Genomic DNA, 57,671 nt, shown 5'->3' with positions numbered 1-57,671 from the left:
GCGTGAAGAGGTGGGCCAAACCGTCGGTTACCGCGTGCGCGGCGCCTCGGCTGTCAGCAAGGCGACGCGGATCGAGGTCGTCACCGAAGGGATCCTCACGCGGATGTTGCAGGATAACCCCGAACTGCCCGGCGTCGGCGCGGTGATCTTCGATGAATTTCATGAACGCTCCCTCAATGCCGATCTTGGACTGGCGCTCTGCCTCGAGGTCGCAGAGGCGCTGCGTGACGATCTGCTGCTGGTGGCCATGTCCGCAACGCTTGATGCCGCCCCGGTGGCCGATCTGATGCAGGCGCCGGTTGTCACCTCTGAGGGGCGCAGCTTTCCGGTCGCGTCGGTCTGGCTCGACAAACCCGTCGGCAACAGGCGTCTGGAAGAGGCAACCGCCGATCTGGTGCTGAAAGCTCTGTCCGAGGCACCGGGTTCGGCCCTCGTCTTTCTGCCCGGCGAAGGCGAAATCAGGCGCACCGAAGCCTTGTTGAAGCCGCATATCCCGCCGGATTGTGTGCTTGCCCCGCTCTTTGGCGCGATGGAGTTCAAGGCGCAGCGGCAGGCGATTGAACCCGCGAAAGAAGGTCGCAAGATTGTGTTGGCGACATCCATCGCCGAAACCTCGCTGACCATCGAAGGCATCCAGATCGTGGTCGATGCGGGCCGCGCCCGGCGGGCGCGGTTCGATCCATCCTCTGGCATGTCGCGGCTGGTTACCGAGAAAGTCACCCGGGCCGAAGCCACGCAACGCGCAGGCCGCGCCGGGCGTGTCTCCGAAGGCGTCGCCTATAAACTCTGGACCAAAGGCGAGGAAGGCGCGCTTGCCGCCTATCCCCCGGCCGAGATCGAAGCAGGCGATTTGAGCGGCTTTGCGCTGGAACTCGCGCTTTGGGGAGCAGAGGCTGCCGATCTGGCCTTTGTCACGCCGCCACACGAGGGGCGGCTGGATGAGGCCCGTGCCGTGCTGCAGATGCTGGACGCGCTCGATGCGCAGGGGCGCATCACCGATCACGGGCGCGCCCTGGCGCGGCTGCCGCTGCACCCCCGGCTTGCCCATATGGTCAGCCGTGGCGGCAAGCGGGCGGCGACACTGGCCGCGCTTTTGGCAGAACGCGACCCGATGCGCGGCGCGGGCGTGGATCTGGCACAGCGGATGGACGCGGTTGAGGGAAAGCGCACAGCCACCCAGCCCCATGCCCCCACCATTGCGCGGATCCGACAGGAAGCGAAACGGCTGGCGCGGGGACAGTCGGACGATGGACCCAATGATATCGGACCGCTCGCCGCCCTCGCCTATCCTGACCGCGTTGGCCTGCGTCGCAAGGGCGATGCGCCGCGCTTTGTGCTGTCGGGCGGCAAAGGGGCCGTGTTGCCCGACAGCGATCCCATGGCGGGCGAGCGCTTGATCGTGGCCACGGACCTTGACGGGGATCCACGCGAGGCCAAGGTCCGACAGGCCGCCCGGTTGACCGAAGCAGAACTGCGTGGGCTCTTTTCGGACCAAATCGTCTGGCAGAACCTGTGCCAGTGGTCCCGGCGCGATGCCCGCGTGCTGGCGCGCAAACAGGAACGCTTTGGCGCTTTGGTGCTGGATGACCGCACTTGGCCTGACGCGCCAGCTGACGCGGTTGCTCTGGCCATGCTTGATGGGGTGCGACAGTTGGGCCTGAACCCTGCCCCACCCGCGCAGCGGTTTCTGGCGCGGGCGCGCCTGATGGGGCCGGATTTCCCCGATTTCAGCGATGCCCACCTGATGGAAACGCTGGAGGACTGGCTGCTGCCACATCTGGACGGCGTGCGCACAGCGGGCGAGTGGAAGAACTTCGACCTGCTCCCGGCCTTGCGTGCGCGGCTCAGCTGGGACGCGCAACAAGAGCTTGATCGCGCAGCGCCTGCGCATTTCGTGACGCCATTGGGCCGAAAGGTACCAATTGATTACGACGGGGACGCGCCGCAGATCGCCCTGCGCCTGCAGGAATTGTTCGGCGTCACGCGGCATCCGCAAGTGGCAGGTCAGCCGTTGCAGATTACGCTGTTGTCCCCCGCCCAGCGCCCGGTACAAGTGACGATGGACCTGCCCGGTTTCTGGGCCAGTTCCTATGCGGATGTGCGCAAGGATATGCGTGGCCGCTACCCGCGTCATCCCTGGCCAGAAGACCCGACACAGGCTGATCCAACCTTGCGTGCCAAGCGACGCGGCACCTGATCCGATTGCGCCGCTAGGCCGCATTCGATCTCGATTAATCGAGGCTCTACCTCGGAAGCATCGCAGTATTCACAGCCACAAAGAAAAGGCTCAGTCGTTGTCCGTCAGACCCGCCCCGGCACCTGAGAGGCGGGAGGCGTCGCTCTCCGGCACAAGGATTTGCGCAGCAAGCGTTTGCATGTGCTGGAAAAGGTCGTCAGGCAGTGTGACCCGCGCAACAGGCCGCATCTTGTTCGGGGTGGTGAGCGTCAGGGAGAGGTTCAGTTTGTCGCCTTCTTTACGGGCGACTGCCTCAAAGGGCTGCGATTCCGCATAGCTGAGCATCAGGACGGCATCAGCAGTCACGGGCAAGTGCGCCGAGGCGACCTCGCCTTCGGCTTTCTCTATTACTTGCGCAAAGACCAGCGGCAAGGACAGGATCGGGCCGCCGGGCAACGCATTCAACGCATCCGACAAGGCCGCAGGTCCGCGGTGATTGATCAGGTGGCAAAGCGCCGCGCGCCCAAAATCCGCGGCCTGTGCAGGCGGCGCGCCGCCGCCGCGGGCGGCCTTAGCCGCGAGCGTCGTGATTTCATTTGCCGAGACCATCATGCTGCGAAAACCGGCAACCACCAGTCGTCCGGATTGCTTTGCAGCTCATCGGCCAGTGGCGCGCCCTGACAAAGGGTGATGCGCGTCCAGCGGTCGGACTTGGGGTCGAACTTGGAGGCACCGAAGAACGATAGCTTGCAGCGTAGCATGTCGATAGGCAGACAAGAGGTCGCGATGAGATTGTCCTGAATTTCGGCGTAGGGATAGCGGTCGCCCATCTGCACGCGGGCTACGGCAAGGCCATGCGCCGGGTGTGCGGCGAGGAAAGCAGAGACAGATCCAGACGCTCCTTCACTCCCCGCATAAAGCGCCTTGATCCGACGCCCAATGTCGAGCGGGCTTTCCAGTTCAGCACCCGGTTCTTCGAACCGCAGGCCAAGGCGCGGCTCCTGCTTGGCTTCGGAGACATACCAGAACTGGCCGCAGCCCTCTGGCGCATCGTAATCATGGGCCAGCGCCCATGCGAAATTTGTCTCGATCTGCTGACGCAGGGCCGCGATGTCGCGCATCGGGGAACACAGCGGGCCAAAAGGGTCACCCATGCAGTCGGCAAGCCCATCAACCAGATCACCGAAAGGTTCAATGATCAGTGCCGCGGTCAGTTCCTGCACATCGCAGGATTTGCCAGATACGCTGTTCATCACGGCATCAAGTGCGCGGTTGCCTGAGAAATCGAACCCGGCGCGTGCCTGGTCCCAATCGGCGCGCAACGCGTCGATGCGCGACTGGTGTTCAGGGTCCGGGACATTCCACTCCCGCAGATGCACAGCAGCACGTTCTGCGAGCGCGTGCAGGCGATCCTGTTGTTCTGGCGCGAGGCTTTCGATTGCGCGGACGCGCGCCAGGGCCGTTTCACGCACCGTCATCCAGTTGTTCAGCAAAATCGGGTGATTGACCAGAAACGGGGCCATTCCCAGCCCGGTGGAATTGCCGATGCCCAGATGCCGTTTCAGCGCCGGATCAAGCCGCCCCTGCCCCACATGTTCGACCAGATCGTGGGTGAAATGACGGATCAGCCAGACGGTCAGCATTTCCGCCGCAAAGGGGCCTTCAAGGCCGGGACGTTCGTCAATCAGGTTGCGGTCGGCGATGCCGAATTTGCCGTTGCCGTAAACGGCTGTGGTGCGCATCAGGTAACCGACGTCGCGGATCATGTCGCGGTCTGGCTGATGGCCCGCGCGCAGGGCGTCCACCACGTGGGCGAAAAGGCGCACCGACTTGTTCGCACGGCTCAGGATCAGGTCGCGCTCAGTGAAACGGGCCGCTTCCTGTTTCGGTGCGGCTGCGCAAATCCGCGCGATCTCGGCAGCGTCCGGCACACCGTCATAGAGAACATAAGAACTGTCCCAGGCTTCCGCGATCACCCGGTCCGTGCGCATCTCTGGCGGCAGGTCGGTGGAAACGGCGACAAGGCTGTAGGTGTGCCCGCCCAGATCAAGGCTATAGACCGCGTGGCCGAAACCGTCGTCGGACATCTCCCAAACCGGTCGGGTGACCACCACGTTCTCCGCCGCGAGCCGTCGCATCAGGCTGCGCAGAAAACTGAGCCGCGTGGGAAACATCGACCCCATACGCGCAAGGCGCATCACCTCAGAGGCGGGGCGCAGGCCGGTCTGGGGGGGCGTGATGTCGTCCTTCATGCCGGGCCAAAGCTTTCTTCATAGAACCGCAACCAGTTGCCACCCATGATGCCGTCAACGTCTGCGCTGCTCATCCCGGTGGCCACCAGACCGTCGCGGATGTTGCCGAAATCACGATTGTCGTTGAACCACGTGGGCATGGGCGGGAAGCCCGCGTTGCTGACAGAGCCTTCGCCGTAGTCGATGACCTTGGACCAGCGGCCAACGCGCATCCATTCCACCACGCTGTCGGGCTGATCCTGGCAGAGGTCCGTGCCGATACCAAGATGACGCGCACCGTAACGGTCGGCGGCCTCTGCAATCATGCCGCAAAAGCTTTCCAGCGTGCAGTCCGTACCGCCTGCGAGGTGATGCGGATAGACCGAAAACCCCAGCATCCCCCCTGCCCCGGTCAGCGCCTTCAGCACCGTGTCAGATTTGTTGCGCAGCGCGGGATGCCACCAGTGTGGATTGGCATGGGTGATGGCGATGGGGCGGGTAGAGTGTTCGATGGCCTCAAGTGTGGAGCGTTCGGCGGAATGGCTCATGTCCACGACCATGCCGACGCGGTTCATCTCGGTCACCACCTGACGCCCCATGCGGGTCAGGCCGGTGTCGTCGTCCTCGTAACAGCCCGTCGCAAGCAGCGACTGGTTGTTGTAGGTCAGCTGCATGAAGCGGATGCCAAGCTGGTGGCAAATCTCTACCAGCCCGATGTCATCTTCGATGGGGCTGGGATTCTGGAAGCCGAAGAAGATCGCGGTGCGGCCTTCGTTCTGGGCGCGGCGCACATCTGCGGCAGTGGTGCCTTTGAAGATCAGATCGGAGTGATCCTCGAACCAGCGGTTCCAGCGTTCAAGGTTCAGCACCATTTCACGGAAACTCTCGTGATAGGCGATGGTGACATGCACCGCATCCACGCCGCCCTCACGCATCTGTTGAAAGATGCGCGGTGAGAAGTTGGCGTATTGCAGGTTGTCGATCAGGGGCGTTTTCATAACGGCATCATGGCGCGGCCAGCCCTACGGCTCAATGTCGAAAACGACGCTTGTTGTGCCCGCGCGTCACAAGATGTTTTTGGACACATTGCTTTCACCGTCTGGCTGGCCGAGAGTGCCGACAGGAGACCACGCCATGAGCCAACCCAAGACGATTGAATATTTTTACGCCGCGCATTCCGCCTATGCCTATCTGGGGGCATGGGAATTGAAGAGAATAGCCGATGAAGCCGGTGCAAACGTGATACACCGGCCCTTTGGCTTTGCCCCCGTGATGGCAGCGGCAGGCGGCAAGGGGTTCGGAGAACGGAGCAAGGCGCATCTGTCGTATTTCTTTGGCCGGGAGATGGTGCGTTGGGCCGAATGGCGCGGGTTGCCGATGATCCGGCACCGGCCCACGTACCATGACAATCCGCTGGCGCTGGCCAATGGGGCGATCATTGCGGCGGGAGAACGGGCCGGCCCATTGAGCCGGGCGCTCTTGCAGGCGCATTGGCGCGATGATGCGGATATCGCCGATATTGATACAGTGCGGGATCTGGCCGAAGAGGTCGGGCTGGACGGAGCCGCACTGATCACAGCGGCGCAGAGCGCAGAGATACAGGCCCAGCACAAGGCCAACACCGATGAGGCGATTGCGCGATCAGTCTTTGGCTCACCGACCTATTTCGTGGATGGTGACATGTTTTATGGGCAGGATAGGCTGTTCATGGTGGAGCGGGCGCTTCAGACACCTTTTGAGGCCTGAAAGCAAAATGCGCAGCAGGTGTTCACAAAGATTTACGCGCCAGCCATCGCTACGATAGACCAGTTCTGAGAACCCTCTGGAATCGGTGGAGTACATGGGCACTACTGCGCATCAATCATACGACGTGGTCATTGTCGGCGGTGCCATCTACGGCTCATCCCTGGCGTGGTGGCTTGGGCAGATGCCGACCTTTCAGGGCCGGGTGCTGGTGGTTGAGCGTGACCCGACCTATGCCTTCGCCTCTACCAGCCACACAAATTCCTGCATCCGGCAGCAGTTTTCAAACCGGACGAACATCCAGATTTCGCAATTCGGCGCAGAGTTCATCAAGAATTTCCGCAGCTTCATGGGCGGCGATCCAGAGGTGCCGCATCTGACATTGCAGAGCTTCGGGTACCTCTACCTTGCCGATACGCCAGCCTTTGCGCGAAACCTGAAGGAAAGTCAGCAAGTGCAGGTTTCCCTTGGTGCGCAAACAAGGCACATGAGCCGCGATGAGATAGCTGCCGAATATCCGTTCTATCAACTGGATGACATCATCGCGGGCAACCACAACAAGGTGGACGAGGGCTATTTCGACGGGGGCACGATGTTTGACTGGTTCAAACGCATGGCCCGCCGCAACGGTGTTGAATATGTCACCGACGAAGTGGTGGGTATGTCACTGAACGCGGCAGGCACATCCGTTGAAAGCGTCACGCTGAAATCGGGGGCGACTGTCGGTTGCGGTATCGTCGTGAATGCCTCCGGTCCCCGCGCGGTGGCGACCTCGAACATGGCGGGGATCGATCTGCCGGTGCGGCCACGCAAACGGTATTCCTTCGTTTTCGATGCCGCACATCCGTTGGACCAGGACTTGCCGCTGACAATTGATCCGTCTGGCGTGCATGTGCGTTCCGAAGGGAAGTATTACCTCGCGGGCTGCCCCCCGGACGACGACACTGACGTGGCCTTTGACGATTTTGGCTTTGACCATTCCATCTGGGAAAACAAGGTCTGGCCCGCCATCGCCACCCGCATCCCCGCGTTCGAGCAGGTCAAGGTGATCAATGAATGGGTGGGGCATTATGCCTATAACACCTTTGACCAGAACGCGATTGTCGGGCCCCATGACCGCGTGGGCAATTTCATGTTCATGAACGGTTTTTCCGGGCACGGGCTGCAGCAGGCCCCGGCCATCGGACGCGGCATGGCGGAATGGATCACCTACGGCGCATACCGTTCGCTCGACCTTGCGCCTTTCACCTACACGCGCCTTGAAGCGCAGCAGGCTTTCGTTGAGAAAGCCGTCATCTGATTAACGGGAGACGACCATGAAACTGAAGAAACTCGTGCTAACCGGGGCCGCAGGGCGGCTGGGCTCCTACTTGAGAGAGCCCCTGTCCAAGATGTGTGACGAATTGCTCAGCACGGATATTTCCGATGACATCGGTACGCTCTATCCCGGTGAGACTTTCGTGAAGGCTGATATTGCGAAGTTCGACGAGGTCGAGCCGCTGCTGGAAGGCGCGGACATGGTCGTTCATTTCGGCGCCATCGTGGATGAACGCCCGTTCGAAGAAATGCTGGGGCCGAATTTCGTGGGCTCTTACAACGTTTGGGAAGCAGGCTATCGCCACGGCGTCCGCCGGGTGGTCTATGCCTCATCGATCCATGCCGTCGGCATGTATCCCAAGACAGAGTTTATCGATACCGAAGTCCCGCACCGACCCGACACGTTTTATGGTCTTGCCAAGTGCTTTACCGAGGACCTTGGCCGCATGTACTGGGAAAAGCGTCAGATGGAATCCGTTCATCTGCGCATCCTGAGCGCGGCACAGGTGACCAATCCGCGCGCGCTGGGGTCATGGCTGTCCTATGATGATCTGATCCAGCTGGTGACACGTGCGATCGACACGCCCGTCGTCGGCTTTACCATCGCCTACGGCGTCTCCAACAACGACCGCGCCCCGGTCGATAATGCACGGGCGGCGTTTCTGGGGTATCGCCCCAAAGACAATGCAGAGCAGTTTGCCAAAGAAATCCTTGGTGAGGCCGAACCGGCCGATCCCATGGACAGCGGCACCATGTGCCATGGTGGGCCATTTGCCTCGGTCGAACTTGGGCAGAGCGCTGTCAAAGGCATGGGCATTGTGGATGATCGCAAGAAGACGTGATGGACCCATTGGTTTTGCTGTCGGCACGGGGGATCAGGGTGTTTGATCCCCAATTCCGCTCAGGTTTCATGCGATAAATTTCGCTTTCGTCAAAATTGCGCCACAGTCAGCCGTCATCTTTCGGCCGAGGATGGCAAAAACGGCCTGCGCCCTGTCATTGTGAAGGTGCGACAGGCCCATGACGAAAGATGCAGAACGCATGAAAGATATGGTAGACACGCTTCCCGGTATTGAACGGGTACGCAGCAGATTCCTGACGATGTTGCAGGATCGCAAAGAACGCATTGCAGCACATATTCTGGCCGCCTGGGAGGGCGAGACGCTGGACGATGTGAATGATAATCTGGCCAAGACGGAGGCAATCCTGCACCAGATTTCAGGGACGGCCGGTACGTTGGGATTTTCGGACCTCGGTACGCATGCGCGTTCGTGCGAAGGCAAGATCATCGCTCACCTCAAAGGGCCTGATGCGGACCTCGCGATCTGTCCCGGCGAGTTGATCCACGAGATCGATGCATTCGTGATCGCCTGTGAAGACGTGATCGATGCCGATGTCTGCGCTCAGGTTTCCAAAACGGCCTTGATCTGATCCGCCAGTGACATCGGATCGAAGGGCTTGGCGATCACATCTGCAGCCCCGGTTTGCCGTAACTCTTCCAATTCGGCCGCCTGCGCGCGGGCGGTCATAAAGATGGCGGGTACCTTTTCCAGATGCGGCATCTTGCGCATCTGTTCCAGCGTTTCGGTGCCCGTCAGACCCGGCATCATCATGTCCAGCAGGATGACATCCGGGGTAAAATCCTTGACGAAATTCAGCGCGTCCTCTCCGGACTCGCACTGGGTGATTTCAAACTCGCCCGACAACCCCAGTGCAAGTTCGGCAATCTCTCGAATGTCCGCGTCGTCTTCGACGTGAAGTAATTTGATCATTTCGCTTCCCGCGCTGAGGCCATATGCAAACTGCTGGGGGTCGGCCTGCCGCACCCCAGCGTGTGACCGATTAAAAATCAGACCCGCATGACGTAAAGACAGCCTGCCCACCCATACTATACCTAGCGCAGAGCCATGCCATGCGGCAATAGTCCTTAAAATCAGGTGCTTGACGCTCGTCACACTTGCATCGGACCCCCAGCGCGCAACCGATGGCGTAATCGTCAGCCTTATCAAGCGCGTGGACGCGGCCAAATCCTTGCGCTAGCTTCATCTGCAACATGGGGAGGATAGCGGCACGGGTAAAAGTCCGGTCGCGCAATCGGGCGGCACAAGGGGCCGGACATATCCTTTCCACAGCACACGACGACGTCCGGTTCTTGCCGGACCCGCATGGAAAGGACCTGAGTTTGACCGACACACCAAACACCGACGCGCCAAAGCTTGAACGCATCCCCATGCCAGACAAGGCCCCCCTGTTGGGCAATGTACTGTCCGTGGACAAGGATCAACCGCTGCAAAGCCTGATGGACCTGACGCGCAAGCTGGGGCCGATCATCCGCATGGACATGATGGGCACACCGCTGGTCGTCGTATCGGGGCATGAACTGGTCAAGGAGCTCTGCGACGAAAGCCGGTTTGACAAGGCGGTGCGGGGCAGCTTGCGCAGGGTGCGCGCGATTGGGGGCGACGGGCTTTTCACCGGTGACACGCAGGAGCCCAACTGGGGCAAGGCGCATAACATTCTGCTGCCCACATTCAGCCGTCAGGCGATGTCGAACTACATGCCCATGATGCAGGACGTGGCCAGCCAGCTGTGCATGAAGTGGGAACGCCTGAACGCCGATGACGAGATTGACGTGGTCCACGACATGACCGCCGTGGCGCTGGATACGATCGGCATCTGCGGGTTCAACTACCGGTTCAATTCCTTCTATCGCGAGGATTACCACCCCTTCATCACCGCGCTGACCAACACGCTGGAGACCTGCATGATGCAGCGTGGTCTGCCGTTTGAGCAGACCCTGCTCAAGCGCCGTCTGGACCAGATGGAAAAAGACGTGGCGTACATGAACAAGCTGGTCGATGACATCATCGCAGAGCGACGCAAGACCGGCGGCAGCGGTGAGAACGACCTGCTGAACTACATGCTGGAAGGCGTGGACAAGGTCACGGGCGAGAGCCTGTCAGACGAAAACATCCGCTACCAGATCAACACCTTCCTGATCGCGGGGCACGAGACGACATCGGGGCTGATGTCCTTTACCCTCTATTTCCTGATGAACCACCCCGATGTGCTGGCCAAAGCCTACGAGGAAGTGGACCGGGTGCTGGGGCGCGATATCTCGGTCGTGCCAACGCTGAAGCAGGTCAATCAGCTGCAATACGTCAGCCAGATCCTGCTGGAGAGCCTGCGGCTATATCCGACAGCGCCTGCCTTTTCGGTCTATCCGTACAAGGATGAAATCATCGGTGGGAAGTACAAGCTGAAGGAGCGCACCTTTACCACGGTGCTGACGTTGATGCTGCACCGGGACAAGACGGTCTGGGGCGAGAACGCGGAAGAATTTGACCCCGACAACTTCTCAAAGGAGGCAGTCGCGGCACGGCCCGTGGATGCCTACAAGCCATTCGGCAACGGGCAGCGGGCCTGCATCGGACGCCAGTTCGCCATGCAAGAGGCGGTACTGGTCATGGGGATGATCCTGCAACGGTTCGAATTGATTGATCACACCAATTACGAGCTGAAGATCAAGGAAAGCATGTCGATCAAGCCCGACGGCTTCAAGATGAAGGTGCGGATGCGCAAGGACATCCAGCGATCGACACTGGTGCCCGGCGCAGCGGCAGAGAGCGAAGCAGCGGCAGGTGGACTGTCAGAAAGTGCAAGCCGCCCAAGCCACGGGACGCCTGCGCTGATCCTGTACGGCTCAAACCTTGGGACGACCGAAGATTACGCGCGTGATCTTGCGCGGTCGGCGGACCTGAGCGGCTTTGATGTCACCCTTGGAGAGTTGGACGACTACACCGGCAAGCTGCCGAGCACGGGTGCGGTGCTGATTGCCTGCGCGTCCTATAACGGCACGCCACCGGACAACGCCCAGAAGTTCGTGCATTGGTTGGAGAGTGCCGAGGCAGGTGCAGCGGAAGGTGTGAATTTCGCTGTCTTCGGCTGCGGTCACAGCGACTGGGTGGCGACCTTTCAGGCGACACCGCGCACGATTGACGAGCGGCTGGAGGCGCTGGGTGGCACACGCATGGTGGCGCGCGCCGAAGGCGATGCGCGTGACGATATCGATGAACAGTTCGAGGCCTGGGCCGGGCCGCTTTGGGGCAACGTCGCAAGCGCTTTGGGGCTTGAGATTGATTTGAGCGACACGGGGACGTCAGAGCCGCTGTATCACGTTGAGGTTCTGTCAGGAGCTGAGGCCAATCCGGTTGCAGCCGCCGCAGGGGCCAAACCAGTGACCGTGCGAGAAAACCGCGAATTGCAGAATGTGGACGCGTCGCACCGGTCCACCCGGCATATCGAGGTCGATCTGGCCCCCGGCATGACCTATCAGACCGGCGATCACCTGAGCGTGGTGCCGCGCAATTCGGACGCGTTGGTGGGCCGCGTGCTGCGCCGCTTTGGGTTTGGGGTGGACACGCAGGTGCGCTTACGTTCAACGGCGGAAGAGCACAGTCAATTGCCGACCGGCAACGCCGTGAGCGTGGTCAAGCTGCTGACGGATGCGATTGAGCTGCAACCGGTTGCGTCGCGCAAGGATGTGGCGACGCTGGCGCGGTATACTGAATGCCCCAAGTCCAAGCCTGCGTTGGAGGCATTGGCAGGGGATGACTACAAGGCCAAGGTCCAGCAGAAGCGCGTGAGCGTTCTGGACCTTCTGGAAGAATTCCCGGCCTGCGAACTGCCCTTCGGCGTCTTCCTTGAGCTGATGCCGATGATGACGCCGCGCTATTATTCGATTTCGTCCTCTGCGATGCAGAGTCCGGAGCGGTGTTCGATCACTGTGGGCGTCGTGGATGAACCCGCGATTTCGGGCAACGGTCAGTTCAAAGGGGTCTGTTCCAATTATCTTGCGGATTGTCCTGCTGGCACGACCGTTCAGGCCAGCCTGCGGGGCACGTCGGATGGGTTCCGCCTGCCGGATGATCCTTCCGCACCGGTGATCATGGTCGGGCCGGGCACCGGGATCGCACCGTTCAGGGGCTTCTTGCAGGAACGCGCCGCGCTCAAGGCAGCGGGCAAGGATCTGGGCGACGCGATGCTGTTCTTTGGCTGCCGCCATCCCGATCAGGATTTTATCTATCAGGACGAATTGGAAGGGTTTGCCAAGGATGGGCTGGTTGATTTGCACGTTGCCTTCTCTCGGGCCGAGAAATCAAAGGTATATGTGCAGGACCTGATCCGCGAACAGCGCGATGCGATTTGGTCAATGCTTGAAAAGGGCGCCAAGATTTTCGTCTGCGGCGATGGCAGCCGGATGGAGCCGGATGTGCGCCGGGCGCTTTCGCTGATCTATTCCGAAGAAAAAGACGTGAGCGCGGAAGCGGCGGATGCCTGGATGGATCAGATGATGTCCGAGGATCGCTATGTGCTGGATGTTTGGGTTTCGACCTGACGGTTTGGCACCGCTGCCTGTGGAAAAATGGAACGCCGCGCAGTCCGAGTGCTGTGCGGCGTTTCTATGTTGAGTGGTGAATTGCCAGCAGTCAGGCGTTCTTGAGCAGATCGTCCAGCGCCGAAGACACATCGCGGATCTTGACCAGACCGGCGTTCGACTGGGCATGCAGCGACTTCAGAACGGACATCTTGATTTCTTTCGTCACCTTCGCAGGCTGCGCGGGCTTGGCGCTGGATTTCGCAGCAGCGCGGTATGCTTTGGCAGGTTTGGACGACATCGCAGCACGCATGGGGCGCGGCCCCTGCGCCTTTTGATAGGCGTTCATTCCCAGTAGCGCCGACGAGATGGCAGGCTTTTCGATCGTATGCATTGTTTATCCCCAGATAAGCAGCATCAACCATCAGGGGAAATCGACTGCGGATCAAACAAATTCCTGATCTTGGACAGATTTCTGCCATATTCGGAATTTTTTGAGGATCAATCGGGCCAAAACAGTTGGATCGTTCAGCAGCGCGCAACACTGGGCCCGCTTTGATGATGAAATAAGGCAGTGATGTGGCCATCTTCGATTCGCTTGTCGGCAGAGAGGGGACAGCACCTGGCGCGGTGGCGAGCGAAGGATCATGCAAATTTGTTGCAGCGTTGAGGAAGGACGTTCCTTAAAACAGAAGAAAGCCCGCGGGGAGGACGCGGGCTTTCTCTTTATGGGCTATCAAGCCCGACGTGAGGCTGAGGTTTAGGCAGCTTTCTTGTCGGACGATGGCCACATCTTTGCGTACCCTTCGCGCAGCGAACCGGTGTTCTCGGCCGCGACTTCACGTACGTAGTCGTATGCGGAGCGGACGTGCTCCATGTTCTGAGCAGTGTGCTCACGCACATACTCGGACTGGATTTTTGCCGCTTCGGAAACGCTCTTTGCTTCTGCCAGTTTTTCAACGGCGGCCAGAGTGTGGTTCACGTTGGCGAATGCTGCTTCGGCAATGCCGCCAAGGATGTTGGCGTAGCCTTCTGCGGCGCGCTTCAGCGTGTCTTCCAGCTGGGCGTTATATGTCTTGGAGCTTTCGTAGATGCCTTCGACGCGCTCTTGAGCGGTGTCGGTGGTGCGCTTTACGAACTCACGTGCGCCTTCGGTGACTTTGTTTGTCACGTCGGCTGTTGTGTCTTTTGCGGTTTTGGTCGCTTTTGCAGTTGTCTTCGTTGTCATTTCTTCATCCATTCTTTTCTAAGCCATGTCTGGGTCCCGATTGCTCATCAACCCGGGATGACCTGTATATAGGACAACCAATGCTGCACTGCAACATTTTCGAAAAGTGACGTGGCGTCGCAATACGTCAACTTTGGATTTTTTGTTTTGTTACAATTATTTAATGATCTTTCCACTGGGTGTATCCACTTGTTTCACCCGCGAAAGGTCAATGCTGCGACGCCGAAAAACGAGATCCCTCCTCCTGCCAGACGCCAAATTGCTGCACAGCAGCATTCTGATTGCAGACCCGCTGAGCCTCGGTATAGGTTAGTACATCCCGACGCTTTGACAGAGAGCCCCATGCGCGACCTTGAAGGACAGGAAATCGAACGGCTTGCCGCCTTGCAGCGGATCAAGATGCTGGCGACGCTGGTACTGCTTGGCTGTTTCCTGCTGTTGATCCTGACAAAGGTGCTTGAGGCGCAGTTCCCCTCGCTTGCCATCGTCGCCGCTTTTGCAGAGGCCGCGACCATCGGCGGGATCGCCGACTGGTACGCTGTTGTCGCCATCTTCAAGCGGCCGCTGAACCTTCCGTTTCCACATACTGCCATTATCCCCAACAACCAGCACCGGATTGCCGACAATCTGGGCGGGTTCATTGAAAACAACTTTCTGGCGCGCGCGCCCGTGCAGCAAAAACTGCGCGAGATCGACTTTGCCGGGGAGATGTCGCATTGGCTGGCCTCCCCTTCCCGGTCGCAGTCACTGGCGCGCTTCATCGTGCGGCTGGTGCCCCAGCTTCTGGCCTCGGTGGATGAAAAGGGGCTGGTCCGCTTTGCCTCTGACCGGGTGACGGGCCAGTTGGCGCGCACGGATATTGCGCCGCTGGTGGGTGATGTGATGACTTCTTTTACCAAGGAAGGGCGGCACCAGAAATTGCTGGATGAGGTCATCACCGCGATGCACCGATTCCTGAACAACTCTGACACTCTCGATGTGATCCGGGGCAAGGTCCAAAAGGAACTGCCCCTGTTTTTCAACATTCTGCAGGGTGACCGGCTGGTGCTGAACCGGTTGGTCCACGCGGCAACCGAACTGCTGAATGAGATCAAGGCAGACAAGGAACACCCCCTGCGGGAGGAGTTCGAGAGCTTTCTCAAGGACTACATCCGCAGGACCAAGCGCACCAAGACCTTTGCCAAGCGGGTGGAGACGCTGAAACAGCAGCTGTTGGCGCGCAAGGAATTATCGCAGGCGGCCGAGAGTATCTGGGAAAACCTGCGCCGCTACGTGATGGAGGACGTCGAAAAGGAGGATTCCGTGCTGGTTGCGCGGATGACAGACCTGTTCGTGGACATTGGCACCACACTGGAAAGCGAGCCGGACCTGCGGCGTGACATCAATGAAGGCATGATCACTGTCCTGTCCAACCTGATCGAAGAGCAGCGGGGCAATATCTCACTTTACGTGGCCGAGCAGGTCAAGAGTTGGGACATTCAGCAACTTCTGACGCTGATCGAAGTGAACGTGGGCCGTGATCTGCAATACATCCGGTTTAACGGAATGATCATTGGCGGTTTCGTGGGGGTAGCGCTGTTCCTGGTTGAATCTCTGCTGTTGCCGTAAGTGTTCTGGATACCTAAGCTAGGTCAGATTTGAATTCCCACAGGCCCGGAGGCACACATGGCAGACAAGAAAGACAGCAACCCCTTTATGGACATGTTCCAGAACTTCGGATCGAACCTGAACATTCCAAGCCCGGACCTGAGCAAGTTGATGGACGGCCACCGCAAGAACCTTGAGGCGTTACAAGCAGCGGCGCAGGTTGGATCGCAGGCTTCGCAGGAATTGATGGCAAAGCAGCGTGAGGCGCTTGAGACGGCCTTGGCCGATATCGCGGACGCGGTGCAGGAAGCCCAGGCCAGCGGGGCCGATCCGCAGGCAATGATGACATCCCAGATGGAGATGGCAAAGCGGTCCTTTGACATGACTGTCAAGAACGCGACCGAGATGTCTCAGGTGGTTCAGCAGGGCAGTACGGATGCCTTTGGTATCCTGAAGGACCGCGTGATGGAGAGCATCGCCGAGGTCACGGACAAAAAGAAAAGCTGATCCGAAGCATATCCAAATAGGAAAGGCCGGGCGATGACCCGGCCTTTGTCTTTTCTGGGGTGCTGTCCGTCAGATCGCGTATGTCGGCTTTGCATAGACGGCGGATTTGACACCGGAGCGGTCGAACTTCTTCCACGCGCCCTCGGGCTGGGACAGGCGGTCCGCGACCGCATAGACCGCTGCGGGGTGGTGGCCCAGACCGCAGTGGCTGGCCTTGACCTCGATGTTTTCGGTCAGGTCGGTGTCATGTTCAATGCAGTTCTGCCAGGCGCAGATGCCATCGGTCTTGCTGTAGATTGCCGTGGTGGGCACGGGGGGGGCAAGGTGGATGGCGCCGCCCATGTGCTGCTCACCTTCTTCGACCTTCTGGCCGCTGGCCATCTGGTAGACGCGCCACGCATTCGTGGCCCGCGGATCACCCCGGAAGGGGCTGCCCATCGAGATGACCTGACGGACCTTTTCCGGCATGATCTTGGCCAATTGGCGGGCGTAAATGCCGCCAAGGCTCCAGCCTACGAGGCTGACCTTTTGTTCGTATTTTTCGTGAAGCTCTAGCACGCGCGCGATCAGGCCATCTTCGACCCCGGGGCGCGGTCCGAAATTCAGACCAAGCTCCCAACCGTAGGCACGGTACCCTTTAGAACGCAAAAACCGCCGCAGGGCGACGGTCGAACGATCACTTGTGGTAAGGCCGGGCAGGACAAGAACGGGTTGTCCTTCGCCGCGCGGGGCCAGCGCCGTGAGCGTTGGCAGGGAAGCGGCAAACCCGAAGAGTTCGGGTATCGCGCGGCCTTCAAGCATTAAAAGCAAGCGATTTGGTGGGGTTGCGGCAGTTTCAGCCATGGCTGGTGCTCCTGTATCGCGCAATTTTGTTGCGCTTATACAGGATAAGATAAGCATTATATTTCGCTGTCAACGGTAGCCTTGCGTCAACCCGCCGCACCTTTGCGTGACCAAAGTCACATTCTAGCGTCCAAAAACGCTCAATCCGCAGGCTGCGCAGACTTCTCGACCGCTGCTTTCAGCTCTTCAAACGAGTCGATGAACAGACCGGCCAGAACATCCACATCGGGCACTGCGTTGTAGTCACAGGTGAGGCCGAAATCGAGGTGATCAATGTAGCTTTGCACCGTAACATTCAGGCCGACGCCGTGGGTGGCAATCGAAACCGGATAGAGTGCCGTCACCTTGGCCCCTGCGCAGTACAGCGGGAAAGGCGGGCCAGCATTGTTGGAAATGCACATGTTGACGACCTGCGGGATCACATCGGCCAATTTGGAATTGCCGTAGAGCTGCATGAGACCCGGCAGCAGGGTTGGCGCGCCGATGATCGTGAAATCAGACGGTGCAGCATCCTTGACCCCGCCGGCCATGGCTTTGGAAGCGCCGGATTCCTGCATGATCTTTTTCAGACGCTTTAGCGGATCGCCATAGTTCGTCGCCAGCGGCACGTTCATGCCAAAGACCTGATTGTTGATGTCCGTATTGCCGACCTCGCGCATGGAGATTGGCACAAAGGCAATCAGGGCCGCATCCGGCAATTGCTGCTTTTGCATGAGATACTTGCGCACGGCCCCGCTGGTGATGGCCATCACCACGTCATTCAGTTTGGCCCCTGTGGCCTTGGCGATGGCCTTGGCATCTAACAAAGAGATCGAACGCGCGGCATAGCTGCGCTTGGCCTCAACCGTCACGTTGAAGGGAGTGCGGGGGGCGAAGATTTGCGGCAGGCCCACTTTGCCGGACAGCAATGGCGCGATCATATCCGTCAGTTGGCCCATCATTTTCGGCACAGTCTCCAGCATGTTCAGCTGCTGGCGGACCACGTTCTGCATGATGTCGTTCACGGTCAGAATGGCGCGTTCAGGCTGTGTGGGAACGCGTGCCTCGGGCTTGGGTTCGGCGGGTTTGACCTCGCGTGGCTTTTCGCTCAGGTCATAAAGCGCCTGCGTGATGACCATCCCCGCACCGCCATCGACCGCCGCATGGTGGACTTTTGAGTAAAGGGCGGCCTGACGGTTCTCCAGCCCTTCGATGATGGTGAACTGCCAAAGCGGTTTCGTCCGGTCGAGCCGCTGGGAATGCAGTTCGGCCACCAAATCCTCAAGCTGCTTGCGATTGCCGGGCTTGGGCAGTTTGGCGGATTGGATGTGATAGTCGAAATCAAGTTCTCCGGCATCGACCCAGCCAGGGTGGTCCAGTTCGAAAGCGGCCTTGGCAAGTTTCATGCCGAAAATGGGGATCAGATGCACACGGCCTTTGAAGAATTCAGTGAAGTGTTTGTGGAATGACCCTTTGAACCCTTTGGGCAGGTCATAGAGCGTGAGCCCTGCGACATGCATGGGCGTCTGGTCCGTTTCCATATAAAGAAACGTCGCGTCGATTCCGCTAAGCTGCTTCATGAACTATCCTTATTGGGGTGTTTGACGTTACGTGTGCACTTGATCAGTTACTCAAGTCCTATAGGCTTGGTCAAGTTGCGTGGCTGCGCGCGGCCTCTGCCAGAAGCCTGTCACAAGAATGGTCGGGGCAGAAACACGGAGGAAATGCATGGGATGTATCTGGACGGAAACCGATCCGCCCGAGGCTGTAACCGCAGCCCATACGCTCACGCATGGATTGCCATTTTTTCCAATAATCGCCTTTTTTAGCACCCGGTAGGTCAAGACACAGGTCAACTGGCTCATTTGCAAAGATGGCCGCGGGCCAGAACGAGGAGAGAGACATGAGTGAGATCACTTTCGCCAATTTGGCAGACAAGACCGGCGAAATGCTGGGAACCTCCTCGTGGCATGAGATCACGCAGGACGCGGTAAATGAATTTGCCCATTGCACGGGGGACAACCAGTGGATTCATATCGACGTGGAGCGCGCAAAGAAGGAAAGCCCGTTTGGCGGCCCTGTCGCCCATGGGTACCTGACGCTGTCGCTGGTGGCCTTCCTTGCGATGGAGATTGGCGCGGTGCCGGGTGGCACGGCAGCGGCATTGAACTATGGTCTGGATAAGGTTCGGTTTCTGGCCCCTGTCCCGGTGGGGGCCAAGGTGCGGCTGCACGCAAAGCTCATGTCTTTTGAGCGCAAGGACAACGGCCAGTACCTGATGAAGACCGAGAATACGATGGAGATGGAGGGCGCTGACAAGCCCGTCCTTCTGGCCGAAAGCCTTGCCATTCTGGTGCCGGGCCCGGATGCGAAAACCTGAATTAGGGGGTGTGCGATGACTGACGAAAAGAAAATGTCCAAGAACGCCAAGGATATTGCGAATAGCGCGGCGGAGAACACGCTTGCGCTGAACCCGCTGATGACACTGCGGGCTGAGGATATGTTCAGCGCAGGTACCAACATGATGCGGGCGATGGCGGCCCAGCCGCAGGCGATGATGGAGCAATGGATGTCTTTTGCCAAAGACACGCAGTCCATCCTGACGCAAAGCTCCGACATTGCGCCTGATCCCAAGGACCGGCGGTTTGCAGACACAGGTTGGACCAACAACCCGTTTTCCAAAGGGATGATGCAGGCCTACCTGTCATGGGCGGACAAGGTGACAAAGACCGTGGAGGAGCTGGACCTGCCCGACAAGGACGCGGCGCGGGCGCGGTTGGTATCATCTATCGTTGTTGATGCGATGGCCCCGTCGAACAACTTCTTCATCAACCCCTCCGCGATGAAGACGTTCTTTGAGACGGGTGGCAAGAGTGCCGTGAACGGGGTTCAGAACCTGATCAAGGACATGACTGAAAATCAGGGGCTTCCGTCCTCTGTCGATACGTCCAAGTTCAAGGTGGGGGAAAACCTTGCGGTGACACCCGGCGACGTGGTGTTCCGCAACGAGGTAATCGAACTGGTGACCTACAAGCCGACAACGGACAAGGTGTACCGCCGTCCGCTGCTGGTGGTGCCGCCACAGATCAACAAGTATTACTCGATCGACATGAGCCCCGGCAAAAGCATGATCGAATTCCTGCTGGCCAACGGCATCCAGCCCTACTGCATCAGCTGGCGCAATCCGACGGCGGAGAATCGCGACTGGGGCATGTCCACCTATATCGAGGCGCTGGACGAGGCCTGCGATGCAGCACTTGAGATTTCCGGTGCAGATAGCGTCAATATCATGGGCTCCTGTTCTGGCGGGATCACGCTGTCGACCTACGCGGGGTGGCTGGCGGCCAATGGCAAGTCGGACAAGATCAATCAGGTGATCCTGGCGGTGTGTGTGCTGGACACGATGGCATCGACGGACAACGACATGGCGGCGCTTGTGACGCCCGAGACGGTGAAGGCGGCAAAACTTGCCAGCCAGTCGCGCGGCGTACTGGACGGTCAGGACATGGCCAAGATGTTCGCATGGATGCGGCCCAACGATCTGATCTGGAACTACTGGGTCAACAACTACCTGCTGGGCAATGCGCCGCCGGCATTTGACGTGCTGTATTGGAACGCCGATACCACGCGCCTGCCTGCGGGGTTGCACGGCGACTTCCTCGATATGATCTTTACCAACCCGTTCCTTGCGGACGGCCCGTCAAAGATCGGAGATGTCGAGATTGATATGACCAAGGTCAATCATCCAACTTACGTAATCGCGGGGACCACGGACCATATCACGCCATGGAAGGCGGTCTACGAGACCGCGCGGCTTTACGGCAAGGATGCGACCTTTATCCTGTCGAACTCTGGCCATTTGCAAAGTCTGCTGAACCCTCCGGGCAATCCGAAGGCGTGGTTCATGAAGGGTACAGCCAAGGCGAAAGACCCAGAGGCATGGGCGGAGAAGGCGCAAAAGAAAGAAGGCAGTTGGTGGCTGGATTGGGCCGATCTGCTCAAGAAGCAATCGGGCAATGAGATCAAGGCGCCCAAGACGCCGGGATCGAAAAAGCATCCGTCGCTTGGGGCGGCCCCCGGCACCTATGTCTTTGAAGACTGATAAGAACGGAAAACCAGCCAGGAGGCGGGCATGACGAGCACCAAGACGATGCGGGCAAAGGAAAAGCGCGCGGCGGACAGCTATGGCGATATCACGACGCAGGTGATCGACGTGAAGGGTCAGAAGCTTTATGTCGCGACGAAGCCGGGCAAACCGGGGCGGGTGCCCCTGTTGATGTTTAACGGGATCGGGGCCAACCTTGAACTGGGCTTTCCATTTCTGGAGGCACTGAAGGACACGCCGACGATCCTGTTCGACGTGCCGGGTGTCGGCGGATCGCCCATGCCTAACCTGCCCTATCGCCCCGCAAGCCTTGCGCGGATGGCCAAGAACCTGCTGGAAATTCTGGGACACGATCAGGTCGACATTTCCGGCGTGTCATGGGGCGGCGGTCTGGCGCAACAGTTCGCGCATCAGTATCCGCGCATCTGCCGCAAGTTGGTGCTGGTCGCCACATCATCGGGGTGGACGATGGTGCCGGGCAAACCCAATGTGCTGTCCAAGATGGCAAGCATCAAGCGGTATACCGACAAAGGATACATGAAATCGATCGCGGCCGAGATTTACGGCGGGGATTTTCGCAGGGATGACACGCTGATCGGGGCGCATGCGTCCGGGATGCGCCCCTCTTCCAACGCGGGCTACATGCTGCAGCTGCTGGCGATGACCGGATGGACCAGCGTGCCGTTCCTGTGGCGTCTGAAACAGCCGACGCTGATTATGTCCGGGCTGGATGATCCCTTGATCCCCGTGGCCAATGCCAAACTGCTGCACCGTCTTATTCCGAAATCCCGGTTGGAGTTGATCGACAATGGGCATTTGTTTGTCGTGACGCGGCCCCAGGAAACGGCGGATATGGTCGATGGGTTCCTGTTGGAACCGCATGATTAAGCCATCCAATTCGAGAAATCCTGGCAAAGGCTGCACCGTTCATCCGGTGCAGCCTTTTGCTTTGACGCGTCCGGGGCCGGGAGAATTGTGAAGGTTTGGTGAATCCATGGAGAGTCCAATGGACAACACCATGAAACCGCGCCTTAATGCGCGCAATCACATTACAACCAAAAGGATCAGGGAATGAAAATTACCACGCTTTCAACCGTAATCGCCGTGTCGACACTGGCGATGAGTGCCGCGCAGGCAGAGACGCTGCGCCTTCTGACATGGGGTGGCTATGCACCCGAAGAGGTCATCGCCAAGTTCGAGGCCGAGACAGGCCACACCGTCGAAGTGACCACCTCGAACAACGAGGAAATGATCGCCAAGCTGCGGGCGACCAACGGCGGCGGGTTCGATCTGGCCCAGCCCAGTCAGGACCGGATCACATCCGCGCAGGAAGAGTTTGGCATCTACAAGCCGATTGACATGTCCAAGGTGAACGCGGATCTGTTCATCCCCTCCATGCTGGCCGCGACCGCAGGCAACACGACATTTGATGGCGAGGTTTACGGCCTGCCCCACGTCTGGGGAACGAGTGGTCTGGTCGTCAACACGGCTGAGGCGGGCGATGTGAAGGACTACACTGACCTTTGCGGCGATGCTGTCGCGGGCAAGGTTTCCTATCGTCTCAAGCGTCCGACGCTGATTGGTTTCGCCTATGCAATGGGCATGGATCCCTTTGCCGCCTATGCGGACAAGGACGCCTATCAGGGGATCCTCGACAAGGTCGAGGCCGAGCTGATTGCCTGCAAGGCAAACGTCAAAACCTACTGGGGTGGCGGCGATGAGATCAAGAACCTGCTGCGGTCTGGCGAAGTGGTCGCATCAATGGCGTGGGATACAGGCGGCTGGCAATTGAATGCGGACAATCCAGACATCACTTTTGTTGCGCCCAAGGCGGGCGCGCTGGGCTGGATCGACACCTTTGTGCTGCCTGCGCGCGGTCGTGCGGATGAGGCGGCCTATGCCTGGATCAACTTCGTGATGCAGCCTGAGATCGCGGCGATGATCACCAACACGGCAGGCAACTTTACCGCTGCCGTCGATGGCGATGCGGGTGTCAGCGCGGATCTCAAAGCCCGGTATCAGGCCAGCTTTGATCAGGCGGCAATTGACAACATCAAGTGGTATCCGCCGGTGCCTGCCGGTCTGGAAGCCATGGAAGGCGCTACGCTGGACCGCATCAACGCGTCCAACTAACCTGCTGCAAGTAACACGTGGAAAGGGCGCATCCGTGCGCCCTTTTTCATCCTTGAAAGGCCAAGACCGATGAATACCCCCGACCTTGAATGCCGCGATCTGGTCAAGGATTTCGATGACTTCCGCGCGGTGGATCATGTCAGTTTCGATGTGCCGCAGGGGTCGTTCTTTTCCATTCTGGGGCCGTCGGGCTGTGGTAAGACCACGCTGTTGCGGATGATCGCGGGTTTTCAGGAACCCAGCGCGGGTGATCTGCTCATCAAGGGGCGGTCGATGGTCGGGGTGCCGCCGAACAAGCGGCCCGTGTCGATGGTGTTTCAGCATCTGGCACTTTTCCCGACGATGAACATCGGTGACAACGTCGGCTTTGGCTTGCGACAGCGCGGCGTAGGCAGATCCGAGATCAAGGACCGCATGGAGCAGGTGCTGGCACGGGTCGGGCTGCCCGGTGTTTCGGGCCGCCGGGTTGACCAGCTTTCGGGTGGGCAAAAGCAGCGCGTTGCCATCGCCCGCTGCATGGTGCTGGAGCCCGATGTGCTGTTGCTGGACGAGCCGCTGGGCGCGCTGGACCTGAAGCTGCGGGAACACATGAAGATCGAGTTGAAGTCGCTGCAAGCCGAGTTCAACACCACCTTTGTCTATATCACCCACGACCAGTCCGAGGCGCTGGTGATGAGCGACAATATCGCGGTGATGAACCATGGCCGGTTCGAGCAGATCGGCAGCCCGCATGATGTGTACTACAATCCCGCGACAGCGTTTGTTGCGGGGTTTGTGGGGGAGGCGAACCGCTTTGAAGGAAGAGTGGTGGAAGCGTCGGATGGCATTCTGTCGGTCGAAACGACCGGCGGCGCGCGGCTGCGGGTGACGGTCCCTGAGAATGGGCTAGCGTCAGGCCAGCGGGTGCAGGTCTATTTGCGGCCTGAAGCGATTGCGCTGTCCAAATCTGCACCTGCCGCCGACCCCAACGCCAATGATGGGCAGGGTATCGTGGAGTCGGTCCTGTTTAACGGGGCCAACAGCATGGTGATTCTGCGCGACGCCACCTCCGGCGCGACGCTGAGCGTGACGCTTCCGCAGACGGGCGCATTCGCTGGACTGTCGAAAGGGGATACGGTCTTTACACGATGGACCGCCGATCAGGCGCGGTCTTATCCGCTGGCGGAGGCGTGAGGCATGCGGTCTGATCATCAGAAACTGGGCTTCTACTTGCTGATCGCGCCGCTGCTGCTGTGGTTGGTGTTGCTGATCCTCCTGCCGCATCTGGGTCTGTTCATCGTGTCGATCTCGGAAAAGGTGGGCGTGCGGGAATATGAAACCGGCTTTGGCAATTACGCTGCTTTCTTCAGTGAGCCGCTCTATTGGCGGACCTTCGCACGTACGGCGATCATGTCCATCCTCGCCACGGCGCTGACGCTGATCCTTGGTTTTCCCATCGCCTATTACATCGCCAAGCTGACGCGCGGACGGACCAAGACGACGCTGTTCATGATGTGCCTGATCCCGTTCTGGGTGTCAGAACTGGTGCGCACCTTTGGCTGGATGATCTTGCTGCGCGAAACAGGGGTGTTTTCGCAGACACTGCAATATCTGGGGCTGACCGCTGGGCCGATCGAGTTTTTGTATAACGATGCGGCTATCATGGTGGGGCTGGTCTATACGTCGATCCTGTTCATGATCGTGCCGCTGGTGACGACGCTGGACAGCCTTGACGACAGCCTTGTCGAGGCGGGCTATGACCTTGGCGGCAACGGGTATTCGATCCTGCGCGAGATCGTCATCCCCCACGCCATGCCCGGTATCGTGTCGGGCTGCATCGTCGTCTTCATGTTGTCGCTGGGAAATTACCTGACGCCGATCCTGCTGGGCGGGAAGGACAGCCTGTGGTTCACCGGTATGATCTACAGCCAGTTCATCACCCGCTTTAACTGGGAGCTTGGCTCGGCGTTTGGCTTCTTGCTGCTGGCGCTGTCCTCGGCGGTGGTTTTCATCGGGCTGAAACTGTCGCGCCAGTCGCTGAGCGAAACGATGGGGCGCTGATATGATCCCCACGGTCCCTCAATCCAGCCTGATCAAATGGTCCTACCGGGCCTATGTGATGGTGTTCTTCATCTACCTCGCGCTGCCACTGACGGTGGTCTGCGTGTTTGCTTTCAATAATTCGGTTTTCCCATCGCTTCCTTGGGAAGGGTTTACGCTGGCATGGTTTTTTGGAACTGACGCGCCGTTCATCGGGGTGTTTCACGAACGCTCAATCCTGCGGGCCATCGGCACCTCGGCCTTTGTTGCCGTTTGGGTGTCGGCGCTCTCGGTGGCCGTGGGAACCTGCAATGCGTTCCTTTTCGTGCGGCACGAATTCCGGGGCAAGGCACTGCTTTATATGCTGATGCTGCTCCCACTGATCATTCCGGGGGTGATCCTTGGCATCTCGATCCTCGTTTTCTCAAGCTCTGTCGCCAATACGCTGGAGGACGCAACGGGCCTGTGGTTTGACGGCCTTCGGCCCGGTCTGATCCTGGTGATCCTTGGGCAGTTCTCTTTCATCACGACCTTTGCCACGCTGGTGATCTCGGCGCGGCTGCAAAAGTTCGACCCCAGCCTTGAAGAAGCCGCCCTGAACCTTGGGGCCAGCAAATTGGGTGCTGTATGGCAGATCACCCTGCCCTTTCTGCTTCCTGCCATCGTGGCCTCGGCTGTGGTGTCGGTGCTGATGAGCTTTGAGAACTTCAACACAACGCTGATGCTGGTGGGATCGGATTCGCCGCTGACGATCACGATGTTCGGCAAACTCAAGCAGGGCTCGACCCCGGTGCTGAACGCCGTGTCGCTGTTGCTGATTATCATCTCTGCAGCGCTTGGGTTGATCTCTTTGCTGTTTCAGAAGTCCAAGGACTGAGACAGCCTGCAGGTGTCGCAAAAGGCGCATTGCCAAAGCGCTGGCTTGGCTATGATGTGGACAACAGCTTTAGAAGGGGGGCCAGATTTGACCCAAGGAAACGCTCCATTCAGCCGCGCGGAATACGACCGACGTATCGCGCTGACGCGAACTGCGATGCAGGACGCCGGGCTTGATCTGCTATTCGTCACAGATCCGTCCAACCAGGCCTGGCTGACCGGATACGATGGTTGGTCTTTCTACGTCCATCAGGGCGTTCTTCTGCCGCTAGAGGGTGCGCCAATCTGGTGGGGCCGCTACATGGACAGCATCGGCGCGCAGCGGACCTGCTGGATGAGCCATGACAACATCCACGGCTATGCGGACAATTACGTGCAGTCCACCGAGCGTCATCCGATGCAAGACCTTGCAAAACACATCCGTGCGCTGGGTGCCGAGGGAAAACGTATTGGCGTGGAGATGGAGAACTACTATTACTCCGCCAAGGCCCATGCGGTGCTGACCGAAGAGCTGCGGGACGCAAAACTGGTTGATGCGACGGCGCTGGTGAACTGGCAGCGGCTGGTGAAATCGGACGAGGAAATTGGGTTTATCCGCAAGGCCGCGCGGATCTCTGAGAAGGTCGTGCGCACTGCGATCGAGAAGGCGGAGCCGGGTGTGCGCAAGAATGACCTCGTGGCCGATATTTTTCATGCGGGCATCACCGGTGTGGATGACGACTGGGGCGATTATCCCGCCATCGTGCCGCTGACGCCTTCGGGGCTGGATGCGACGGCGGCGCATCTGACGTGGAATGGCGATCCCATGCGCGCGGGCGAGGCCACGTTCTTTGAATTGTCGGGCTGCTATCGCCGATATCATGCGCCGCTTTGCCGAACCGTCTATCTGGGCAAGCCGCCGCAGGAAATGCTGGACGCTGAGAGGGCGCAGCTTGAAGGGATCGAAGCGGGGCTTGAAGCCGCGCGGGCGGGCAACCGGACCTGCGACATCGCCAACGCATTCATCGGCACGCTGGAAAAGCACGGGATCAAGCGCGAGGGGCGCTGCGGCTATCCCATCGGGCTCAGCTACCCGCCTGATTGGGGCGAGCGGACAGCCTCGATCAGGGCAGAGGACCAGACCGTGCTGCAACCAGGGATGACTTTTCATTTCATGCCTGCGCTCTGGATGGACACATGGGGGCTGGAGACGACAGAGACTATCTTGATCAAGGACGACGGCCCGGCAGAGGCGTTGTGCACTGTCGAGCGCAAGCTTTTTGTAAAGGACTGACGGCCCGTGTCGGAGTTTATGGAGCAAACCAAGGCGATATTGGGGGAGCTGATCGCCTTTCCCACCGTGTCTGCGGACAGCAACATGGCGCTGATCGAATTCGCGGGCGACCTGCTGCGCCAGTGCGGCGCGCAGGTCGATGTGATCCGCGCACCCTTTGGCGAAAAGGCGAACCTCTTTGCGACGCTGGGGCCAGCGGTGGACGGCGGCATTCTTTTGTCGGGTCATTCGGATGTCGTGCCGGTGGAAGATCAGGATTGGACCACGGACCCCTTTGCCCTCGCCGAACAGGATGGCAGGCTCTACGGGCGCGGCACCTGCGACATGAAAGGCTTCATCGCGGCAACGTTGGCCATGGCACCACGCTTTGCTGAGCGGGTGGGCGACCGGCCGGTGCATTTTGCCTTTACCTATGACGAGGAAATCGGCTGCTTTGGCGCACGCCATCTGGCGCAGGTTCTGAAAGAGCGTGCATTGACACCAGGCGTCGCGATCATCGGTGAGCCGACGGAGATGCGGATCATCGAAGGCCACAAGGGCTGCTATGAATATTCGACGCATTTTGAAGGCATGGGCGGGCATGGATCGGCCCCCGACCTTGGGGTGAACGCGGTCGAAATGGCGGTACGGTACGTCAGCGTGTTGCTGGACCTGAAGGAAAAGCTGCGCGGCTGGGCGCCTGAGGATAGCGCTTTCGATCCGCCGTGGACCACCGTGAACGTGGGCGCGCTGACCGGGGGAACGGCCCATAACGTGATTGCGTCCAAGGCGCAGGTCGATTGGGAAATGAGGCCGGTCCAGACGGCAGATGCGGATTTCGTCAAGGAAGCGCTGCGGAGCTATTGCGACGATGTGCTGCTGCCGCGGATGCGGTCGGTCTACCCCGAAGCGAAGATCGAACTGGAAGTGATCGGCGAGGTCGCGGGCCTGGTCCCCACCCGCGAGAACGAGGCGCGTCAGATCGTCAGTGAGTTGACCGGAGCGAACAGCGCCGATCTGGTGGCTTTCGGGACCGAGGCGGGTATCTTTCAGGCGATGGGCACCGACGTTGTGGTCTGCGGCCCCGGCTCCATCGAGCAGGCCCACAAGGCGGATGAATTTGTGTCTGTCGATCAGCTGGGCCAGTGTCTAACGATGCTGGACCGGCTGGGCGACAGACTGGCGCAACCGGTGGGGGTTTAACCCGCCAGCGCTTCTGTGCGCTGCATATCGATCCCGCCCATGTCCGAGATCACGCGCAGCACCTCGTCGATGCCTTTGCCGTGCCGCATGGCGCAGAAGACAAAGGGGCGTCCCTTGCGCACCCGCGTCGCATCGCGCTCCATGACTTCAAGCGATGCGCCGACATGTGGCGCAAGGTCCGTCTTGTTGATGACCAGCAGATCGGATTTGGTGATCGCGGGTCCACCCTTGCGGGGTATTTCCTCGCCTGCTGCCACGTCGATCACATAGATCGTGAGGTCAGCCAGTTCGGGGCTGAAAGTGGCTGACAGGTTGTCTCCCCCGCTTTCGATCAGCACGATTTCGACCTCCGGATGGCGTTTCTCCATCTCAGCCACGGCGGCAAGGTTGATCGAGGCGTCCTCGCGGATCGCGGTATGGGGGCATCCGCCCGTCTCAACCCCGATGATCCGGTCCTGCGGCAGGATCTGCATGCGCATCAGCGCTTCGGCGTCCTCCTGCGTGTAGATGTCATTGGTGATCACGCCGATAGAGATATGAGGATGCAGGGCCTTGGCGATGGCGGCGGTGAGCGTCGTTTTGCCTGCGCCCACAGGGCCACCGATGCCGACACGAAGAGGGCCGTTCAGCTTGGTCATGTGCGGAAAATCCTTGGTTGAAGTGTTTCGTGGTTCATCGCGGCGATGTCGGAAAGGAACGCAGTGCTGGAGAGATCGTCGAGCGTAGCGGTGGCAGTTTCGGCAGCGGTGCTTTCGCATAGGGGCGTGAGCGCCGCGAGCACAGCCTGTCCCTCGGTCTGGCCAAGAGGGACGGCGCGCACGGCGGCAGAGACAAGGTTCGAGACGAAAGCCTGCAGATAGATCGCCGCCGCGAGGTCTGCACCGATGCCTGCATGGGCTGCGGCGGCCCCAATGGCCACGGGATAGGTCAGCCCTTGCAGGTCCGCGCCCCAGATGTCTGATACGGTCTTGCAAAAGGCATCGCCCTGCAGGGCGGTTTCCATCAGTCGCTCACCTGAGGCCGCAAAGGCGCGTGCGATTGCGTCAATTTCCGCCAGCGCGGTTCCATCGGGAGCAGCATGTGCAGCGCGCAAAAGGATGCTGTCGTTGCGCCCCGTACCATGGATCAGGACGGATTTCAGCCAGTCTTCCAGATCGGCGGCAGTCGTGATCTGCCCGCTGGAAATGACCGTTTCCAGCCCGTGAGAATAGGCGAATGCCCCCACAGGAAACGAGGGGGAGAGCCATTGCATGAGGGTAAGGACGTGCCGCTCAGTGGTCATGGGCATGGTTGTGGCTGTGCGCGTGACTGTGACTGTGACTGTGGCTGTGAGAATGCGCGGTGGCGACATGTTCATGGCTGTGGGTGCGCCCGTGGCCGTAAGCCCCGCCCTCGGGTGTGAAGGGCGCGGTGATCTTTTCCACGGTCGCACCGAGGTGTTCCAGCATGTGTTCGATGACCGGGTCATGCTGAATGAGCAGATGATCGGCCTCGATCTGGCAGGGTGTGTGGCGGTTGCCGACGTGCCATGCCAGGCGGGTCAGATCGGGGCAAGTGATCCGCGCCAGCGTCTCCTCGGCTGCAATGATCTGGACCAATCTGCCGTTGTCGAGTTCCAGCGCATCGCCATGGTCAAGCGAGGTGGTTTGAGCCAGATCGACGAGGAAGGCCATGCCGCCCTCGGTGGTCAGTTTCTTGCGGCGCAGGAAACGCTCTGTGTAGTCGAGTTTGCAGGTCTCGGATGGGCCGGACCAGTGGCCTTGGCGGTGGAGTATCTGGGCGGTGTTCATGATCTTGGCCTTTCAAAACAGGAAATAGCGCTGTGCCATCGGCAGTTCTTCGGCGGGTTGGCAGGTCAGCAATTCGCCATTCGCGCGCACTTCGTAGGTTTCGGGATGCACCTCGATCTGGGGCAGCGCATCGTTGAGCACCATGTCCGCTTTCGAAATCGCACGCGTATTCTTGACGGCGACCGTGTTCTTCATGAGCCCAAGCGCATCGCCAAGCCCCGTATCGTGCGCTGCCGAAGAGACGAAGCTGACCGATGTTTCAGCCAGGGCGCTGCCAAATGCGCCGAACATGGGCCGGCTGTAGACGGGCTGTGGCGTGGGGATCGAGGCGTTCGGATCGCCCATTTGCGCGACGACGATACTGCCGCCCATCAACACCATTTCGGGCTTCACGCCAAAGAATGCAGGGGACCAGAGCGCCAGATCGGCGCGTTTGCCGACAGAAACATCGCCGATGACATGAGACACCCCTTGGGCGATGGCGGGGTTAATGGTGTATTTCGCGATGTAACGGCGCACGCGCAGATTGTCGTTGTCACCCGTTTCCTCGGCCAGACGGCCGCGTTGCTTTTTCATCTTGTCGGCCGTTTGCCATGTACGGATCAGCACCTCGCCCACCCGGCCCATGGCCTGACTGTCAGACGCGATGATCGAGAATGCGCCCATGTCGTGCAGGATGTCTTCGGCCGCGATGGTCTCGCGCCGGATACGGCTTTCGGCAAAGGCGATGTCCTCGGGGATCGACTTGTCGAGGTGATGGCAGACCATGAGCATGTCGAGGTGCTCCTCGAGCGTGTTCACGGTGAAGGGGCGCGTGGGGTTGGTGGAACTGGGCAGCACGTTCGCGTCGCCACAGATCTTGATGATGTCCGGCGCGTGGCCGCCCCCTGCCCCTTCGGTGTGGAAAGCGTGGATGGTGCGGCCCTTCATGGCCGCGACGGTGTGTTCGACGAAACCGGATTCATTCAGCGTGTCGGTGTGGATCATCACTTGCACGTCCATGTCATCGGCCACGGAAAGGCAACAGTCGATAGCGGCGGGCGTCGTGCCCCAGTCCTCGTGCAGTTTGAGCGCACAGGCGCCGCCCTTGACCATCTCGATCAGGGCGTCGGGCTGGCTGGCGTTGCCTTTGCCCGAAAGGCCGATGTTCATCGGGATGCCATCGAAGGATTGCAGCATGCGCCCGATGTGCCACGGGCCGGGCGTGCAGGTGGTGGCAAGCGTTCCGTGCGCGGGGCCGGTGCCACCGCCGAAACAGGTGGTGACGCCGGAGTGGAGCGAATCTTCCATCTGTTGGGGGCAAATGAAGTGGATATGGCTGTCCATGCCGCCCGCCGTCAGGATGCGCCCCTCGCCCGCGATGGCCTCAGTCCCCGGACCGATGATGATATCGACGCCCGGCTGGGTGTCCGGGTTGCCCGCCTTGCCGATGGCGTGGATCAACCCGTCCTTCAGCGCCACATCAGCCTTGTAGATGCCGCTGTGATCCACGATCAGCGCGTTGGTGATGACGGTATCGACCGCACCGCCTGCCCGCGTTACCTGCGACTGGCCCATGCCGTCGCGGATCACCTTGCCGCCGCCGAATTTGACCTCTTCGCCATAGGTGGTCAGGTCACGCTCGACCTCGATGATGAGGTCGGTATCGGCCAAACGGACCTTGTCGCCGGTGGTCGGGCCGTACATGGCGGCGTATTGCGGGCGGGAAATGCTGCGGGCCATGTCAGTATCCTTTGAATTCGAGAAGTAATTTTGTGCGGTCTGCCGTCACCACCGTCAGGCAGTTGAGATGCACAAGCGGCTGGATCGACCCACCTTGATAGGGACTGGCGTGTACCGCGCAGGCGGCGTCCCGGTAGGAGAGCCACGCCCGTTGTGCGCCCAAGAGCGCATCGCCCTGCCCGATCTGATTGGCGAAAGCGCGGGCGGGTGCCCACGCGTTGTTCAGCGCTGCATCGGCCTGCTGGTAGCGATAGTTTGCACAGGCGTTGCTTTGCTGCTGGGTTGTTGGGTTCAGGCAATCCGAAGCTGTTTGCGCCTCTCCCGGCATTGGCAGCATGAGGGTAAGCAAGAGTGCAAGCGCACCCATGACCTTGCCGTTGAAGCCAAAGATGCGGCGCGCGCCCCGGATCGGGATCAGCTGCACCTCGCGCCGCTGACCCGGCTCAAACCGCACTGCCGTGCCCGCCGCAATGTCGAGCCTCATGCCATGGGCGGCGTCACGGTCAAAGTCGAGCGCGGGATTGGTCTCGGCAAAGTGGTAGTGGCTGCCGACCTGCACGGGCCGGTCACCGGTATTGGCGACGATCAGGGTGATGGCGTCTGACCCTTCGTTCAGGGTCAGATCGCCGTCGGCGCAGATCATTTCTCCGGGGATCATGGGCGGCTCCTATCGGATCGGGTTGTGAACGGTCACCAGCTTGGTGCCATCGGGAAAGGTGGCCTCGACCTGCACTTCGTGGATCATCTCGGCGATACCAGCCATGCATTGGTCGCGGGTGACGACATGGCCGCCTGCCTCCATCATGTCGGCGACTGAGCGGCCATCGCGGGCGCCTTCAACCACGAAATCGGTGATCAGGGCGATGGCCTCGGGGTGGTTCAGCTTGACGCCACGCGCCAGACGCTTGCGCGCCACCTCGGCGGCCATGGCGATCAGCAGTTTGTCTTTTTCACGCGGGGTGAGTTGCATGTCTCAAAGCCTCCATGATGTGGGCAGCGTATTCTGAGTGAGAAAGTCGAAGATGGGTACAAGGGCACGGCGCAGTTCAAAGCTGTCGGAGGCGAGCAGGCGCAGGACGAGCAAATCCTTACGCAAGAGGCTGGCAGCACCTGTTGGCGGCAGCATGGTGCGCAGCCTGTCCAGGCGGTTGGCGGCATCGGGCGCTGCGAGAACAAGACTAACCATCGCCCCTGCACCGTCTGCAATGGCCGCATGCGTCAGGTGCGCGGCCGCATCCCCACGCAAATCCATCCCGTCAATATAGAGCGGATCGGTCTCGCGACGGATGCGGATACGGTCCGAGAAATTCACGTCTCGCAGTTCTTCGTGCATTGCCGCACGTCCGAAAACCACCGGCTCAACCATCAGAAGCTCGGCGCCCTCAGCCAAGGTGACATCAAGCCTGCGGCGCAGGGCGCAGCGTTCAAAAAGGATCAGTTCCTGTGGCAGCCAATTCAGACGTCCGCCGCTTTCGACCCGCAGAGATGTTGACACCTCACCAACTTCGCCCGGCTGGGCGCGGTAGGCCCGTTCCGCCGCCTGCGTGGTTAATGTCAGCGTGGCATTCTGCCCGACGTTCGCAGTGAGCGCATATTTATCCCCGCCGGTGATGCCTCCGGCGGTGTTGACCAGGATCGCCTCTGCCGCAGGTCGGAAGACGGTCGGGAAGACCAGCTTCATCGAACCGGATTGCCGCAAATCCGCAATGCGCGTCACGCCTTTCGCATCGGCGCGTACCGCCACATGTCCCGTGCCGATCGCACGCGGCTGCGACGCGGGACGCGCACGCAGATCAATGGCAGCATTTTGATTGATGGTAACGTCCTCCGGCCCCCAAGTGCAGGAACATCACCACACTTCAGAGCCGAGGGGGAGATTACAGAGGCGCTTGGCAGCGGCTAGTCACGGCATTGCACATTTTTTAAGCTTTTCCAGTGGATTAAGCTGGAAATTTCCTCAATCCGCGCGGCGATCCAATGTGTCGGCTGAAACGCAGGCTGCAATCGGGGGAGGCCCAATGACACTCTGCCGACATGGTCCTCACGAGGCATCAGTTGTTTCGTGCGAAATATTCAACCCGTTATGCAAGGCGCGGGGAAGATGATGGCGGAGACGACGTCCGAACGTTGTTGTCTCCCAATGACTTAAGGGCTTTTTTGTTGTGCTGGCTTTTTGGTGTGTTGCAGATTGTGCAGTAAATCGGGTCAACTACCATTATCTAGCGCCCTTCAGACCGGTGTTTTCTACCTATCATTGATCATTCGCGATGTTTTGGGCATCGCGCGCCAATCTAAGATCACGACAATACCGCAACCACGCTCTTCGGACCAAAGCGGCCGGTTGATTGGTTGCCCATTGCTGCATAGCAGCTTCCGGTTAGCAGACATTCACATGAAGCCACGCAGTTCATCGGCTCCGATCTCTGACGGCCGCGTACCTCAAGAGGGTACGCGGCCAGAGATTTGATCAGGCAGTTTGTCCAATAATGCTGTTTAGCGTCTTGGACGGGCGCATCACTGCGACTGTCTTTGCCGGGTCGGTTCGATAGTACCCCCCAAGATCAGCGGCGGGTCCCTGAACAGCGGCAAGCTCAGAGAGAATATCGGCTTCACTGGCCGCAAGGGCTTCGGCGATTGGCGCAAAATGAGCGGCAAGCGCTGCATCATCTTCCTGTGCTGCGACAGCTTCAGCCCAATACCGTGCAAACCAGTAGTGACTATCGCGGTTATCCGGCTCGCCGACCTTGCGCGACGGTGAGCGGCCATTGTCAAGGATGCCTTGCGTCGCCGCTTCAACGGCTTCGCCCAGGATGCGGGCCTTGCCGTTACCTTTTGCGTCGGCGAGGAAAATCAGACTTTCTCCAAGTGCGCAGAACTCACCGAGGCTGTCCCAGCGCAGGTGGTTTTCTTCGACAAGTTGCTGGACGTGTTTTGGTGCCGAGCCCCCGGCACCTGTTTCAAACAATCCACCGCCATTCATCAGTTTCACGATCGACAGCATCTTGGCGGATGTCGCCAGCTCAAGGATCGGAAAGAGGTCCGTGAGATAGTCACGCAATACGTTGCCAGTTATTGCGATCGTATCCTCGCCCTTGGTGATGGTTTCAAGCGACGCGCGCGTGGCTTCTCGGGGGGCCATGATTTCGAACGTGTCGGTCAATCCTTTCGCTTCGAGGATCGGCCTTACATAGGCAATGAGCTGAGCATCATGCGCGCGGTTCTCGTCCAGCCAGAAAATCGCCCGGCAGCCTTCTGCCTTTTGACGAGAAATGGCAAGATTTACCCAATCCTCAATCGGAGCTTTGCGGGCCGAGGAGGAGCGCCAGATATCACCCGCTTCTACAACATGCTGATGCAGGACCGTGCCATCATCAAGGATCATCTTCACTGTGCCAGCTTCGGGAATCTCGAACGTTGTCGGGTGCGAGCCATATTCCTCGGCCTTTTGCGCCATCAGGCCAATGTTCTGCACCGTCCCTGCGGTGGCCGGGTTCAGCTTGCCGTTCTCTTTGAAGAAATTGATCGCCTCATCATAAACGGGGGCGTAGCAATTGTCCGGGATCACGCAATTTGCGTCAGCCTCCTTGCCATCAGGCCCCCAGCCTTTGCCGCCTGCGCGAATGAGCGCGGGCATTGAGGCGTCGATGATCACATCAGATGAGACATGCAGGTTGGTTATGCCCTTGTCGGAATCGACCATATACATCGGTGGACGCTCTGCCATACAGGCGTCGATGTCAGCCATGATCGAGGCGTTGTCTTTGACGCGGGCCAACAAGTCGCCAAGGCCAGAGTTGGGGTTTACCCCGAGTTCGGCCATGGCGTCGCCGTGCTTGTCGAACACCGGTGCCAGGAAAGCCTTCACAGCATGACCGAACAGGATGGGGTCAGACACCTTCATCATCGTCGCCTTCAGGTGCAGCGAAAAAAGGATGCCTTGGTCCTTCGTTTTTTCAATTTCAGCAGCGAGGAAGTCTTTGAGGGCAGCAGCGCTCATATAGGTTGCGTCAACGACTGTGCCTGCAGGATACTCAAGACCCTCCTTGAGAACCTTCTCGCCCGCGGCGGTCTCAAGCACGATTTTAGCGCCGGTTGCTGTAGCAAGCGTGGCAGACGTCTCATTCGAGTAGAAATCATTTCCCGACATGGACGACACATGGGTCTTACTGTCGGATGTCCATTCGCCCATGCGGTGCGGGTTCGCTTGCGCGAAGCTCTTTACTGCTTTCGCGGCGCGACGGTCAGAATTGCCTTCGCGCAAAACCGGGTTAACGGCCGACCCCTTGATCGCGTCATACTTGGCACGCACGGCTTTTTCTTCGTCAGTGTCAGGTGCTTCAGGATAATCGGGCAGCGAGAAGCCTTGGGATTGAAGCTCTTTGATTGCGCCAACCAGCTGAGGCACGGACGCGGAAATGTTAGGCAACTTGATCACATTCGCCTCAGCCGTCTTCACCAAACGGCCCAAATCAGCCAGATCGTCGGGCTGACGCTGATCTTCGCTGAGATACTCAGGAAAGGTCGCCAGAATACGCCCGGCGAGGCTGATGTCTCTTGTTCCGACGCTGACGCCAGCGGCCTCGGTAAATCTTTGGATTACCGGCAACAGTGAAGCGGAGGCCAACTCCGGTGCTTCGTCAACTTTAGTGTATATGATATCGGACATAATATGCTCCAAATTGCTGCATTTGCGACTCTGATAACCGAAGCGATACGGAAGGTCGACGGAACACTGTCGTATACGGTGTGATGGCTTGCTGAAGTATGGCACACAAAGGGGATTTCGGACCCTAGCCGACATTCGAGGCGACTGGAATCTGACCGGCCTGCCTACTCGAACCGGGCATTCGTGCACTCTGCTGCATTTCCGTCCGCCAGACGACCGCTGTGAGGGACACTCCTGCCTTTGACCTTCAAAAGATCAAGGTCCGCTTTATCGTGTGCTGGCGACCACTGGAGCGCACTTCGCGAGCGGCCGGGGCCCCGCTGATCACGTATACGCGCAACAACATCAGCCGCTGGAGCCGCTAGATCAGATCCTCGGTGTCGCCCATCGCCTTCAAAGTATGTTCCAGACCCTTGCGGATATGGTGCTCAAGGACTGAAACTGCTGTATCAACGTCTCTGGCCAGTGCGGCGTCAAGCATTCTGCGATGGTCTTCGATCGCCGGTGCGCCGCGGTAGGTGAGAACAAGCATTTGATAGCGCAAGTATTTGTCAAAGATCGTTCCATGTAAGGCCAGCAGGTTCTGGGAATTGCACGCGCTGATCATCGCCTGATGGAATTCCCAGTCGTATCTTTTCCAGAGCTCTTTTTGCGATTGATCCCCATCCAGCATCTTTTGCTCAATCAGGTGCAGTTTGTGATGGGCGGCGACAAGATTGCCCTCCCAGTCGGGATCACCGGACATAATTGACGTCTCAAGCGCCGAACACTCCAGCAAGATGCGTAGGTTCGCGATCTCCACCAGATCATCCTTTGAAACAGGTTTGACGAAGAACCCGCGCTGTTCTGCAGCGACGACAAACCCCTCGCTCGCCAACCGGTTCAAGATCTCGCGGAGGGTGGACACGCTGGCGTTGTAGCGTTCGCGCAGGCCATCAAGCTTGAGCTTCGATCCCGGGGCCAGGGCACCAAAAATTACATCCCGCTTTACGCGTTCGTATGTGCTGGAACCGACAGTGTTGGTGGGGCTGGGCATATCATTCTCTGCGGGCGCTCGATGATCCGATCATAAGAGGAATGTCATAGGTTCCTCAATCCCCTTAAAAAATCATCCGATCAGCAAAATATCATATATTATTGCAAACGTCAGAACTTATGCTACCGTTTGCTCGACCGAAAAGTGGAATCATGATGACGAACCCCGTCAAACTCGCTGTCGTTGGTGCTGGCCTTGTTGGGAGGCGTCATATTGCTGCGATCACCCATGCCCCGGATGCCGTCTTGGCTGCTGTTGTCGAGCCGAGCGGTGCGCGCTTTGACGATGTGCCTGTGTTCCCGGACTTGCCCACGATGTTTGAGGCGCAGCAGGTCGACGGCGTGATTTTGTCCACCCCAACTAATTTGCATGTAGACGGTGCCCTGCAATGTATTGCGCAGGGCATTTCCGTGCTTATCGAAAAGCCACTGGCAGCAACCGCTGCCCAAGCTGCTGAAATTGCAATCGCCAGTGCTGCGAGCGGTATACCGGTTCTTGTCGGCCATCATCGGCGCCATAACCCGATCATTCAAAAGGCTGTCGCTTTGATCCAAAGCGGTGGCATCGGCGAGGTGCGCGTCGCCCATTCGACATGTTGGTTTTACAAGCCAGATGACTACTTCGATAATGCCCCATGGCGTAAACAGCACGGTGCAGGCCCGATATCCGTGAACCTTGTGCATGACATCGACCTGATCCGCTATTTGTGCGGCGAAGTAGTTTCCGTTCAGGCACAGACAGCCCCGTCGCGGCGTGGCTTTGAAAACGAAGACCTCGCGGCCGCCGTCCTGAGATTTGGAAATGGTGCGATTTGTACTTTGTCTGTATCTGACAGCGTCGTTGCCCCGTGGAGCTGGGAGATGACATCGGGCGAGTATCCGATTTATCCCGTCACGGATCAGTCCTGCTACTTGATCGGCGGATCGGAAGGATCGCTTTCCATTCCTGACATGCGGCTGTGGCGCCATGACGGTGATCGAAGCTGGTGGAACGCCATTTCAGCGACCATCGCGCCGCGTAACTCTGCGGACCCGTTGATCAACCAGATCACCCATTTCGCCCAGGTGATCCGTGGGAATGCCGCGCCGCTTGTCACCGCACAGGAAGGCCTGCGCACAATGCAGGTCGTTGAGGCGATCCAAACTGCGGCCCAATCGCAGAAACTTGTTCAAATCACTGCATATTCAGATGACGTTCTCGCCGCAGTTGGATAGCAAACCAATCGCCCTCAGCAGGGCACAATGTCTGGGAGGACACTTATGACGCTCAACCTAACACGCCGTCTTGCGATGGCCGCGATGATTGCCGCCGGATCAATTGCCGCGGCTCCGACATTTGCCGATTCCGACAAGGTTCAACTGCGCATGTCGATGGCCGGCTCCGAGACCGACCAGCGCGCCGTTGCTATGGCAGAGGTCTTTGGCCCTGCCGTGGCGGATTTCGCATCCTACGAGCCTAGCTACAACGCGACACTCTTTGCCCAGGGCACAGAGCTTGAGGCGATCAGCCGTGGCAATCTTGAAATGTCGATCACTTCGGCGCAGGAACTGGCACAGTTCTTCCCCGAATTTTCGATTTTGACCGCCGGTTACGTGCATCAGGACGCAGCGCATCAGGTTGCCGTTTTCAATGATCCGTTGATGGATCCGTTCAAAGCCAAGGCAGTAGAAGAACTGGGCGTAAAGCTGTTGTCGGTGATGTATCTGGGCCGCCGTCAGGTGAACCTGCGCCAGACCAAAGACGAGCTTACCGTGATGACTCCTGCGGACCTGGCGGGTGTTAATCTGCGCATGCCGGGCACGGATGCGTGGCAATTCCTTGGCTCAGCCCTTGGTGCCGCCCCGACGCCGATGTCATTTGGCGAGGTCTACACGGCGCTCTCTACAGGTGCTGTAGACGGCCAAGACAACCCGCTGCCAACGGTTGTGGATGCGAAGTTTTATGAAGTCACCAACCAGATTGTGCTGACATCGCACCTTGTTGACCTGAATTACATCGCAATCTCGGCTGAACTGTTCAACGGGCTAACCGCCGAGCAGCAGGCCACCGTTCAGGCCGCTGCCGATGCCGCTGCCGAAGCAGGTCGTCAGGCCCAGCTGCAAAAGGAAGTCGACCTTGTTGCCTTCCTCGAAGAGCAAGGCATGGCAATCTATGAACCCGACACAGCATCCTTCCGCGAAGCGGTGCAATCGGCCTACCTGAGCAGTGAATTCGCCGCGACATGGCCCGAAGGCGTACTCGACAAGATCAACGCACTTGGCAACTAAAACTGCGCTGGTTGAATTGAGAAAAGGAGGCGGCCATGACACGATATCTCAAATGGCTGCCTCGTCTTGCCGAAATCCTCGCTGGCGCACTGCTTGCGGCGATTTTTGCGACCTTTCTTTTGCAGATCGGGTCGCGCTACCTGCCTAAGGTCATCAGCGGCCTTGGCTTGAGCGACACCCTGCCGATGCTTGCATCGGTCGAACCCCTTGGCTGGACGCTGGAACTGATTGGCATCCTCTGGGTCTGGGTCATCTTCTTCAGCTGCGCCTTTGTTGTGCGCGAGCATGAACATGTCAAATTCGACATCATCTATCTGGCCGTGCCGACCAAGATCAGGCGCATCTTTGCGCTGGTTTCAGCGGCAGCGATTGTCGCGGGCATGCTCTATGCGCTGTTGCCGACATGGGATTACATCGATTTCATGCGTGTGCGACGCACGGCAACTGTGACGAACCCGCTGTCGGGCAACAAGATCCAGCTGCGCACGATCTTTTTAATCTACGCGATCTTCTTGGTTGCCGTCGCCGCGCGCTATGGCTGGCAGCTATGGAACGTCTGGCGCAATGGCCCGCCCAAAACCGAGCTTGAAGTCGCGCTTGAGGCCGCCGACGCCAAGGACAGGCCATGAGTTTTGAGCTGGCCTCCTGTCTGGCTACCCTCTTCCTTCTCGCAGGGATTGGGACGCCGATTGGCTATTCCATCCTGCTGGCCTCGGTTGTCTATCTGGGACTAGCGGGGTTGGACGTGGCCCTTGCGGGAGAAAAAATCCTACAGGGTTTCTATCGCAGCTTCATTCTGTTGGCAGTGCCGCTGTTTATTGTTGCCGCCAACATCATGAACGCGGGGTCGATTACGGACCGTTTGCTGAACTTCTGTGTTGCCGCCGTGGGCCGATTCAAAGGCGGGCTGGGGCATGTAAATGTCGTGGCATCGCTGATCTTTTCGGGCATGTCCGGCTCGGCGGTTGCGGATGCGGCGGGCATTGGCAAGATCATCATTTCGATGATGACCCGCGATGGACGGTATAGCAGGGGCTATGCCGCCGCCATCACAGCTGCCTCGGCCACCATCGGGCCGATCATTCCGCCCTCCATCCCCATGGTGCTTTATGCGCTGGTCTCCAAAGCCTCCATCGGGGCGCTGTTCCTGGCAGGTATCCTGCCGGGGTTGATCATGGGCGCGGTGCTGATGATCATGAACGGGTATCTCGCGCGCAAACGCGGGTTCGCGCTGGAGGAACCGGTGCCCCTGCGGAAACTGCCGCGCAAGACGGCAAATGCCTTTCCGGCCCTGCTCATGCCTGTGATCCTGCTCTATGGCATATATGGCGGCATCACCACGCCGACCGAAGCCGCCGCCATCGCAGCCTTTTACGCTCTGCTGCTGGCGATGCTGTTTTATCGCGCCCTGTCCGTGCGAGGGCTGTTCCGGGTCTTCATCGACAGCGCGCGTGCTTCAGCCTCGGTCGGAATAGTGATCGGCGGGGCGTTCATACTGAATTTCATTGTCATATCCGAACAGATCCCCCAGTCGATTTCGGCCATGCTGGCGGGTGCGGAGGTGCATCCGCTGCTGTTCCTGCTGGCGGTCAATGTGCTGATCCTGCTGCTGGGCTGCGTTCTGGATGCGACAACGATCATCCTAGTGATCGTGCCGCTGTTCATCCCCACCTGCGAAGCGTTGGGGATTGATCTGGTGCATTTCGGCGTGCTGGTTGTGGTCAATTCCATGATCGGGCTGATCACACCGCCCTATGGGATATTACTTTTTGTCATCAACGCGGTGACGGGCATCCCGCTGAGGGAAATCATCTCGGAAATCTGGGCATTTCTGGCGGTGCTGATTGTGGCGCTGATGGTGATGATGCTGCTGCCCGACCTAATCTTATGGCTGCCGCGCCTGATGGGTTACAACGGCTGACGCTGTTCAAGAAGGATAGCCATATGAAGAATCCAACGAACCTGTTCAAAGCCGAGCTTCGCAAGCGGGGGCACCAGCTTGGCATCTGGAACACCATCGGCGGCAACACAGTCCCAGACCTGCTGGGTGGGGCGGGGTTTGACTGGGTTCTGGTCGATTGTGAACATGCGGCCATCGATACGGTCGAGGTTTTGCCCGCTCTACAGGCGATATCCGCGAACCCGAAAGTATCTGCAATTGTGCGCCCGGCAGACAATGATGCAACCTTGTTCAAGCGCATCTTGGATATGGGCGCGCAAACCCTGCTTGTGCCCTATGTGCAGACCGCTGAGGAAGCCGCACAGGCCGTCAGTGCTATGCGCTACGCACCCCATGGCGTGCGCGGGATGGCGGGGATGACCCGGGCCACGCGCTATGGGCAGGTCGATGATTACTACACTGTCGCCTATGACGAGCTTTGCCTTGTTGTGCAGGTCGAGACGGCGCTGGGATTGGACAACTTAGAGGCTATTGCGCAGACGGAAGGCGTTGATGCGGTCTTTATTGGCCCTGCTGATCTGAGCGCCAGCCTGGGTCTGCCTGGCCAAACCTCGCACCCCGACGTCGTGGCAGCAATCCATAATGCAATTGACCGCCTCAAGGCGATCGGGGTTCCCGTCGGGCTGATGGCGCTTGATCCGGCCTCGGCCAAGGCGTTTATCGCCCGCGGTGTGAATTTCACGGCGGTAGGCGTTGACCTTGTCCTGCTCGCCGATGCGGTCGCGTCCCTGCGTCGCGCATTTGACGAGGCCCCATGACCAGGATGCTCAAACTGGGTCTGATTGGTGACAATATCGACCGATCCCTATCGCCACGGCTGCACGAAGCCTGCGGTTGTTTGGCCGGGATCACCGTCTCTTACGAGCGACTGATCCCCGGCATACTTGGGCTTTCCTTTGAGGATGTCTTTGCGAAAGCACAAAGCGATGGCTTCCGAGGGGTCAATGTGACCTACCCCTACAAGGAAATGGTCACAGGTCTGGTAAGAGTCGCGGATCCCGCTGTGCGTGCCATCGGGGCCGTGAATACGGTGCTCTTTACGGGCGCGGAGCCGCAAGGCTTCAACACCGATTACAGCGGCTTTGTTCAAGCCTACAAGGTTGCGCGCAAGGATACAGGTCCGGGAACTGTCTGCTTAATCGGGGCGGGTGGCGTCGGCAAGGCGGTGGCCTTTGCTTTGCTCGCCTTGGGGGCTGACGCGATCGTCTGTGTTGATCTTGACCGCACCAAGGCCCAAGCTTTGGCGGGCGCACTCAAAGCGACAGGAACAAAGACCCGGATCACTTCTTCGGACAATGCGGTCCACGCCGCGCAAACTGCTGACGGAATCATCAATTGCACGCCTTTGGGGATGATCAACATCGGCGGAACAGCTTTGCCACAGGCGGCCATGGGCCAGGCAACTTGGGCCTTTGATGCGGTCTACACGCCCGAAGAGACGCAGTTCCTAAAGGATGCGCAAAACTCTGGCCTGACGGTGATCTCAGGGTATGAGCTTTTCTTTGCGCAGGGCCTGGATGCATGGGCGTTGTTTTCTGGCATGGCTTCGGACCCGGCGGCGCTGCGTGAGAAGCTTCAAGGAGAGGGAGCATGAAAACCTCGATCGCGACGGTTTCAATTTCGGGCAACCTGCCGGAAAAGCTCGAAGCGATTGCGGCGGCCGGTTTCGACGGGATCGAGATTTTCGAGCAGGACTTCATCACCCACGACGGGACACCGAGTGACGTCGGCAAGCTGATCCGTTCACTGGGCCTCGAGATCACGCTGTTCCAGCCGTTTCGTGATTTCGAAGGGCTCCCGGACCCCCTGCGCGCGAAGGCCTTTGATCGGGCCGAACGTAAATTCGATTTGATGCAGGAGTTGGGGACGGATCTGGTTCTGATCTGTTCGTCCTGTCACCCCGCCGCCCTCGGTGGGATCGACAGGGCTGCGGCAGATTTGCATGCGCTCGGAGAACGGGCGGCAAAGCGGGGCTTGCGTGTGGGATACGAAGCTTTGGCCTGGGGGCGACATGTGAATGACCACCGCGATGCATGGGAAATCGTGCGCCGTGCGGATCATGACGCTATCGGGCTTATCCTTGACAGTTTTCACACCCTCGCGCGCAAGACCGACCCTGACACAATCCGCCGGATTCCGGGGGATAAGATATTCTTCGTACAACTCGCCGATGCGCCGCTGATCGATATGGACCTGCTGTATTGGTCGCGCCACTTTCGCAACATGCCCGGTGAGGGGGACCTTGACGTCACAGCCTTTATGCAGGCGGTCATGGCGCCGGGCTATACCGGGCCAATCAGCCTTGAGATCTTTAACGACCAGTTTCGCGGTGGAAGTGCCAAGGCCATCGCAAAGGACGGCTATCGCTCTTTGATCGCGCTGATGGATGATGTCCGCCGTCGGGAACCGTCGGCGCAGGTCGATTTGCCACAGATACCCGAACGTCGGACCGTCAAGGGCGTCTCCTTCATCGAATTCGCGTCCCGGGGGGATGAAGCGGCGGCGCTTGAGACCATTCTTGCAACGCTCGGGTTCCGCCCGACGGGAACGCATATTTCCAAGGCGCTAACTCTGTGGACACAAGGCGATATCCGGATCGTCATCAACCTCGAAACCACCGGTTACGCCAGCAGCGCCTACAACATGCACGGCACAACTGCTTGCGATATTGGCCTCAACGTCGATGATGTGGAGGCTGCGGTGGCGCGGGCCACACATTTGGGCGCCTCCCCTTTCCAGCAGCCAACGGGACCCGGTGAGTTGGACATTCCGGCCATTCGCGGTCTCAGCGGCAGCGTAATCCACTTCATCGATGATGCAAGCGGCCTTGGGGATGTTTGGACCCTCGAGTTCAACCAGACAGACGATCAGACCGCCGAGGCGGGATTGAGCAAGATCGACCATGTCGCCCAAACCATGAGCTATGATGAGATGCTCAGCTGGTCGTTGTTTTACACCACCCTGTTCGACATGACGAAATCCCCCATGGTCGATGTCATCGACCCCGAAGGCCTGGTGCGCAGTCAGGCGCTTGAAACACCGGATGGCGGGTTTCGCATTACCTTGAACGGGGCCGAAACCCATCGCACGATGGCGGGACACTTCCTGGCCGACAGCTTTGGTGCTTCCATTCAGCATATTGCCTTCGCCACAGGCGATATATTCGAAAGCGCAAAGGCGTTCGCGCGGCTTGGCTTCAAATCACTGCCCGTATCGCAGAACTACTACGCGGATCTGCGCTCACGATTTGATTTGTCGGATGAGTTTTTGACGCGTCTCCAAGCCGCAAACATCTTCTATGATGAAGACGGAACCGGAGCATTCCTACAGCTTTATTCGCAGCCCTTCGCAGGGGGTATCTTCTTTGAAATTGTTGAGCGACGGGGGGACTATAAGGGCTATGGCGCGGCCAACGCACCTTTCCGTATTGCCGCCCAGAAACGGCTATTGCGTCCTAAAGGCATGCCAAAGATCTGAGGAAAGGTTGTCAGTACGAGCGGACTGCAAAGGCGCCGTGGAGGAGTGAAGCAGTTGCCCATTCAGCCAGAGCGAACCTTCATTCAAAGCCCGGCAATTGGCTTTGCGGGCTTAATGCGGTGAACGGACGCATTGCAGCGTCAACTGGAATGTTGATCCAGAGCGTTGTTTGGGACGGTCCTTGGCTGCCGTCCAGAAGTCTATTGAGCGCTGCAACCAGCATTCCCAAAGCAGACATTGATCTGCCTCGAAGCAACCGAACGCTCCGGACGTCGGCAACGCGCACAAAGCTTCCATTCAGCGGTGTAGTTTTCGGCTACGATAGTACTTGGTTGTCAATGACGGGCAAATGCCACCAGAATGGCTCTCAGGGAGGCTATGGACTATGCAAGCGACGGGGATACGCTTGTCGTCACAAAGCTCGACAGATTGGCAAGATCGGTCCAACACCTGGGCGAGATCGTAGATGAATTGGAAGGCAAGAACGGTGGCCTTCGTAGCCTTGACCTCGGTCTGGATACATCGAACTCTACAGGGAGGCTGATGCTTACCGTTCTGGGCTCTGTGGCACAGTTCGAACGTGAAATGATGCTTGAACGGCAAAGGGAGGGTGCCGCCAAGGCCAAAGCGCCGGGCAGGTACAAGAGACGGAAGCCCGCGGCTCAGCTTCACGCTGAACAGATCGTGGCCCTTTTTGCGGAAGCAACCAGCAGAAGGGAGGTGGCTGACCAGTTGGCGCTGTCCGAACGATCTGTTTATCGAGCCCTCAAACGGAGGAAGGCCGACGCCTAGGACCTGTGTTCAGCCCACATACTACGTTTTGGATGTGAAGTGGCCAAACTTTGAAGCCGACTGCCCCGATGGAATTTATCAGCCACTTCGTTTCGTATGCTGAGTATCGGCGTCTTGGGCGAAACGTGTGGGGCGTGAAATTTCGACGCCTGAGATAGTTTCTGAATTTCAAAAACTTGAATCAATACGGGCCTAATGGCGGTGCTGTCAGACAAATGCGAACCAGTCTCCGCTAGGACAGAGGGGCGTACGGCAGATTTGACAAGCCGCCGCTAGGACTCGAACTATTTTCGTCAACTCTGGGCTTGTTCGAGCCATTCGCGGCACCTAGCATCAAGGTCCACTGAGTAAGACCTCCCTGCCGTTCTTATACACGAGAAAAGTGTACGCATCTATTTCTTCAACATGAGCAATTCGTCTCGCCGTTTAAGGGGATGTCTTCACAGAGTGCTGGGAAATGGGTCAGACCCTAACCACTGCTTCGATTTCTGTAGCGGCGGTTTCGGGGCCTCTGTAGCGAGATATCATCTCTCCTAGCTCCTTTGCCTTCTGCGTGAACGACGTCGTACCCAGAAGTATTTGTGCTGCATGTCTGATCTCGGTCGCCGTTGCATTACCAGTCAATGCTTTGCCAACCCCCCATTCTTCAACCCCTTTGCTATTCGGGACTTGATCATGTCCTGTCCCAGGCAGAACCATCATTGGCACTCCATGGATAAGAGAACGCATAAGGGTACCGTGCCCACCATGGGTTACACACAGAGCAGCTCGGCGCAAAATCGGATCATGGGCCGCGTATTTCAGCACAACTGCATTTTCCGGGACGCGAAAATCTTCAAGTGCTGCATGTAAACCCGTTGTTGCTACAACGTGAATTGGAGCATCTTCCAACCCATCTAGGACACGCTGAATCTTATCTTGCGAAAACTGTCCTTTGGCGGTCGCGAAACTCACCAACGCCAAAGGCGTCGGATCGGAAGCATCCCAGGGCAAGTCTGCAATTTGAGCAATTTTTTCATCTTCGATAATTGGTCCGACATGACGCACATGCTCCCACCCAGGCAATGCAGGGGCTTCCAACTCTTTGACCGACGTGACGATCATACGATCTTGCGACAGCCATAAGGTGTCGGCATCTGGTAGGGGGCCGAACCCCGCATCCATTCGCATCGCGCCAAGTTGTGCGATGACGTTCCGCCAAGTCTCCAACTGCCGGAAGAGAAAAGTGTGACTGAAAACTATAGTCGGCAAACCAAATGTCGGGCTTATAGCCAATGCTGCAGGAAACATTGCATCCACCAAAAGGGCATCCGGTTGTTCCACTTCGATGATACGCTTCAACTCACCCGAAACATTAGGAGACGTTAGGTAGCAGGCCAGAGGAGGTGCGGGTGGCCCCCCTGAATAGCGGGGCAGATCACCATCACCTGAGGCTACACCGATGCTTCGAAACCCCTCGCGGTCGATACGGCCCGTCATGTCTGATTTAACCGCGAAGACAACAGTATGCCCACGCCGTTCAAGTGCGCGTGCAATCCCCAAACTGGGTGGAAGGTTTCCGCCGCCCGCGTGGCACAACCAGACGAATTTAGTCATCGAATGCTTCGAGCCTCAATCAGCGTATTTGGTGTAATCTGTATCACAGACAATCGTCAACGCGCATCATTTTTCAATGATCGCACCTTGCGAGACGCTTAACCCGGCATTCGTCGTTTCTAAAGCAATTAGAACTTAGGGCTCTCTCCAGCCATTCGCCGCGTGCTACTTCAATGGCTTCTTTGGCACACCAAAGCGGCCATTCAGTCGTCTGTGCTAGTCAAATAACCGTTCCAGACATGGCTGTTGCAACTGGCTCGCCTAGCCAAATCAGAAACTGGGAAAGGCTATCGACCTGATCGTCGTGTTTTCCTTTCGGAAACAAGATGACCTCGTGCTGGAAGGTTGCGAGCCACGGGGCGTTTTTTGGGATCGCGACCTTCCCGCTTTCAATCAAAGGCGTAACACCCAGTAGACGTGTCTGCTTGTCCCCCTTTGGAATGATGCCGCGGATATTCACACCGGGATAGGTCCACAGATTGCTACGATGGCGCCCGAACTTGCCCAACTGCACATTGTTGCGGTGTTGCTTCCGCCCTTTGCGGAACACGAACACGAGCTCGTGTTGCGACCGATACCGTCATCTCTACTGTCGAGATGCCGGTCTCGTGGCGCTCGTAAGCGGCGAATGCGATCAAGCTGTCAGATTATTAATGTTGGCTGACAGAGCGGCGCCTGATCTTGTAGCGAACATCGCGCTTTTGGCCGCCGCCAATGTATTGGCCGGGCAAGACGATGTAGCGAAACGGCACTACGCCCGACTGCTTGAACTCGCCAATGACTTCGAACCAAGAGAATTTGCACAGTTACCTTTCCGCGAAAAGTCAGTAGCCACCATGATCCCAGACGCGCTGTCTTCTCTCAGGATGCAGACGGGTGAGTAAACGCCTACGCGTTATTGTTCTGGCGAAGGACTGCTTCGTCCGCATCCCAGACCTCTGAAGCTGCAGCAGCGAATGGCCAGTGCGGGTTGAAGCGGTCGTTAAGGCACTGAGCGGACCTCGCAGCTCGATCCCGTCGTCTCGAATGGCTTCTCAATGCTGCTTTGCGGATATCGGACCGAACCGCTCAGATGTCTCAGTCGAGCCCGTAGTGGACGTGCACAAATCAGATCATTTTGACAGCAGAGATTGCCAAGGCCACCGCCACATATGACCTCGGCCCATCCTGGTCGCCATCAAGGTATGCTAGTCTTACGGCGTCCTTGATTTTTGCCTTCAAGTCGGACGGTCTGTTTGAAAAATAGGCCGGGATGGGACCATCACTTCCATCGAAGGGTGCCCAGTAATCGTCGAATGATTTGAATTCAGTTCGGATTAATAGCTCACCTGCTTGAATGTCTGAAAAGCCCGTCGATGAGGCGATCTGCATCAATTGTCCGGGCTGCCGAAGCGGTCTTGTAAAGTTCTTCTTTCGTAGAGCTTCCGCCTCCTCGTCGAAAACTGCAGCCGTATCGAGAAACATGCGATTGAATACCAAGCCGCCCCTAGCATCCCAAACAGCCGCGGCAAAGCGTCCGCCTGGCTTAAGCACCCTAAAAAGCTCTTTAAACGCTCGATCTGTGTCAGGAACGAAGTCCAGAACGAGCTGAGAATACGCTTGCCCAAAATAGCAGTCCGCGAACGGAAGTTTGGTAAGGTCCTCGACATCGAAATTCGCGCGGCGGTCAGAAATGTTCTGCTGACAGTACTCAACATAGGCACTGGAAATGTCGACACCATAGATCACCGCCTGCGATGTTCTTTTCAGCAACTCGCGAGTCAAGGAACCCGTTCCGCAACCCGCATCAAGTATCGGACCATTGTCACCAATCTGTGCGAATGCCAGGAAATTAGGAGCAAGAAGTCTGCTGAAGCGGCCCATTTGCAGCTCGTACCCTGCACCACTCCCAGTTGCGAAATCGGTTGATTCATTAACTATGAGACACTCACCTATCCGCTGACACAAACGGTCAGCTAACGCCACTGTAACACACTCACCCAACAAGCACCTAAACTTGTCTGCATTGTCCAGCATGTGAGACATCCGTAACCGGCGCAGCGTACGACCGGTTTGGATTTTGGCCAATTTGTACGAGTTCAATGGCCGCTTTCGGGAAACGGTGCTGCGCCGCCGCGTCTGGTTGAGAAATTTGATTGTCGCGCGTAGGGAAGTTTCGCTGCACCAGCATCAGGCGGGAAAGTCCGCATGTGAGACGTCGGAAGCAGCGGTAGCGAATGGCCGCTACTGGTAAAAGCGGTCGTTCAGGCCTGAAAGCGGACGTCGCCGCGCGGTCCAATCGTCTCGAATGGCTTATCAGTGTGGCTTTGCGGACATCTGATCGAAACACTCGGATGTCTCAGAAGAGATGGTATGGTTGCCGCCCTCCCCATACGGCATCGCAATGTGCCAAAGATGTGGTCGTACACGGCCACGCTAGAGAGAGGACGGCAATATGATTGATACAATGATCGGTGTAGATTTGGCAAAGAATGTCTTTCAGCTGCATGGGGCTTCGTTGACAGGGGAGGTCAAATTTCGAAAGAAGCTCTCGCGCGCTCAGTTTCGGAAGTTCATGGAAACCCAACCCGCAAGTATCGTTGTTTTTGAAGCTTGCGGCGGTGCTCATTTCTGGACGCGGGAGATACAAGAACTTGGACATGCGGCAAAGCTGATCGCTCCACAATACGTGAAGCCTTTCGTCAAACGCCAAAAGAACGATGCGGCAGATGCTGAAGCAATTGTTATTGCAGCGCAACGCCCAGAGATGCGGTTTGTGGAACCCAAAAGCAACGCGCAAATCGCACGAGGTGTTGTATTCCGTTCGCGCGACCGCCTAGTGCGCCAGCGCACGGAACAGATCAATGCGCATTGATCGGTTCTTTATGAACAGGGCCAGGTCTTCCCGACCGGCCTCCATCAGATGAAGAAGATCGAAGAGTTTCTGCAACAGGCCGACAACGGCCTGCTTGCTTTGGTCCGGGAGGAGTGTGAGGAGCTAATCGCTTCAGTTTCCGATCTCACGACCCGGATTGATGCAAAGACGATGAAGCTCAAAAAGCTATCGCAGCAGTCAGAGATATCACGACGGCTTCAGACGATACCCGGCGTTGGCCCGTTAACCGCAATGGCGGTAGAAGCCTTCGCACCATCTATGGATATCTTTCGGTGCGGGCGAGACTTCGCCGCCTGGATTGGGCTTGTGCCCAAGCAGCATTCATCGGGCGGCAAGGAGCGGCTCGGAAAGGTCTCCAAGGCAGGCAAAGTTGATATTCGCCGCCTCCTTATCATTGGCGCGATGACGCGCATTGCGTGGGTGGGTCGAAAGCCTGTTCGGGAAGGTTCCTGGCTGAACCGCATGTTGAAACGCAAACCAAAGATGCTTGTTGCAATTGCACTGGCGAACAAGATGGCACGGACCATCTGGGCGATGCTGACGAAGAATGAAGATTACCGAGATCCGGCGACGATTGTGACCGCCTGACAATACGCAGGAGACGCAATCTGAAGCCGGAAAATGGAAGTGAGAAGACGATGACCTGAATGGGCAAAATGATCGAATAGATCTGGATTGGGAAAACCAGTTTTGGGCTCCGAGCCTCAAGCTCGTCTGAGAGATTTGGACCCAATCCGCTGATCACCATACCGGCCCGCGGCTTCTGAAAATGCCGCACAATGAGGCCTGACAGAAGACCGCACTCGATCACTCCACCAATCAGTCAAAAAACTTCTTGCTTCCAGGGCGGCGACCACAGAAGCCCAAATCACCGTTTTTCTGTAGTGCAACTAAAGTCCGCTTTGGGGAAACAGGCGAAGTTGCCCTCCGAAATCGGCCCAATCCAGACATTGACTGTTCGCCTCTTCCGCTGTGGTGCAGCCTGCCAGACCAGACTTTCGATGCAGATGCAAAATCGAAGCGACGGCGTAATGGCAGTGTGCAAGATACTTCCGATTTACCGCCGTTAATCCTCCTAAAGAGGCGCACATTGTCATTTTGATCACGTGTGCAATGTCACGCGCGCCAAGGCTCCGGTCAAGGCCTGCCAAGTGACAACCCTATATACATTAACCGTTTAGCTTTGGTGTCTCGAGCACAATGAGGCGTCCGCCTTCGGGTGTTTCTTTTGACTCCAAATGTCGAATGCTATTGTCTGGAGCGTAGGGGGATTACGCCACATCGTGGGAGATTGGGAAAATATCGCGTCTGACACGCTTGACATGATTGATGTTGGGCTTGGCGTTTTTGACCAGAACTATCGCCTTATCTACGCAAATGCGCCGTTTCGTGACCTTCGAGGTTACTCCAATGACCTGTGCTCTGTTGGCGTGTCGTTAGAGGCCTTGTTGGAACACAGCGCATTGCGTGGCGACTTTGGACCTGGCGACCCAAACGCACTTGTGCAGGCCAGGCTGGATGAAATCGCAGCCGCCACAGATCGTTTCGTCGAACATGTTCGGCCAGATGGGCAAGCGCTTCAAATCAGGTACCAACGTCGCGATGATGGCGGGTTGACGATCACCTACCGCGATCAAACAGCCGAGAAACACGCACAGCAGGCGCTGGCTCTGAGTGAAGAACGGTATTCGCTGGTGTCTCAGGCTGCGGACGAAGCCATTTATGACTGGGAAGTCGGCACGGAGCATTTCTTTGCGTCACCAAGGCTGGATGAGCTTTTGGGGCATGAAATCTCTGGTTCGACAAAGCCTATGGAAGCATGGCGCGAGTTGGTTCACCCGGATGATCTGGACCGCTATGTCGAGAACATCCGGTGCCATTTCAAGGATGAATCCAACGCGCTTGAACAGGAATACCGGGTTCGAACTCGTGACGGTGACTTTCATTGGGTACACGACCGCGGGGCGGTGGTCCGCGATGAGGCCGGGCACGTGCTGCGGTTGGTAGGCGCGGTCCGCGATGTAACGGAAATCCGTGCCGCTGAGGCAAATCTAGCGGCTACACAGCGCCGGCTTGTGTCGTCACTCTCGAGCCTCTCGGACGGGATTCTGATGGTGGATGCCGAGCGCCGCGTCGAGCTATTCAATCAACGTTATGTCGAGATATTCAGTGCTGCCGCGGGTCAGGACGCCAGCTCGATCATTTGGGTCGGGCGCAATTTCTTTGACATGATCCGCGACGGCTATGACATGGGAATGTTCGAACCCCATCCCGATGGAGCGGACGCGTGGATCGAAAATCGCCTGAAGGCCTGGGAAAATCCCATGTCTCAATGGGAGCTTGAACTGGCCAACGGCAGCTGGATTCTGCTGAACGAACGCGAACTGCCGGACGGTGGGCGGATATCGATCTACACTGATGTCACGGAAATCAAGCGGCGTGAGGCGGAGGCAGACGCCGCACGCCAACGGTTCGAGGAAGCCATCGAAGCCATCAGTTCCGGCTTTGCTCTGTGGGATGCGCAGGATCGATTGGTGATTTCAAACACGCGCTTCAGAGCATACTTTTCTGACATCGCCGACATCGTGGTGCCTGGAAACACGTTCTCCGAGATTATTAGCGCCGGGATTGAGCGGGGCCTGTTTCCCGCAGCTGCAGGAGATGTGGACGGCTACTTGGAAAAGATCGCCGAAAAAAGGCTACGAGCGGACGCAACGGTCCGCGAACAGTTCGTCAACAATCTCTGGCTGCAGATCACCGACCATCGTACGCAAGATGGCGGTATCGTTTCGATTTACACCGACGTCACTGAGTTGAAGGAGAGACAGGAAGAAGTCGCGCGACAGAGTGCGCTGCTGCAATTGACGTTGGAGAACATGGGACAGGGGATTTCGCTGGTCGACAAGGATCTGCGGACCATGGCGTTCAATCAAAAGTTCCTCGAGTTAATGGGTTTTCCGGCCAATGATTTCCAGCCCGGTTTCACGATGGAACAGGCTTTTCGCTGGAACGCCGAACGGGGCGAATATGGGCCCGGGGACATTGATCAGCAGGTGGCCGAGCGGTTGGAACTAGCGGCTAAGTTTCAGGCGCACCAATTCCAGCGCACCAAACCGGATGGAACCGTTCTCGAAATCGTCGGCATTCCGATCGACGGTGGTGGCATGGTGTCGACTTATACCGACATCACCGAGCGCAAGGCTGCCGAGGACGGCATGAGGGCCGCATTGGACGAGTTCAACGCGGTAAGCGAACATATCGACTACGGGATTTTGTTCACCGGCTCGGATTTGCGGGCACGTATTGTAAACAAGGCCTTCCGCGACTTGTGGGGCATGGATCAGGCGTTCATCGACACGGCGCCACACATGCGCGATGTCATCGAATTCAACAAGAACACCGGTCTTTATGGCATAACCAAAGACCAGTGGGACACTTGGCTGACCGGTCGTCTGGCAGCGATCGAAGCAGGTGCTGTGCCACCAACCGAGATCGTCCGGGGGGACGGCAAGGTGCTCACCTACCAAGTGGTTGCACTGCCGGATGGCGGACGGATGATGACCTATTTCGACATAACCGAGTTGAAGACCCGCGAAGTCGAGGCCGCGCGAGCGCGAGATGCAGCCGAGACGGCGCTAGCCGATCTGCGAAAAGCACAAGAGCGTCTGGTGCAGTCAGAGAAGATGGCCAGTCTCGGCCAGCTGACCGCCGGTATCGCGCATGAGATTAAGAATCCGCTGAACTTCATCAACAATTTTTCCAAGTTGTCGGCAGAAATGCTGGAAGAGCTGGAAGAGATCATCGAAGAACCGATCAAGGCGCTGGACGAAGAGGACCGCTACGACGCCGAAGACCTGTTTGAAACAGTACGGGACAACCTCGGAAAAATTGCCCAGCATGGCCAGCGCGCGGACTCTATTGTGAAGAACATGTTGCTTCACTCTCGTGACGGTCCAAGCGAGCGTCAACTCGTGAACCTCAATGCGATCACCGAAGAGGCACTGAACCTCGCCTACCACGGAGCCCGCGCCGAAGACCAAAGCTTCAATATCGACATCGTGAAGGAACTGGATGGCGAATTGGGTGAGATTGAGTGCTATCAGCAAGATCTGATGCGGGTTTTTCTCAACTTGATCACGAACGGCATGTACGCGGCGACCATGCACAACACCGGATCTGACGCGCATGAGCCCCGGATTTCGCTCACGACCCGGTCCGCCGGACACGTAGCGGAAATTGAGATTCGCGACAATGGCATGGGCATTCCCACAGAGGTTCGGGAAAAGATCTTTCTGCCATTTTTTACCACCAAGCCCGCCGGTGAGGGCACTGGTTTGGGATTGTCCTTAAGTTACGATATTGTCGTGAAACAACACGGCGGCACATTGACGGTCGACAGCGACCCCGGCAAGTACACGGCGTTCACCGTGTCCTTGCCGATGCCGAAGCGGCAGGAATGAGGGGGCAAGAGTGACGACGCATATCCTGATGGTAGATGACGAGCCCGACGCGCAGGAACTGTTCCGGCAGAATTTCCGGCGCGAGATTCGAAAGGGGGACTACAGCTTTGATTTCGCCCAGTCCGGCCACGAAGCTCTGGAAGTGATCAAACAGAAAACGCCGGTTCTCGTTTTGTCGGACATCAACATGCCGGGCATGTCAGGGATCGAGTTGTTGTGCGAATTGCATGCCGCTTGGCCTGACCTTCCGGTGATGATCATAACGGCTTACGGCGATGCTGGCACCGAAGCGAAAGCACGTTCGCTGGGAGCGGAACGGCTTGTGATGAAACCGGTCGATTTTTCCGCGCTAAAGGACACTCTTCAGCAAATCACCGGAGGGGGAGCATGAAAGCTCCTCATATTCTCGTGGTTGACGATGAACCGGATGTCGAAGCGCTGATCTCGCAAAGTTTCCGACGGAAGGTGCGCAAGGGAGAGTTGTTTCTCCTCTTCGCACAGGATGGCCAGCAAGCGCTCGACGTGTTGGACGATCATCCGGATGTGGATATCGTTTTGTCAGACATCAACATGCCGCGTATGGATGGGCTGACCCTACTTGAGCGGCTGAATGAGCGGGAAGATGATCTGCGCACTGTTATGGTGTCCGCCTATGGTGACATGAGCAATATCCGGACAGCAATGAACCGGGGCGCGTTTGATTTCATCACCAAGCCGATCGAATTCGATGATCTGGAAGCCACGATCGAGAAAACCATGGACCATCTGGTCATGTTGCGCAAACTGCATGCGGCCAAGGACGATGCCGAGCACGCCCACAAGATGCTCGCACGCTACTTTTCGCCAAATGTGGTCGAAACACTGTCGCAGGATCCCAATGCGATGCTGTCTGGTGAAAGGCGAGAAGCGACATTCCTGTTCACCGACCTTGAGAACTTCACCCCGCTTGTCGAAGCCTTGCCGCCTGAAACCGTTGTCCAGATTTTGAACCAATACTTGGACGGATTGACCGAGACGATCTTTGGATATGGCGGCACAGTCATGAAAATCATAGGCGATGCCGTGCAGGCAACGTTCGGGGCGCCGGTTGCCAGCGAAGACCACGCCATCAACGCGGTGCAATGTGCTTTGGCATTGGATGATTTTTCCCAGTCTTTTCAGGTCAGGATGCATGACAAAGGTATTCCCCTTGGACAGACCCGGATCGGGGTCAATTCAGGGACGGCCATTATCGGTAATTTTGGTGGTCAGCGGTTCTTTGACTACACAGCTTACGGGGACGCGGTGAACATCGCGGCGCGACTCGAGCAAGCCAACAAGATTGTCGGCACCAGGATTTGTGTCAGCGAAAACGTAGTCGAACAAATCCCTGAATTCAACGGGCGGCCTATCGGAACCCTGCAACTAAAGGGCAAGTCCCAAACCGTGCGCACGTTTGAGCCATTTTCGCCTGAACGTGCAAAAAGTGCTGCGATTGAAGCCTATCGTGGCGCATTCAACTTGCTGGAGGCAGAAAATGAGAAAGCAAAACAAGCCTTTGCCACGCTTGTCGGCACGTTTGACGAAGATCCGCTGGCCATGTTCCACCTCGGTCGTTTGCTGAGCGGCGAAAACGGTGTCGTTATCGCGAGCAAATAGCGTTCACGATGGCCAAGCTGCTCGTGACAAAACATTCAGCGGCCACGCCCTAGCGAAATGAAGCCAAACTGAAAACTCATTAACCCGGGACGATGCGCCTCGCATATGCAATGAATGCACGGCACCAACTCGGTAATAATCGTTTTGCGTACGGCAAAAGTCACCTGATAACTTTGGTCGGGGATTCTAAAGTTGAATGTCCGCTTTTTGCAATTAGTCGGAAGCAGTTTGAAATGGGACGAATCACCGTTTCCCTCCCTTGATGCTTTTCGCTGCCTTGCAGACAGACAAAGCGGCCATTGAACTTCCAACGGTCAAGGTCGGTTTTGTCTAAGGTTTGTGGCTGCTGTCAGCGTGAGCTGCAGCGGCGATAAATCTGACAAGGAGGAAAGCGCGGGCGGCTTTCGGTGCTATGGGGATTGTGGCTCAGTGCCTTGGTTTTTCAATACGCAGATCGGGGATAATTTGCGCGCCGATCGATGCGCAACGGCTGATCTGTCTGGTCCGATGTTACCGGTCAGCTTCAATCTCTTTGGCCAGGGTACTTTTGCCGCGCTGGTTTTGATGAACTGGCCGCAACGATTGGTCCGGCTCTTCGGGGGTGGCACGGTCTGGAGTGATGGTCGGATCATGCGGCTTCCTCCCATGGCGGTGCTCGGGATCGCGGGAGTTGACCGCGCAGGAAGGTGTCGATGATACGCATCGGGCCGCCGCATTTCGGGCAAGGCTGAAGCTGGTCCTCTTCGTCAGCACCGGTGGGCGCCTCCTCTTCGGCCATCTGATCAGGCTCCTGTGCCCGGTCGATCAGACACCTGA

At 58.1% G+C, this 57,671-nt stretch carries 50 protein-coding genes and 3 pseudogenes (1 of these 53 running past the window's edge); 30 read left to right on the top strand and 23 right to left on the bottom strand.

Annotated elements, in window-relative coordinates; genetic code table 11:
- A protein-coding gene (gene hrpB / locus GV827_RS12630) for an ATP-dependent helicase HrpB (RefSeq protein WP_164354167.1) crosses the window boundary here: on the top strand, positions 1-2,197 show its 3' portion. It extends 218 nt beyond the left edge of the window; the window shows 2,197 of its 2,415 coding nt (coding positions 219-2,415); its start codon lies off the left edge, out of view; the stop codon is at positions 2,195-2,197.
- Between the two features lie 90 nt (positions 2,198-2,287).
- Here the strand turns inward: hrpB and GV827_RS12625 are convergent, their stop codons facing one another.
- From GV827_RS12625 to GV827_RS12615, 3 genes are read right to left on the bottom strand one after another with little or no spacing between them, the layout of a single operon-like run.
- Entirely contained in the window at positions 2,288-2,809 is a 522-nt protein-coding gene (locus GV827_RS12625; protein ID WP_204325867.1) for a hypothetical protein, read from the bottom strand.
- Positions 2,785-4,428: a hypothetical protein gene (locus GV827_RS12620; RefSeq protein WP_164354165.1), complete on the bottom strand. Its 1,644-nt coding sequence runs from the start codon at positions 4,426-4,428 to the stop codon at positions 2,785-2,787. Before GV827_RS12620 ends, GV827_RS12625 begins: the two co-directional genes overlap by 25 nt.
- Entirely contained in the window at positions 4,425-5,405 is a 981-nt protein-coding gene (locus tag GV827_RS12615) for a membrane dipeptidase (protein ID WP_164354164.1), read from the bottom strand. Before GV827_RS12615 ends, GV827_RS12620 begins: the two co-directional genes overlap by 4 nt.
- Positions 5,406-5,541: 136 nt before the next feature.
- Between GV827_RS12615 and GV827_RS12610 the strand changes: the two genes are divergently transcribed.
- The 4 genes from GV827_RS12610 to GV827_RS12595 all read left to right on the top strand — a co-directional run bounded on the left by GV827_RS12610 (position 5,542) and on the right by GV827_RS12595 (position 8,898).
- Positions 5,542-6,153, top strand: a complete 612-nt coding sequence (locus GV827_RS12610; protein WP_164354163.1) for a 2-hydroxychromene-2-carboxylate isomerase — start codon at positions 5,542-5,544, stop codon at positions 6,151-6,153.
- A gap of 94 nt (positions 6,154-6,247) precedes the next feature.
- Positions 6,248-7,450, top strand: coding sequence for an NAD(P)/FAD-dependent oxidoreductase (locus GV827_RS12605; RefSeq protein WP_164354162.1), 1,203 nt, complete (start codon positions 6,248-6,250; stop codon positions 7,448-7,450).
- A gap of 22 nt (positions 7,451-7,472) precedes the next feature.
- Positions 7,473-8,309 carry an NAD-dependent epimerase/dehydratase family protein gene (locus GV827_RS12600; protein WP_204325877.1) on the top strand — a complete coding sequence of 279 codons (837 nt, stop codon included), beginning with the start codon at positions 7,473-7,475 and terminating at the stop codon, positions 8,307-8,309.
- 178 nt (positions 8,310-8,487) lie between these two features.
- Positions 8,488-8,898, top strand: coding sequence for an Hpt domain-containing protein (locus GV827_RS12595; RefSeq protein WP_235930349.1), 411 nt, complete (start codon positions 8,488-8,490; stop codon positions 8,896-8,898).
- Here the strand turns inward: GV827_RS12595 and GV827_RS12590 are convergent.
- Complete coding sequence (locus GV827_RS12590; RefSeq protein WP_164354160.1) at positions 8,871-9,239, bottom strand: response regulator; 369 nt, start codon at positions 9,237-9,239, stop codon at positions 8,871-8,873. The genes GV827_RS12595 and GV827_RS12590 overlap by 28 nt on opposite strands.
- Positions 9,240-9,649: 410 nt before the next feature.
- Between GV827_RS12590 and GV827_RS12585 the strand changes: the two genes are divergently transcribed.
- Complete coding sequence (locus GV827_RS12585; protein ID WP_235930348.1) at positions 9,650-12,865, top strand: bifunctional cytochrome P450/NADPH--P450 reductase; 3,216 nt, start codon at positions 9,650-9,652, stop codon at positions 12,863-12,865.
- Between the two features lie 91 nt (positions 12,866-12,956).
- On the opposite strand, the gene GV827_RS12580 is transcribed toward GV827_RS12585, so the two are convergent.
- Together GV827_RS12580 and GV827_RS12575 are read right to left on the bottom strand one after the other, a co-directional pair.
- Positions 12,957-13,238, bottom strand: coding sequence for a hypothetical protein (locus GV827_RS12580; RefSeq protein ID WP_164354159.1), 282 nt, complete (start codon positions 13,236-13,238; stop codon positions 12,957-12,959).
- 366 nt (positions 13,239-13,604) lie between these two features.
- Positions 13,605-14,072 (bottom strand): phasin family protein, encoded by a 468-nt coding sequence (locus GV827_RS12575; protein WP_164354158.1) that lies wholly within the window; start codon positions 14,070-14,072, stop codon positions 13,605-13,607.
- Between the two features lie 342 nt (positions 14,073-14,414).
- Between GV827_RS12575 and GV827_RS12570 the strand changes: the two genes are divergently transcribed.
- Together GV827_RS12570 and GV827_RS12565 are read left to right on the top strand one after the other, a co-directional pair.
- Positions 14,415-15,680, top strand: a complete 1,266-nt coding sequence (locus GV827_RS12570) for a DUF445 domain-containing protein (RefSeq protein WP_164354157.1) — start codon at positions 14,415-14,417, stop codon at positions 15,678-15,680.
- Between the two features lie 57 nt (positions 15,681-15,737).
- Complete coding sequence (locus GV827_RS12565; RefSeq protein ID WP_164354156.1) at positions 15,738-16,166, top strand: phasin family protein; 429 nt, start codon at positions 15,738-15,740, stop codon at positions 16,164-16,166.
- A 69-nt stretch (positions 16,167-16,235) separates the two neighbouring features.
- Here GV827_RS12565 and GV827_RS12560 read toward each other — a convergent pair whose 3' ends face one another.
- Positions 16,236-17,009, bottom strand: coding sequence for an esterase/lipase family protein (locus GV827_RS12560; protein ID WP_164354155.1), 774 nt, complete (start codon positions 17,007-17,009; stop codon positions 16,236-16,238).
- 140 nt (positions 17,010-17,149) lie between these two features.
- Positions 17,150-18,568, bottom strand: a complete 1,419-nt coding sequence (locus GV827_RS12555) for a WS/DGAT/MGAT family O-acyltransferase (RefSeq protein WP_164354154.1) — start codon at positions 18,566-18,568, stop codon at positions 17,150-17,152.
- Between the two features lie 323 nt (positions 18,569-18,891).
- Here GV827_RS12555 and GV827_RS12550 point away from each other — a divergent pair, with 323 nt between their 5' ends.
- From GV827_RS12550 to argE, 9 genes are all read left to right on the top strand, one after another.
- A complete protein-coding gene (locus GV827_RS12550) occupies positions 18,892-19,368 on the top strand; it encodes a MaoC family dehydratase (RefSeq protein WP_164354153.1) in 477 nt (158 codons plus the stop codon).
- Positions 19,369-19,383: 15 nt separating this feature from the next.
- Positions 19,384-21,090 carry an alpha/beta fold hydrolase gene (locus tag GV827_RS12545; protein WP_164354152.1) on the top strand — a complete coding sequence of 569 codons (1,707 nt, stop codon included), beginning with the start codon at positions 19,384-19,386 and terminating at the stop codon, positions 21,088-21,090.
- A 30-nt stretch (positions 21,091-21,120) separates the two neighbouring features.
- Complete coding sequence (phaZ, locus tag GV827_RS12540; protein ID WP_204325866.1) at positions 21,121-21,981, top strand: poly(3-hydroxyalkanoate) depolymerase; 861 nt, start codon at positions 21,121-21,123, stop codon at positions 21,979-21,981.
- A 183-nt stretch (positions 21,982-22,164) separates the two neighbouring features.
- Positions 22,165-23,226, top strand: coding sequence for an extracellular solute-binding protein (locus tag GV827_RS12535; RefSeq protein ID WP_164354151.1), 1,062 nt, complete (start codon positions 22,165-22,167; stop codon positions 23,224-23,226).
- 69 nt (positions 23,227-23,295) lie between these two features.
- A complete protein-coding gene (locus tag GV827_RS12530; RefSeq protein ID WP_164354150.1) occupies positions 23,296-24,399 on the top strand; it encodes an ABC transporter ATP-binding protein in 1,104 nt (367 codons plus the stop codon).
- Between the two features lie 3 nt (positions 24,400-24,402).
- Complete coding sequence (locus GV827_RS12525) at positions 24,403-25,266, top strand: ABC transporter permease (RefSeq protein WP_164354149.1); 864 nt, start codon at positions 24,403-24,405, stop codon at positions 25,264-25,266.
- Between the two features lies 1 nt (position 25,267).
- Positions 25,268-26,122 carry an ABC transporter permease gene (locus GV827_RS12520; protein ID WP_164354148.1) on the top strand — a complete coding sequence of 285 codons (855 nt, stop codon included), beginning with the start codon at positions 25,268-25,270 and terminating at the stop codon, positions 26,120-26,122.
- 87 nt (positions 26,123-26,209) lie between these two features.
- A complete protein-coding gene (locus tag GV827_RS12515) occupies positions 26,210-27,394 on the top strand; it encodes a M24 family metallopeptidase (RefSeq protein WP_164354147.1) in 1,185 nt (394 codons plus the stop codon).
- A gap of 18 nt (positions 27,395-27,412) precedes the next feature.
- Positions 27,413-28,576, top strand: a complete 1,164-nt coding sequence (gene argE / locus GV827_RS12510) for an acetylornithine deacetylase (protein WP_164354298.1) — start codon at positions 27,413-27,415, stop codon at positions 28,574-28,576.
- Here argE and ureG read toward each other — a convergent pair.
- The 10 genes and pseudogenes from ureG to GV827_RS12465 all read right to left on the bottom strand — a co-directional run bounded on the left by ureG (position 28,573) and on the right by GV827_RS12465 (position 37,790).
- On the bottom strand, positions 28,573-29,214 hold the full coding sequence (ureG, locus tag GV827_RS12505) for an urease accessory protein UreG (protein WP_164354146.1): 642 nt from the start codon (positions 29,212-29,214) through the stop codon (positions 28,573-28,575). The two genes, argE and ureG, sit on opposite strands and share 4 nt — an antisense overlap.
- Positions 29,211-29,828, bottom strand: coding sequence for an urease accessory protein UreF (locus GV827_RS12500; RefSeq protein ID WP_408056268.1), 618 nt, complete (start codon positions 29,826-29,828; stop codon positions 29,211-29,213). The genes ureG and GV827_RS12500 overlap by 4 nt, the downstream gene beginning before the upstream one ends.
- 19 nt (positions 29,829-29,847) lie before the next feature.
- Positions 29,848-30,366, bottom strand: coding sequence for an urease accessory protein UreE (locus tag GV827_RS12495; RefSeq protein WP_164354145.1), 519 nt, complete (start codon positions 30,364-30,366; stop codon positions 29,848-29,850).
- A 12-nt stretch (positions 30,367-30,378) separates the two neighbouring features.
- Positions 30,379-32,088: an urease subunit alpha gene (gene ureC, locus GV827_RS12490; RefSeq protein ID WP_164354144.1), complete on the bottom strand. Its 1,710-nt coding sequence runs from the start codon at positions 32,086-32,088 to the stop codon at positions 30,379-30,381.
- Position 32,089: 1 nt separating this feature from the next.
- Positions 32,090-32,416: a lysozyme inhibitor LprI family protein gene (locus GV827_RS23610; RefSeq protein WP_235930359.1), complete on the bottom strand. Its 327-nt coding sequence runs from the start codon at positions 32,414-32,416 to the stop codon at positions 32,090-32,092.
- A 27-nt stretch (positions 32,417-32,443) separates the two neighbouring features.
- Positions 32,444-32,746 (bottom strand): annotated as a pseudogene (locus GV827_RS23605) (urease subunit beta); the annotation flags it as partial.
- Between the two features lie 9 nt (positions 32,747-32,755).
- The gene (locus tag GV827_RS12480; protein WP_164354142.1) at positions 32,756-33,058 is read right to left on the bottom strand and encodes an urease subunit gamma; all 303 of its coding nucleotides are present in this window, start codon (positions 33,056-33,058) and stop codon (positions 32,756-32,758) included.
- A 3-nt stretch (positions 33,059-33,061) separates the two neighbouring features.
- Positions 33,062-33,832 (bottom strand): urease accessory protein UreD, encoded by a 771-nt coding sequence (locus tag GV827_RS12475; protein ID WP_328823143.1) that lies wholly within the window; start codon positions 33,830-33,832, stop codon positions 33,062-33,064.
- Between the two features lie 723 nt (positions 33,833-34,555).
- The gene (locus GV827_RS12470; RefSeq protein WP_164354141.1) at positions 34,556-36,754 is read right to left on the bottom strand and encodes an NADP-dependent isocitrate dehydrogenase; all 2,199 of its coding nucleotides are present in this window, start codon (positions 36,752-36,754) and stop codon (positions 34,556-34,558) included.
- 361 nt (positions 36,755-37,115) lie between these two features.
- Positions 37,116-37,790 carry a GntR family transcriptional regulator gene (locus GV827_RS12465; RefSeq protein ID WP_164354140.1) on the bottom strand — a complete coding sequence of 225 codons (675 nt, stop codon included), beginning with the start codon at positions 37,788-37,790 and terminating at the stop codon, positions 37,116-37,118.
- Between the two features lie 155 nt (positions 37,791-37,945).
- Between GV827_RS12465 and GV827_RS12460 the strand changes: the two genes are divergently transcribed.
- The 7 genes from GV827_RS12460 to GV827_RS12430 are packed head-to-tail and all read left to right on the top strand — an operon-like array spanning position 37,946 to position 45,494.
- On the top strand, positions 37,946-39,004 hold the full coding sequence (locus GV827_RS12460) for a Gfo/Idh/MocA family protein (protein WP_164354139.1): 1,059 nt from the start codon (positions 37,946-37,948) through the stop codon (positions 39,002-39,004).
- A 45-nt stretch (positions 39,005-39,049) separates the two neighbouring features.
- Complete coding sequence (gene dctP / locus GV827_RS12455; RefSeq protein WP_164354138.1) at positions 39,050-40,057, top strand: TRAP transporter substrate-binding protein DctP; 1,008 nt, start codon at positions 39,050-39,052, stop codon at positions 40,055-40,057.
- 35 nt (positions 40,058-40,092) lie between these two features.
- Positions 40,093-40,686, top strand: a complete 594-nt coding sequence (locus GV827_RS12450; protein ID WP_164354137.1) for a TRAP transporter small permease — start codon at positions 40,093-40,095, stop codon at positions 40,684-40,686.
- Positions 40,683-41,978: a TRAP transporter large permease gene (locus GV827_RS12445; RefSeq protein WP_164354136.1), complete on the top strand. Its 1,296-nt coding sequence runs from the start codon at positions 40,683-40,685 to the stop codon at positions 41,976-41,978. The genes GV827_RS12450 and GV827_RS12445 overlap by 4 nt, the downstream gene beginning before the upstream one ends.
- Before the next feature lie 23 nt (positions 41,979-42,001).
- A complete protein-coding gene (locus GV827_RS12440; protein ID WP_164354135.1) occupies positions 42,002-42,775 on the top strand; it encodes an HpcH/HpaI aldolase family protein in 774 nt (257 codons plus the stop codon).
- Positions 42,772-43,611 carry a shikimate dehydrogenase family protein gene (locus GV827_RS12435; RefSeq protein ID WP_235930347.1) on the top strand — a complete coding sequence of 280 codons (840 nt, stop codon included), beginning with the start codon at positions 42,772-42,774 and terminating at the stop codon, positions 43,609-43,611. Before GV827_RS12440 ends, GV827_RS12435 begins: the two co-directional genes overlap by 4 nt.
- Positions 43,608-45,494, top strand: a complete 1,887-nt coding sequence (locus GV827_RS12430; RefSeq protein WP_164354134.1) for a bifunctional sugar phosphate isomerase/epimerase/4-hydroxyphenylpyruvate dioxygenase family protein — start codon at positions 43,608-43,610, stop codon at positions 45,492-45,494. Before GV827_RS12435 ends, GV827_RS12430 begins: the two co-directional genes overlap by 4 nt.
- Positions 45,495-45,573: 79 nt before the next feature.
- On the opposite strand, the gene GV827_RS12425 is transcribed toward GV827_RS12430, so the two are convergent.
- Positions 45,574-45,732, bottom strand: a complete 159-nt coding sequence (locus tag GV827_RS12425) for a hypothetical protein (RefSeq protein WP_164354133.1) — start codon at positions 45,730-45,732, stop codon at positions 45,574-45,576.
- 140 nt (positions 45,733-45,872) lie between these two features.
- Between GV827_RS12425 and GV827_RS12420 the strand changes: the two genes are divergently transcribed.
- A complete protein-coding gene (locus tag GV827_RS12420) occupies positions 45,873-46,286 on the top strand; it encodes a recombinase family protein (protein ID WP_235930346.1) in 414 nt (137 codons plus the stop codon).
- Positions 46,287-46,748: 462 nt separating this feature from the next.
- Here GV827_RS12420 and GV827_RS12415 read toward each other — a convergent pair whose 3' ends face one another.
- On the bottom strand, positions 46,749-47,882 hold the full coding sequence (locus GV827_RS12415) for a glycosyltransferase (RefSeq protein ID WP_204325865.1): 1,134 nt from the start codon (positions 47,880-47,882) through the stop codon (positions 46,749-46,751).
- Positions 47,883-48,102: 220 nt separating this feature from the next.
- The gene (gene terL, locus GV827_RS12410) at positions 48,103-48,438 is read right to left on the bottom strand and encodes a phage terminase large subunit (protein WP_164354130.1); all 336 of its coding nucleotides are present in this window, start codon (positions 48,436-48,438) and stop codon (positions 48,103-48,105) included.
- Positions 48,439-48,535: 97 nt separating this feature from the next.
- On the opposite strand from terL, the gene GV827_RS12405 reads away from it, so the two are divergent.
- Positions 48,536-48,766, top strand: a complete 231-nt coding sequence (locus tag GV827_RS12405) for a hypothetical protein (protein WP_164354129.1) — start codon at positions 48,536-48,538, stop codon at positions 48,764-48,766.
- 223 nt (positions 48,767-48,989) lie between these two features.
- On the opposite strand, the gene GV827_RS12400 is transcribed toward GV827_RS12405, so the two are convergent.
- Positions 48,990-49,745, bottom strand: a complete 756-nt coding sequence (locus tag GV827_RS12400; protein ID WP_204325864.1) for a class I SAM-dependent methyltransferase — start codon at positions 49,743-49,745, stop codon at positions 48,990-48,992.
- A 571-nt stretch (positions 49,746-50,316) separates the two neighbouring features.
- On the opposite strand from GV827_RS12400, the pseudogene GV827_RS12395 reads away from it, so the two are divergent.
- The 4 genes and pseudogenes from GV827_RS12395 (at position 50,317) to GV827_RS12380 (ending at position 56,855) form a co-directional block, all read left to right on the top strand.
- Positions 50,317-51,345, top strand: a pseudogene (locus tag GV827_RS12395) (IS110 family RNA-guided transposase).
- Between the two features lie 650 nt (positions 51,346-51,995).
- Positions 51,996-55,217, top strand: coding sequence for a PAS-domain containing protein (locus GV827_RS12390; protein WP_164354127.1), 3,222 nt, complete (start codon positions 51,996-51,998; stop codon positions 55,215-55,217).
- 10 nt (positions 55,218-55,227) lie between these two features.
- The gene (locus GV827_RS12385) at positions 55,228-55,608 is read left to right on the top strand and encodes a response regulator (RefSeq protein WP_164354126.1); all 381 of its coding nucleotides are present in this window, start codon (positions 55,228-55,230) and stop codon (positions 55,606-55,608) included.
- Positions 55,605-56,855 carry an adenylate/guanylate cyclase domain-containing protein gene (locus GV827_RS12380; protein ID WP_164354125.1) on the top strand — a complete coding sequence of 417 codons (1,251 nt, stop codon included), beginning with the start codon at positions 55,605-55,607 and terminating at the stop codon, positions 56,853-56,855. The genes GV827_RS12385 and GV827_RS12380 overlap by 4 nt, the downstream gene beginning before the upstream one ends.
- 628 nt (positions 56,856-57,483) lie before the next feature.
- Here the strand turns inward: GV827_RS12380 and GV827_RS12375 are convergent.
- Positions 57,484-57,671: pseudogene (locus GV827_RS12375) on the bottom strand (IS91 family transposase); the annotation flags it as partial.

It is taken from the genome of Sulfitobacter sediminilitoris, from assembly GCF_010667575.1.
Lineage (GTDB): Bacteria > Pseudomonadota > Alphaproteobacteria > Rhodobacterales > Rhodobacteraceae > Sulfitobacter > Sulfitobacter sediminilitoris.
Note: the sequence above shows the minus strand (reverse complement) of the source record. Positions and strands in the feature narration are given on the sequence as shown.

Bases quoted from the DNA above. Each gene is read 5' to 3' on its own strand.
- GV827_RS12445 (WP_164354136.1), top strand. From the start codon at position 40,683: ATGAGTTTTGAGCTGGCCTCCTGTCTGGCTACCCTCTTCCTTCTCGCA.
- GV827_RS12495 (WP_164354145.1), bottom strand. From the start codon at position 30,366: ATGAACACCGCCCAGATACTCCACCGCCAAGGCCACTGGTCCGGCCCA.
- GV827_RS23610 (WP_235930359.1), bottom strand. From the start codon at position 32,416: ATGCCGGGAGAGGCGCAAACAGCTTCGGATTGCCTGAACCCAACAACC.
- GV827_RS12425 (WP_164354133.1), bottom strand. From the start codon at position 45,732: ATGTCTGCTTTGGGAATGCTGGTTGCAGCGCTCAATAGACTTCTGGAC.
- GV827_RS12590 (WP_164354160.1), bottom strand. From the start codon at position 9,239: ATGATCAAATTACTTCACGTCGAAGACGACGCGGACATTCGAGAGATT.
- ureG (WP_164354146.1), bottom strand. From the start codon at position 29,214: ATGACCAAGCTGAACGGCCCTCTTCGTGTCGGCATCGGTGGCCCTGTG.
- GV827_RS12415 (WP_204325865.1), bottom strand. From the start codon at position 47,882: ATGACTAAATTCGTCTGGTTGTGCCACGCGGGCGGCGGAAACCTTCCA.
- GV827_RS12435 (WP_235930347.1), top strand. From the start codon at position 42,772: ATGACCAGGATGCTCAAACTGGGTCTGATTGGTGACAATATCGACCGA.
- GV827_RS12470 (WP_164354141.1), bottom strand. From the start codon at position 36,754: ATGTCCGATATCATATACACTAAAGTTGACGAAGCACCGGAGTTGGCC.
- GV827_RS12620 (WP_164354165.1), bottom strand. From the start codon at position 4,428: ATGAAGGACGACATCACGCCCCCCCAGACCGGCCTGCGCCCCGCCTCT.
- GV827_RS12520 (WP_164354148.1), top strand. From the start codon at position 25,268: ATGATCCCCACGGTCCCTCAATCCAGCCTGATCAAATGGTCCTACCGG.
- GV827_RS12550 (WP_164354153.1), top strand. From the start codon at position 18,892: ATGAGTGAGATCACTTTCGCCAATTTGGCAGACAAGACCGGCGAAATG.
- GV827_RS12525 (WP_164354149.1), top strand. From the start codon at position 24,403: ATGCGGTCTGATCATCAGAAACTGGGCTTCTACTTGCTGATCGCGCCG.
- GV827_RS12460 (WP_164354139.1), top strand. From the start codon at position 37,946: ATGACGAACCCCGTCAAACTCGCTGTCGTTGGTGCTGGCCTTGTTGGG.
- GV827_RS12610 (WP_164354163.1), top strand. From the start codon at position 5,542: ATGAGCCAACCCAAGACGATTGAATATTTTTACGCCGCGCATTCCGCC.
- GV827_RS12535 (WP_164354151.1), top strand. From the start codon at position 22,165: ATGAAAATTACCACGCTTTCAACCGTAATCGCCGTGTCGACACTGGCG.
- GV827_RS12530 (WP_164354150.1), top strand. From the start codon at position 23,296: ATGAATACCCCCGACCTTGAATGCCGCGATCTGGTCAAGGATTTCGAT.
- phaZ (WP_204325866.1), top strand. From the start codon at position 21,121: ATGACGAGCACCAAGACGATGCGGGCAAAGGAAAAGCGCGCGGCGGAC.
- argE (WP_164354298.1), top strand. From the start codon at position 27,413: ATGGAGCAAACCAAGGCGATATTGGGGGAGCTGATCGCCTTTCCCACC.
- GV827_RS12420 (WP_235930346.1), top strand. From the start codon at position 45,873: ATGGACTATGCAAGCGACGGGGATACGCTTGTCGTCACAAAGCTCGAC.
- dctP (WP_164354138.1), top strand. From the start codon at position 39,050: ATGACGCTCAACCTAACACGCCGTCTTGCGATGGCCGCGATGATTGCC.
- GV827_RS12380 (WP_164354125.1), top strand. From the start codon at position 55,605: ATGAAAGCTCCTCATATTCTCGTGGTTGACGATGAACCGGATGTCGAA.
- GV827_RS12595 (WP_235930349.1), top strand. From the start codon at position 8,488: ATGACGAAAGATGCAGAACGCATGAAAGATATGGTAGACACGCTTCCC.
- GV827_RS12560 (WP_164354155.1), bottom strand. From the start codon at position 17,009: ATGGCTGAAACTGCCGCAACCCCACCAAATCGCTTGCTTTTAATGCTT.
- GV827_RS12480 (WP_164354142.1), bottom strand. From the start codon at position 33,058: ATGCAACTCACCCCGCGTGAAAAAGACAAACTGCTGATCGCCATGGCC.
- GV827_RS12405 (WP_164354129.1), top strand. From the start codon at position 48,536: ATGTTGGCTGACAGAGCGGCGCCTGATCTTGTAGCGAACATCGCGCTT.
- ureC (WP_164354144.1), bottom strand. From the start codon at position 32,088: ATGGCCCGCAGCATTTCCCGCCCGCAATACGCCGCCATGTACGGCCCG.
- GV827_RS12575 (WP_164354158.1), bottom strand. From the start codon at position 14,072: ATGACAACGAAGACAACTGCAAAAGCGACCAAAACCGCAAAAGACACA.
- GV827_RS12430 (WP_164354134.1), top strand. From the start codon at position 43,608: ATGAAAACCTCGATCGCGACGGTTTCAATTTCGGGCAACCTGCCGGAA.
- GV827_RS12400 (WP_204325864.1), bottom strand. From the start codon at position 49,745: ATGGGCCGCTTCAGCAGACTTCTTGCTCCTAATTTCCTGGCATTCGCA.
- GV827_RS12465 (WP_164354140.1), bottom strand. From the start codon at position 37,790: ATGCCCAGCCCCACCAACACTGTCGGTTCCAGCACATACGAACGCGTA.
- GV827_RS12390 (WP_164354127.1), top strand. From the start codon at position 51,996: ATGTCGAATGCTATTGTCTGGAGCGTAGGGGGATTACGCCACATCGTG.
- GV827_RS12555 (WP_164354154.1), bottom strand. From the start codon at position 18,568: ATGAAGCAGCTTAGCGGAATCGACGCGACGTTTCTTTATATGGAAACG.
- GV827_RS12615 (WP_164354164.1), bottom strand. From the start codon at position 5,405: ATGAAAACGCCCCTGATCGACAACCTGCAATACGCCAACTTCTCACCG.
- GV827_RS12605 (WP_164354162.1), top strand. From the start codon at position 6,248: ATGGGCACTACTGCGCATCAATCATACGACGTGGTCATTGTCGGCGGT.
- GV827_RS12545 (WP_164354152.1), top strand. From the start codon at position 19,384: ATGACTGACGAAAAGAAAATGTCCAAGAACGCCAAGGATATTGCGAAT.
- GV827_RS12565 (WP_164354156.1), top strand. From the start codon at position 15,738: ATGGCAGACAAGAAAGACAGCAACCCCTTTATGGACATGTTCCAGAAC.
- GV827_RS12440 (WP_164354135.1), top strand. From the start codon at position 42,002: ATGAAGAATCCAACGAACCTGTTCAAAGCCGAGCTTCGCAAGCGGGGG.
- GV827_RS12580 (WP_164354159.1), bottom strand. From the start codon at position 13,238: ATGCATACGATCGAAAAGCCTGCCATCTCGTCGGCGCTACTGGGAATG.
- GV827_RS12570 (WP_164354157.1), top strand. From the start codon at position 14,415: ATGCGCGACCTTGAAGGACAGGAAATCGAACGGCTTGCCGCCTTGCAG.
- GV827_RS12500 (WP_408056268.1), bottom strand. From the start codon at position 29,828: ATGCAATGGCTCTCCCCCTCGTTTCCTGTGGGGGCATTCGCCTATTCT.
- GV827_RS12450 (WP_164354137.1), top strand. From the start codon at position 40,093: ATGACACGATATCTCAAATGGCTGCCTCGTCTTGCCGAAATCCTCGCT.